Consider the following 57574-nt stretch of genomic DNA (forward strand, 5'->3'; position numbering starts at 1 on the left):
CAAATATGACGAAAGTAATCAAAATCTGTTACTAATTTTTTGTTAAAATAGTATTTTTGGTTTGTTGAATTTAATTTATATTAATGTAAATTAGCACTATCATGAAAAAGTTGATTTATTTTATTTTTATACTTATTAGTATCAATAGTTTTGGTCAAAAACCAATACTGAAAACTATAGCTATAAATTCATTTGGAATTGAATACAAAACCTTTATGGGCTTTGATGGTTTGGGCAACAATTATTATATAAATAATAATGTTTTTAGCAAGCAAAACGACAATCAGATATGGGAATATAAAAACGTGGCTTTAGGGAAAATTACTTCTGTAGATTATGTAAACCCTTTAAAAATAGTCCTTTTTTATGAAGATTTTAATAGTATAATAACACTTGACAATCAGCTAAATGAAATACAAAAGCTAAATCTTTTTGATATTGACAACACTATTCTTGCTTCTAAAATTGGCATGGCATCACAAAATCAATTTTGGATTTACAATGCTTTGACACAACAAATAATGTTGTTTGACTACGTCAATTATACTTCAAAAAATATTGGAAATCCTATTCAAGAAAATATAAAATATACACAATCTGATTTTAATAATTTCTATTGGATAGATGAGACCAACAACTGTTATACTATTGATATTTTCGGGAAACTAACTTTGCTTGCTACTATTCCTGATTTCGAAAAAATTCAAATCATTACTAATGAAAAAATCTTGTTTTTGAAAGACGACACAATGTATTGTTTAAATAACATTACAAAAACTGTCTATAAAATAGAAATTGTTGAGAAATCATTGCAAAATTTTTATTACAAAGACCAAATTTTAGCTATTTTTACCAACCAAGAAATTAAAAATTTTAAATTAAAATTACCATAATGCACATAGCGGTAGCAGGAAATATAGGAGCAGGAAAGACAACTTTGACAAAATTTTTAGCCAAACATTTTAAGTGGGAACCCCATTTTGAAGATGTAGTTGATAACCCATATTTGGATGATTTTTATCATCAAATGGAGCGTTGGTCATTCAACTTACAAATCTATTTTTTAAATTCTCGTTTTCGACAAGTATTGCAAATACGCGAAAGTGGTAAAAATACCATTCAGGACAGAACGATATATGAAGATGCTAATATATTTGCTCCCAATTTACACGCTATGGGATTAATGACAAATCGTGATTTCCAAAACTACACTTCTTTATTTGAATTGATGGAAGGATTAGTTGGGGCTCCTGATGTGCTAATATATTTAAGAAGTTCAATTCCCAATTTGGTTTCTCAAATTCATAAACGTGGACGTGATTATGAAAACACTATTTCTATTGATTATTTAAGCCGCTTGAACGAGCGTTATGAAGCTTGGATTTCTACTTATGATAAAGGTAAATTATTAATAATAGATGTTGATAATATAGATTTTGTGAATAACCCCGAAGATTTAGGTATGATTATCAATAGAATTGATGCTGAAATAAACGGATTGTTTTAAAATATAATCTAATTACTATCAAAAATGCCTCACAATTGTGAGGCATTTTAAGTATAAAACGGTATAGTTATTTCTTTTCAGAACAACATTCTTTTTTTCCTTCTTCTTTACATTCTTTTGGATCAATGTATTTTCCGTCAGTTCCATAATGTGATAAGCAAGCTTCTTTTTGCTCTGGGGAACATTTAAGACTGTCGCACATGGCAGAACATTCCTCTTTTGTCATTGTGGCACATTTACTCATATCACATTTACCCATTATTTCTCGCGAACATTTCATTTCCATTTCTGGCATTGAACACTGAGGAATTTCTTTTTTCTCAACACCACTTCCTAAGATAGGAGCGATTACTAATCCAATTAAACAAGTTAATTTAATTAAGATATTCATTGATGGTCCCGAAGTATCTTTGAATGGATCTCCAACTGTATCACCAGTTACTGCAGCTTTGTGAGCATCAGAGCCTTTGAACGTCATTTCTCCATTGATTTCTACACCAGCTTCAAAAGATTTTTTAGCGTTATCCCAAGCACCACCGGCATTGTTTTGGAACACAGCCCAAAGTACACCCGAAACAGTAACTCCGGCCATATAGCCTCCTAACATTTCCGCGATTAGTTGGTTGTTGTCTCCGTAAACTAATTTACCCAACAACACAATGGCTATAGGAAAACCAATAGTCATAACACCAGGCAACATCATTTCACGTAATGCCGCTTTTGTAGAAATTTCAACACATTTCCCATATTCTGGTTTACCAGTTCCTTCCATAATACCCGGAATTTCTTTGAATTGACGACGCACTTCATATACCATATCCATTGCGGCTTTACCCACAGAATTCATTGCCAAAGCAGAGAATACAACTGGAATCATTCCTCCAATAAACAACATTGCTAATACAGGAGCTTTAAAGATATTAATCCCGTCAATTCCTGTAAATGTTACATACGCAGCAAATAAAGCTAATGAAGTTAAGGCAGCAGAAGCAATAGCGAAACCTTTTCCTGTTGCAGCGGTTGTGTTTCCTACTGAATCTAAAATATCTGTTCTTGTACGAACTTCTTTAGGTAATTCACTCATTTCAGCAATTCCGCCTGCATTATCAGAAATTGGACCGAAAGCATCGATTGCCAATTGCATTGCTGTTGTTGCCATCATTGCAGAAGCAGCAAGAGCAACACCATAAAATCCTGCTAAAGCATAAGAAGTCCAGATTGCCGCGGCAAATAAAATTACCGTCGGGAAGGTAGAAATCATTCCTGTTGCCAAACCAGCAATTACGTTAGTTCCAGCTCCTGTTGATGATTTTTGTACAATAGCCAAAACTGGTTTTGTACCTAAACCTGTGTAATATTCTGTTACAGATGAAATAGCACCACCAACAACTAGACCCACTAAAGTAGCATAGAAAACTCTCATCGAAGAGATTTGTTGCGCACCTTCGCCGAAGAATTCCATTGTCATTATGGAAGGCAACATTAAATCAACTAGAAAGTAACAAGCAATGGCTGTTAATGCTATAGAAAGCCAGTTTCCAATGTTTAGTGCTTTTTGAACTTGTGCTTCTTTCGCATTATCGTCAGAGATTCTAACAACCAATGTTCCAATAATAGAGAATAATATTCCAAAACCAGCAATCGACATTGGCAGTAAAATTGGTCCTATTCCACCGAATGCATCTTGAATGTTACCACCCATATCTTTAATTACATAGTTCCCAAGAACCATTGCGGCAAGAACAGTTGCAACATAAGAACCAAATAAATCAGCACCCATTCCGGCAACGTCACCAACGTTATCTCCTACGTTATCTGCAATTGTTGCAGGGTTACGTGGATCATCCTCAGGAATACCAGCTTCAACTTTCCCAACTAAATCAGCACCTACATCAGCTGCTTTTGTATAAATACCACCACCAACACGCGCAAACAAAGCAATAGATTCAGCTCCAAGAGAGAAACCAGCTAATGTTTCTAGAACGATAGTCATATCTTCAGTCGAAGTCCATGATCCTTTCATGAAAATTTGGAAGAATATTATAAAGAAACCTGTTAACCCTAAAACTGCCAGACCAGCAACACCCAATCCCATAACTGTTCCACCACCAAAAGAGACTTTTAATGCTTGTGGTAAACTAGCACGAGCAGCTTGTGTAGTTCTAACATTAGTTTTGGTAGCAATTTTCATCCCCATGTTTCCTGCTAAAGCAGAAAAGAAAGCCCCGAAAACAAAAGCGACAACAATTAAAATATCTGTTTTAACACCTGGTATAAAAGTAATACCTGCTAACACAACACTTGCAATAATAACAAATACAGCTAATAATCTATATTCTGCTTTTAGGAATGCTAAGGCACCTTCATAGATATAGTCTGAAATCTCTTTCATTTTTCCGTCTCCGGCATCTTGTTTTAAAACCCAAGATCTTTTGATAGCCATAAAAGCCAATCCTATCAATGCCATAAGTATCGGCACATAAATCATCATTGATTCCATAATTATAATTTTAGTTATAAATTTTATCGGGGGCAAAAATAGCAAAAATTTAAGAATTAATACAAGATGTTTAAGTTTATAAAAAACAAAACTCCTAAATTAGTATAGTTGTTTGAATTTTATTTCTCTTTTTTTAAATAATAATGCCATAATATATAAGAAGCTTAGATTCGATATGGTTTCTAATTTATTGCCATTTATTCAATTGTGTGAATGTCATATGATTCTTTGATTGTGTTTTTATGGCTACATTATCAAGAAATATATCTAGAATTTATGATAGGAATTAAAGCCCCCATTGAAATTAAATTTTATTTCAAATACTCCTTATCTTATCTAATTTCTATACTGTTTTAGATAAATAGCTATCAAAAATGATTTACTTGTTTAGAATTTTTTCAGGTAGAAAAAATACGATTACCGCATTTTAGAAATAAAATCCAAAAGAACCTTTAATGGTAAAGTTACTAGTATCCGGCAAGTCTCTGTAATTCGCTCGCCAAGCAAAATCAATACGGAAAACTTTAAAAATATTTCCAACTCCAGCGCTATATTCCCAATAGGGCCTTTCTGGAGCTTTATAAATCAAACCAGAGGCATTAATGGCTTTATTTTCGTCAGAAACGGTACCGTAAACTCCTTTAACTCCAACAATCTCTCTAAGGTTAAGTTTTCTTAAACCTGGAATTCTTGCAAATATTTTTCCATTGAAATTGTGTTCCCATTGAAAAGTAGCATATTGGTCGGTTATAAATTCATAGAAGTTAAGATTGTTGAATGTATTATCAATTATAAAATAGGTTTGATTTCCTGGGACAATACTCATCAAACCTAATGGAATTTTTCCAAATGTTTTTCCTAATTCCATCGTGAAATTGGAACGCCCTATTGCCCCAATAATGATAGGTTGTTTGTAGTACAATTGTAGTTTTTGATAATCAAAATCACTATTGATAAATCCTTTGAAACCTTGACTATAATTGATAAAAAATCTACTGTATGGGCTATCAATATCTCTTCGTTCAACACCATATCCAATAGTTTTTTTCTTTGGTGTAAATTCCACTTGAAGATTTAACTCTGATTGTTTTACTTCACTTTTTGAAGTGGTCAAAGTAGTATCTAAATAATAATCTAGCTTAAACGTATCTGATGCAGACTCCAAAGTTCGATAAGAAAATCCTAGTTGGAAAGTTAGATTTTTGATTGGTTCAATTTCAATTGCTAAAGCACTTAAATTAATGTTAGTAAGTTTTCCGTTAGCACCTGTTGTAAAAAGTCCTGAGGAAGCATAACTTCTTCCCAAAACATCATTGGTAGTGGTTAAACTTGCACCAATTTGTTCAACATCACGTCTATTACCCCCTGAAATGACAATTCTATTTTTTTTATCAATCATCCATTTTCCTGAAGCACCATATTTGAATTTATTATCTTCAAATCCATAGGCTGTGTATCCTTGTAAACGCCACAAATCATTAGGCCCAAAATAGGTTCTCCCTCCTGCTCTAAGTCGGACTCCTTCAACTTCATTATAACCAATGGTAGAAAAAATTGGGCCGTAATCAAAATGACCGAACTGTATATATCCGCTACCCAAAATGGAAACCAAATTATATATTTGTTTAAAACGTTTTACTGTCTTAAGCGTATCAATCATTTTATAAATTTTCACCTCATCTTTATTCAATTTTTCAAAACGGTTTTCTTCCCAATAGTCATTAGATTTATTGTAAACTGAGTTATCTATATAATTGACTTCATCTTTATAAAACTTTTCAGATTTCTTTTCATTAAACTTAAAATTTCTGTACAAAGTGGTTCGTTTTCCATAAACTCCTTTTGATTCTTCTTTCTTTCTTAATGCAAAGTCAGACATCATATAATCTCGAGTTGGAAGAAAAACAGAATCGTTTAAAACATCAAATTCTTGTTCTAAATAAATATCTTTTACCCAATTTATATTAGCGCTTTTAGTAATTGCCATATTAATTTTTTTAATAGCAAATGTTGAGTCATTTACCCAAAAATCCCCTTTAAAAGTCAACTCATTTTTCCTTCTTGGATAAAACACAATATTATAGCACCATTTATTATCTATAAAAGCTGTATCCGCTAAGACATAATTATATACATCTATACCTGTTCTCGATAATGGACTGGTAAAACTCTTGTCGAAGAAATTCAAATAATTGTCATAAATATCAAAATCATTATACAAATCTTTAATGAAAACATTAACTCCATCACCATTTCCAATTCCTGAATTTTTGTTAGCTTTCAGTATCTCTTTAGTTTTTTTAGTTTCATTATCTCCATATAATTCGGTGAGAGATTCATTGATAAAAATAGGTAAATAAGTTTTTCCTGTTACTCTAGAAGTATCGATGCTCTTGAAAACAAACTCCATTCCTTTGAAAATTTTACTTTTCATAAAGGCACTATCTATTGTATTCATATCAAACTCAACTTTTTCATATTTATCATATTGGTATTGTTTGAACATTTTTAAACCATTTTTTCTTCTTCTTTCCCAAATCTTTCTCAAAATATCCAAAGCCGGATTATTCTTTTTGGAAGTTTTTCCAGCAAAAATCTTTACTTCTTTTAAAGAATTCCCTTCTTTCAGCACAACTTTAAAATTATAATTTACCAAACTAGGGAGTTTCACTTCTTTATCTGGAAATCCAACAAAAGACACGACCAATGCCGAATAATTTTCAGGGGATTCTATATAGAAACGACCATCTTCATTCGAAACAACTCCTGTTTTTGAACCTTTAAAAACAACATTAGCATAGGGCACTGGTTGATTGGAATTATCAACCACAATTCCGCTAACTTTTGTCTGAGCAGAAAGACTAATCACAAAAACAAAGAGGAATATAATATGTGGAAATATCTTTTTCATGGGCATAAAAAAACTTCATCAATAAAGGATTGATGAAGTTTCAAATATAGGTAAATTTATATTATTTGTAAGTTACTTTTTTTACAGCTTTGATAACATCTTGTGCGTTTGGCAACCATTCTTTCAATAAAGTTGGTGAATAGGGCGCTGGAGTATCAGCCGTTGTAATTCTTTGAATTGGAGCATCCAAATAATCAAAAGCTCTTTCTTGAACCATGTAAGTTATTTCAGAAGCCACACTAGCAAATGGCCATGCTTCTTCTAATACTACTAATCGATTTGTTTTTTTTACTGAATTGATAATCGCATCATAATCCATTGGTCGAACGGTTCTCAAATCAATAATTTCGCAAGAAATTCCTGCTGCAGCTAATTCATCAGCTGCAATAAAAGCTTCTTTGATAATTTTTCCAAAAGAAACAATAGTTACATCTGTTCCTTGTCTTTTTATATCAGCTACACCAAGTGGAATGGTATATTCTCCTTCAGGCACTTCCCCTTTATCACCATACATTTGTTCAGATTCCATGAAAATAACTGGATCATTATCACGAATTGCAGCTTTCAACAATCCTTTGGCATCATAAACTGTTGATGGAACAACAACTTTCAAACCTGGCGTATTAGCAAACCAGTTTTCAAAAGCCTGTGAGTGTGTTGCTCCTAATTGTCCAGCAGAAGCTGTTGGCCCTCTAAAAACCATAGGCATAGGAAATTGACCAGCAGACATTTGGCGCATTTTTGCTGCGTTATTTATAATTTGATCAATACCAACTAATGAGAAGTTAAAAGTCATGTATTCAACAATAGGGCGACAACCATTCATTGCTGAACCAACAGCAATTCCAGCAAAACCAAGTTCGGCTATAGGAGTATCAATAACTCTTTTAGAGCCAAATTCATCAAGCATTCCTTTAGATGCTTTGTAAGCACCATTATATTCGGCTACTTCTTCACCCATTAAATATACTGATTCATCGCGACGCATTTCTTCACTCATTGCCTCACAAATAGCTTCTCTAAATTGTATTGTTCTCATTGTATGATTAAGTTACTTTCAAATTTTGAAAGGCAAAAATAAAAATTTAAAATGATTAAAAAACATTTATTGCCTTTAATTAATAGACTTTAGAAAAGACTTTGTTTATAAAATAAAATTAATCAATTTAACATGCACTACGAAATCGATTGAAATTTGAAAATATGTTATGCGCGCATATAAAAATTAGAAATATATTTTATACTTTTACACTCAGAAAATATACTTAATATAACAATAATGAAAATATTAGTTTGCATCAGCCATGTGCCTGATACTACTTCAAAAATCAACTTCATCAGTGGTGATTCTGAGTTTGATTCCAATGGAGTTCAATTTGTTATTAATCCTAATGACGAATTTGGATTAACTAGAGCCATTTGGTTTCAAGAACAACAAGGCGCTAATGTAACTGTGGTAAATGTAGGTGGTGCAGATACCGAACCAACTTTAAGAAAAGCTCTAGCGATTGGTGCTAATGAAGCAATCAGAGTTAATGCAACTCCAACAGATGGTTTTTTTGTAGCAAAACAATTAGCCCAAGTCGTTAAGAATGGCAATTATGACTTAGTAATCTGTGGTAAAGAATCCCTAGATTATAATGGAGGAATGGTACCAGGAATGTTAGCAGCATTATTAAATTTTAATTTTGTGAATTCTTGTACCGAACTTACTGTTGACGGAACTTCCGCAAAAGCATCCAGAGAAATTGACGGAGGAAAAGAAATAATTTCAGCTTCATTGCCCTTAATAATTGGTGGTCAAAAAGGAATAGTTGAAGAAAAAGATTTGAGAATTCCAAACATGAGAGGAATTATGACAGCGAGAACTAAAGTATTAACTGTACTTGAACCGGTTGCTGCAAACAATAATACAAAAGCAGTAAAATTTGAAAAACCAGCGCCAAAATCAGCTGTGAAATTATTTTCTGCAGATGATTTAGACGGACTAATAAATGCATTACACAACGAAGCAAAAGTTATTTAAAAACCAGATTTAATATTAACGATTTTTGAATGCTGTTTGCTAAAAAAATCTTAAATCTTAAATCTTAAATCTTAAATCAATATGTCAATATTAATATACGCAGAATCCGCAGACGGAAAATTCAAAAAAGTTGCCTTTGAATTAGCTTCATATGCCAAAAAAGTTGCCGAATCTTTAGGCACAACTGTTACCGCAGTGACTGTAAATGCTCGAAATATTTCCGAGTTATCAAAATATGGTGTAGATAAAGTTTTAAAAGTGTCTAACGACAAACTATCAAATTTTAATGTTAAAGCCTATGCAGACATTATCAAACAAGCGGCTCAAAAAGAAAGTGCTAAAGTAATTTTACTTTCTTCAACAACCGATAGTTTGTATTTGGCTCCTTTTGTTGCCGTTGGTTTAGAGGCAGGATTTGCATCAAATGTGGTTGGATTACCTCTATCAACTTTACCATTCCAAGTAAAGAGAACTGCTTTTTCAAACAAAGCATTTAACATAACCGAAATTTCTACTGAAGTAAAAGTACTAAGTCTGGCTAAAAATTCTTATGGTGTTTTTGAAAATACTTCATCTGCTAACGAAGAAGATTTTACTCCAAGTTTAAACGATGGTGATTTTAATGTAATAGTAGAATCAGTAGAAAAGTCAACCGGAAAAGTAACCATTGCTGATGCTGATGTTGTAGTCTCTGGTGGTCGTGGATTAAAAGGGCCAGAAAATTGGGGAATATTAGAAGAATTAGCTTCTGTGCTTGGCGCAGCAACTGCTTGTTCAAAACCAGTTTCTGATTTAGGCTGGCGTCCACATAGCGAGCACGTTGGTCAAACAGGTAAACCAGTTGCAACAAACTTATATGTAGCCATAGGAATATCTGGTGCTATACAACATATTGCGGGAGTTAATTCCTCAAAAATAAAAGTAGTTATCAATTCTGATGCTGACGCACCCTTTTTTAAAGTAGCCGATTATGGTATAGTAGGTGATGCTTTTGATATCGTTCCAAGATTAACACAAAAACTAAAGGAGTTTAAATCACAAAACGCCTAAACCAATATAGTAATCCAAACTAAGGGCCATCTGAAATTTTAATTTTCTGATGGCTCTTTTTTTATGTAATCCAATTCTAAAAGCAAAAAGTTTTTGTTACTTTGCATTGCGTTTAATAAGATCTAAATTAGAGTCTTGATACCCAGTAATCAATTCTTGACAAAAGAAAAATATGAGTTTAGTAAAACTAACTATAAAAGGTATTTCATATAGCCAAACACAAAATGGCGCTTATGCATTGATTTTAAATGAAGTTGATGGAGAGCGAAAACTGCCTATAGTAATTGGTGCTTTTGAAGCGCAATCTATAGCTATTGCTCTTGAAAAAGAAATTAAACCTCCAAGACCATTAACCCACGATTTATTTAAAAGTTTTGCAGATAGATTTGATATTATTGTAAAACAAGTTATAATTCACAAACTGGTTGATGGAGTTTTCTACTCAAGTATTATTTGTGAAAGAGATAAAATTGAAGAGATAATTGACGCTAGAACTTCGGATGCTATTGCACTAGCTTTGAGATTTAATGCTCCAATTTTTACATATAAAAACATTTTAGACAAAGCTGGAATTTATTTAAACAATCCAACTGAAATTGAAAATCAAAATATAGATGAAGGATTGCTTTCATCACCTGAAACTTTTGGATTAGATAAAAAGGGAAACGAACCAAAGGAAGTTTATGCTAAATTGAGCTTAACAGAACTTCATACATTACTTGAGACAGCTGTACAAAACGAAGATTATGAAAAAGCAGCCAGAATAAGAGACGAAATTTCAAAAAGAGAATCGTAAATGAAACAATATCATGATTTAATGCGACACGTATTAGAAAACGGTTGTCAAAAAGGAGACAGAACAGGAACAGGAACCAAAAGTGTTTTTGGCTACCAAATGCGTTTTGATTTAAATGAAGGTTTTCCAATGGTAACTACCAAAAAATTACATTTAAAATCAATCATTTATGAATTACTTTGGTTTTTAAAAGGTGATACAAATATCAATTATTTAAAAGAAAATGGAGTTAAAATTTGGGATGAATGGGCCGATGAAAAAGGTGATTTAGGTCCCGTTTATGGTCATCAATGGCGCAACTGGAATAGCGAAGAAATTGATCAAATAACAGAATTAATAGATACATTAAAAACAAATCCTAATAGCAGAAGAATGTTAGTTTCTGCTTGGAATCCATCTGTTTTGCCTGACACATCAAAATCTTTTGCCGAAAATGTAGCTAATGGGAAAGCAGCTTTACCTCCTTGCCATGCATTCTTCCAGTTTTATGTTGCTGAAGGAAAATTATCTTGTCAATTATACCAACGAAGTGCAGATATATTTTTAGGGGTGCCTTTCAATATAGCTTCCTATGCATTATTCACTATGATGATTGCACAGGTTTGTGGTTTACAAGTAGGCGAATTTATTCACACTTTTGGCGATGCTCACATTTATAATAATCATTTTGAGCAGGTAGAATTACAATTATCTCGCGAACCAAGACCTTTGCCAAAAATGACACTAAATCCAAATGTGAAAAATATTTTTGAGTTCCAATTTGAAGATTTTACTTTGATTGATTACAATCCCCATCCTCATATTAAAGGCGCTGTAGCTATTTAAATAATTTTTATCTTAATGATAAATTTAGTCTTATGGAAAAAGATCAACACGAATTATATGAATATGCTAGAGATAGAATAAAACAAAAAAAAAGTTTGTACTATCATTTTATTGTTCTATTTATCGGGAGCATATTTTTGTTCATTGCCAATAAATGGTTGTCGTTTTATCCCGAAACTAAATGGTGGATTTGGGCTGTAACTATCTGGATATTTGTTTTCCTATTTCATTTTATCAAAGTTTTTATTATTGATAGTTTTATGAACAAAAATTGGGAACGATCACAAATCGACAAGTTAATGCTACAACAAACTAAAAAAGTTGAAAAACTAAAAAATGATTTAGAAAATTCTAAATCTTCAGAAGAATGATAACACTTATTGCAGCTGTTGCACAAAATAATGCTCTCGGGAAAGACAATCAATTACTTTGGCATTTGCCTGATGATTTTAAAAGATTTAAAAACATTACATCTGGACATTATATAATCATGGGAAGAAAAACTTTTGAAAGTTTTCCAAAACCATTACCCAATAGAACTCATGTTATCATAACTCGTCAAAAGGAGTATAAACCAGAAGGCTGTATAGTAGTAAATTCATTAGATGAAGCTATACAATCTTGTCCAAAACAAGAAGACATATTCATCATTGGTGGTGGAGAAATTTATAAGCAATCCATAGTAATTGCAGATAAAATTGATATTACCAGAGTTCATAATAGTTTTGAAGCTGATACTTTTTTTCCTGAAATTGAAATAGAAAAATGGCAATTGATTTTTGAAGAATTTCATTCAAAAGACGAAAGACATGATTTTGATTTCACTTTTCAAACTTATGTTAGAAAATAATTTTGTTTTTTCATCCAAGTCTCAATCAATAATAAAGCTCTATTCTAATTAAAATATTGGTTTATATTTGTAGAAATTTCTACAATGTCAAAAAATATAACGCCTTATAAAGATTCTACACTAAGCAAAAAAGATCAAGTAACCCAAATGTTTGATACTATTTCAGGAAGCTATGATGAACTGAATAGGGTTATTTCACTTGGAATAGATGTTAAGTGGCGAAAAAAAGTAGTTGATTTAGTGGCAAAAAAAAATCCTGAAAATATTCTTGATATTGCCACTGGCACAGGAGATTTAGCAATTTTAATGACGCAAACTTCAGCCAAAAAAATTGTTGGACTAGATTTGTCAGTAGGCATGCTCGATGTAGGAAAACAAAAAATAATAGATAAAAACCTCACTGAAAAAATAAAAATGGTTGTGGGTGATAGTGAAAACATTCCTTATCCTGATAATTATTTTGATGCCATTACCGTTTCATTTGGAATCAGAAATTTTGAAACTTTAGAAAAAGGACTAGCAGAAATCTATAGAGTTTTAAAACCTAATGGCATTTTTGTAATACTTGAAACTTCGGTTCCTACTAAATTTCCATTCAAACAAGGATATGCTTTTTATACTAAATTGATACTGCCGTTAATTGGAAAAATATTTTCAAAAGACAATAATGCATACGGATATTTATCAGAGTCAGCAGCAAATTTTCCTTATGGCGAAGCTTTAAACAATATTTTACAAAAAATATCGTTTATAGAATGTAAAGCGATGCCGCAAACATTTGGGGTTGCTACTATATACACCGCCACAAAAATTTAAACCTGTTTTCTTCAGCAACAAAATGAAAAAACTAATTATCTTCTTTGTACTAATTTCCATTTCAGCTCAAGGCCAGTTGGGAAAGAGTATTTTTTCAAAAGACCCAATTATTAATTTGGAAAATTTCGACAAACAAAGACTTTATTGGGGTTATTTTCTAGGATTTAGTACGTTTGATTTCAAAACAGATTATAAAGTTCCTGGACAAGATATCAATATAACAGGAAATACTGGGTTTAATGTTGGTCTTGTTGGGAGTCTTCGTCTACAAGAATATATAGAATTGCGCTTTGAACCTGGTCTTTATTATGCCAGTAGGACATTGACATATCCTCAATTCTCAAATGATAGAGACGGTTTGCGCGAAGTAAAAGCAACTTATATCGATTTTCCTTTAATGTTAAAATTTTGTTCTAAAAGAACCGGAAACGTAAGACCGTATTTAGTTGGCGGATTGTCATCAACATTAAATTTGTCAAGTAATTCTAAATCAAAAGATGATAATTACCAACAGAAATTTAGAGTAAAACCTTGGACTCAAAATTATACTTTAGGTTTTGGTCTAGATTTATATTTTGAATACTTTAAATTTTCTCCTTCCATTAGAGGAGTTTTTGGATTAAAGGATGAATTAATTAGAGATGATGACCCGAATAGCCCTTGGACTGGAAATATACATTCGATGAAAACACGAGCTGTGCTTATCAATTTTACATTCCATTAAAAAACTTAAAATATTTCGCTATTCAATATTTCGTCTAAATTCGCTCAAAAATATTGCGGTTGCAGTAGCCACGTTTAAACTTTCTGCTTGTTGGATATCTCCAAATCTAGGTATTGCAATTCTATTTTTAATAAATTTTTCTAATTCTGAGGAAATCCCGTTGGCTTCATTTCCAAATATCAGAATTCCATCTGCTGATAATTTTTCTTTATAAATAATTGCGCCATCCATAAAAGCTCCAAAAACAGGTAAAGAAGTATTGGCAATAAAACTTTTTAAGTCTAAATAACTGACATTTACTCTAGCAATGGAACCCATAGTGGCTTGAATAACTTTTGGATTATATACATCTACTGTCTCTGGAGAACACAAAATTTGTTTAACTCCAAACCAATCTGAAAGCCTTATAATAGTTCCTAAATTTCCTGGATCACGAATGTCGTCAAGAGCTATAATCAAACCTAAATTTTCGATTACATTATCATTTGGGATTTTAAAAATAGCTAAACAAGAGCTTGGTGAATTCAAAGCTGAAATTCTTTTCATGTCTTGTTCGCTGATCAAAGATTTATGGTGATTAGCTATGTTTTCAAAAATACTTGTATTTTCATACAAATGTTCAAGCACAAAATTTGATTGTAACAATTCTTGAATTACTTTTACACCTTCAGCAATAAACATTTGGTGTTCAAATCGATATTTTTTTTGCTGAAGACTTGTAATAAATTTTATTTGGCTTTTACTAACCATAAAATACTGTATTTTTGAATTAAATATTTTAGACCACTTGAAAAAGAGCATCACAAAAATATCACTATTTATTCTAACTGCACTAATTATATTTGGTTGTAACACTCTAAAAAGAGTTCCTGACGGAAAAAGTCTCTTGACTAAAAATGATATTTATGTTGATAACAAAAAAGACAACTCTGAAGACAACACAAATCAACTATATCAGAAACAAAACAGTTCTATTCTTGGATACAGACTTAGGTTAAATATTTTCAATTTGGCCAGACCAAAATCAGATTCATTATTCAAATCAATAATGATTAAGAATCCAAAAAGATATTATAGAAAAGCCAAATGGCTTTCTAAAAAACAAGTAAAAAGATTAGGCGAATCGTTCTTGTACTCAGGCATAGATAATTTTTTAAGAAAAACGGGGGAAGCACCAATTATTTTGGACACTTCAAGTACTAGAAAATCTTTAAAGCGATTAAAATCTTATTATTTTAATAGAGGATATTTTGATGTTGTAACAAGATATAAAATTGATAGTTTAGCTAAGAAAAAAGTAAAACTTAGATATGACATTGAAACTGGAAAACCCTTCATGATTGATAGTATCAGTAGTTCTATTACTAGTAAACCATTAGATTCTATTTATCAATTAATGAAGAAATATTCTGTATTAAAATCAAACAAACGATTTATATCTAGCGATTTTGACGATGAAAGAGCAAGAATTACAGAAGATTTTAGAAACAATGGTGCTTTTAGATTTCAACAAAATTATGTGACCTATGATATTGACACACTTTCAAAAACACATAAGGCTAATGTAGAATTAGTAATAGAAAATGAATCTATAAGAGTTGAAGACAGTATTTATTCTTTACCGTTTAAACTTTATAAAATTAGTAAAGTAAATATTTTTACTGATTATAGTGCTACAAATCCAAATGCCATTATTAAAGACAGTACTGTATACAAAGGGTTCCATTTATACAGTTTCAACAAATTGAAATATAAACCAAAAGCAATTACTGATGGTGTTTTTGTGATAAAAGAAAATTATTTTTCAGATAAAAACTCAGCTTTAACTTCAAAATATTTAAGTAACCTTAAAGTTTTCAACTATCCATTAATACAATATGTTCAGGATAAAAATCAAGAAGATGGATTGATTGCTAATATTTATTTAACTCCAAGAAAAAAATATACATTTGGATTCTCAACAGATTTTACTCATTCAAACATTCAAGATTTTGGAATATCTGGAAACACATTTTTAGGAATTCGAAATGTATTTAATGGTGCTGAAACTTTTGAATTAGGATTTAGAGGCAATATAGGTTCGTCAAAAGATTTAGCCAATCCAAATAATAATTTTTTCAATATCTCAGAAATTGGAGTTGATGCCAAATTAAATTTTCCTAGAATATTTTTTCCTTTAAAAACAGATAAAATCATTCCAAAAACTATGATACCTTATACTACTTTTAGTGTGGGATACTCTAAACAAACCAATATTGGATTAGACAAACAGAACTTTACAAGTTCATTAGCATACAGTTGGACACCTACAAAAAATACAAATTTAAAATTTGATTTATTCAATGTTCAATTTGTTAGAAATCTAAATCCTTCCAACTATTTTAATATATATAAATCATCATACAACTCCATTAATCAAATTGCTCAAAGCTATCCTACGGTAAATGCAAGTTATTTTAACCCGATCACAGGCAACCTAATTATTGAAGATGGTGTTTTTGGGTTTGCAAATGATGTTGTTGAAAATCAAAGCATTGTTGTTTCACCAAATGATGCTAAATCAATCTTAAGTATTTTAGAAAGAAGAGCTAGATTGACCGAAAACAACTTGATTTTCGCTTCTAATATTACCTACGCTAAAACATCACAAAAAGATTTATTTGACAACAACTTTTATGCTGTCAAAGCAAAAATAGAATCTGCTGGAAATGTATTGTCTTTATTTGCCAACTTATCTAAACAACTGCAAAATCAGGATGGAACTAAAACTATTTTTAATGTTGCTTATTCCCAGTATGTAAAATCTGAATTTGAATTTATTAAACATTGGGATTTAAAGCGTAAAAAAGTATTGGCTACAAAAGTTTTTGCTGGAATAGCGATACCCTATGGAAACTCAAACAGCATTCCATTTTCTCGAAGTTATTTTGCGGGCGGAACCAATGATAATAGAGCATGGCAATCCTATAGTTTAGGGCCAGGTTCAAGTGGAAGTGTTTTGGATTTTAATGAGGCAAATATGAAACTATTATTTAGTACTGAATTACGATTTAATATTTTCAAAAAATTAAACGGCGCTGTCTTTACTGATGTTGGAAATATTTGGAATGTTTTAGACAATACAACATATGAACCTTCCATTTTTAGTGGATTGAAATCCTTAGGCAATATTGCTGTAGGTTCAGGATTTGGATTTAGATATGATTTTAGTTTCTTTATTATTCGACTAGATTTAGGATTTAAGACTTATAATCCCTCTATTAATTTACAAGAAAAATGGTTTAAAGAGATGCGCTTCGATAAATCGGTGATAAATATTGGAATTAATTATCCTTTCTAAATTTAGAAATTATTATTTTTGCAAACTTAACATAATAAACAAAATAAGACAATGGGGCACAATATCAAACCTGGAGTTGCTACTGGAGATGAAGTTCAAGCAATATTTAATCATGCAAAAGAAAACGGATTTGCACTTCCTGCAGTTAACGTAATTGGTTCAAGTACTATAAACGGAGTTTTAGAAACAGCCGCAAAATTAAATGCTCCAGTTATTATTCAATTTTCAAATGGTGGCGCTCAGTTTAATGCTGGAAAAGGACTTTCTAATATTGGTGAAAAAGCAGCTATTGCTGGTGGTATTGCAGGCGCAAAACACATTCACACTTTGGCAGAAGCTTACGGTGCTACTGTAATTCTTCATACTGACCATTGTGCCAAAAAATTATTACCTTGGATTGATGGTTTATTAGACGCTTCAGAGAAAAGTTTTGCTGAAACTGGAAAACCATTATTTTCTTCGCACATGATTGATTTATCAGAAGAGCCAATCGAAGAAAATATTGAAATTTGTAAAACTTATTTGGCTAGAATGAGCAAAATGGGAATGACTTTAGAAATTGAACTCGGAATTACTGGTGGTGAAGAAGATGGTGTAGACAATTCTGATGTAGATAGCTCAAAACTCTATACACAACCTTCAGAAGTGGCTTATGCTTATGAAGAATTACTAAAAATATCTCCTAAATTTACTATTGCAGCTTCTTTTGGAAATGTACATGGTGTTTACAAACCAGGAAACGTAAAATTAACACCAAAAATTTTAAAAAACTCTCAAGAATATGTTCAAAACAAATTCAATGCCGGACATAATCCTGTTGACTTTGTTTTCCATGGTGGTTCTGGTTCTACATTAGAAGAAATTAGAGAAGCTATTTCTTATGGAGTAATTAAAATGAATATCGATACCGATTTACAATTTGCCTATACCGAAGGCATCAGAGATTATATGGTTTCTAAAATTGATTATTTAAGAACACAAATCGGAAGTCCGGAAGGCTCAGATTCTCCAAACAAAAAACACTACGATCCTAGAAAATGGATTAGAGAAGGCGAAGTAACTTTTATCAAAAGATTAGAAGAAGCTTTTGCTGACTTGAACAACATAAACACATTATAATTAACAATTGATAATTGATAATTATTCATTGTCAATTATCCATTATCCATTAAATTATGGCTTGGTTTAAAAGAACAGAAAAAGGAATAACAACACCCACGGAAGACAAGAAAGATGTTCCTAAAGGACTTTGGTATAAATCACCAACAGGAAAAATTATTGATCAAGACGAACTAGCAAGAAACCTATGGGTTAGTCCAGAGGATGATTTTCATGTTAGAATTGGCAGTAAAGAATACTTTGAAATCTTGTTTGACAACAATGAATTCAAAGAATTAGATGCAAAAATGACTGCCAAAGATCCGTTAGGATTTGTAGATACCAAAAAATATTCAGACCGATTAAAAGAAGCTATCGAAAAAACAGGGTTGAAAGATGCTGTTCGCACTGGTGTTGGAAAATCAAAAGGAAATGTTTTAGTAGTATGCTGTATGGATTTTGCTTTTATTGGTGGTTCTATGGGTGCTGTAGTAGGAGAAAAAATTGCTCGTGGTATTGATTATGCCATCAAACATAAAACACCATTTGTAATGATTTCAAAATCGGGTGGAGCGCGTATGATGGAAGCGGCTTATTCTTTAATGCAATTAGCCAAAACCTCAGCAAAATTAGCGCAACTAGCCGAAGCAAAAATTCCTTATATTTCTTTATGTACTGATCCTACAACGGGTGGAACAACCGCTTCTTACGCAATGCTTGGCGATATAAATATCTCTGAACCTGGTGCATTGATTGGGTTTGCGGGTCCACGTGTAGTGCGTGACACAACAGGAAAAGATTTGCCCGAAGGTTTCCAAACGGCAGAGTTTGTTTTAGACCACGGCTTCCTTGACTTTATCACGCCAAGAAAAGAATTGAAAGATAAAATTAACCTTTATATTGATTTGATTTTAAATCAAGAAATTAGATAGTTTTAAATACTAAACAAAAAAAGCATATAAAAACACAAAGAAAATACTTTGTGTTTTTTTATGTCAAAAAACTACATTCCACTTCTAATCGCTTCCACAGGGTCAAGTTTTGAAGCAGAAATAGCTGGAAGAATTCCTGAGATTAGTCCAATGATAGCAGCTAAACCAGTTCCCAAAAGAATATTTCCTATGCTTAAAACAAATTCAAAATCTAATACATTGGTTAAAACAATAGCAATTATCCAGACTAACAACAAACCTATAAACCCACCGATAACACAAAGAATAATAGCTTCAAAGAGAAATTGGAACAGGATAAATTTATTCTTGGCACCCAATGATTTTTGAATTCCAATTAAATTAGTTCTTTCCTTTACAGAAACAAACATGATGTTAGCAATTCCAAATCCACCAACTAGCAATGAAAATAAACTAATAATCCAACCACCAACTTTCATATTGCCAATAATTCCATCAATCAAATCGGTAAATCCAGATAATACACTGATAAAGAAATTATCGATTTCTCCATCTTTTACTCCTCTAAAATTGCGTAATTTTTGACCTATCTCGCCTTTTAATGCTTCCATGTCAATGCCTTTATTCGGCTTAATGATGATAAGTGGTATAAGAATTTTATTATTATCACCATATAATCTTCTCATAAAATTGGATGGAAAAAAAACGGTAGTATCATCATCGCCACCTATAGAAAACCCAGATTCACCTTTCTTTTTTGTAACACCTATAACCGTAAATTTTTGACCATACATTCTAACTTGTTTACCTATTGGTACAGCACCTTCAAACAAACCTTCAGCAATATCATAGCCCAATACAACTACTTTTTTACCAGAGATTGATTCTGACTCATTAAAAAATCTTCCTTCAGCAAACTCCATTCTTTGAATATCATCAAACTCAGAAGTGGCAGGAACCATATTTACAGTATTAATGGTTTTTGATTCAAATTTTAAGGTTTGAGATGATGTGAAATATTGAAAACAAGAATTCTCTATATTGTTTAAAGACCCTTTTAAGTATTGATATTCTTCATATTTTACATGAGGAAATTGTTCTCTTTTCCATTTTGGAATATCAGTTGGACCAAATGAAATACTAGTTACATAAATAGTGTTTTTATCTAAGGACATTAAATCACTTTTTATTTTTCTATCCAAAGAGTCAACGGCTGCCAAAACAGCAATAATAGAAAAAATACCTATAGTTACTCCGAGCAAAGAAAGCAACGTTCGCAATTTGTTATTACGCAAAGCATTCATAGCAAAAGCAAAGCTTTCTTTCAATAAACGAAGATAAAATAACATCTACTTGTTTTTAGGATGTGTAAATTTCATCAAAATATTCTGAAATTACTAATATTTTACTGACTGCTTTGTAAGTGTAATAAAATAAAATTTTGTTGCAGTTCATTCTTGAATTTTGTAATCAAAAAAACTACTTTTGTATACTAAAATCTAACTGTCAACAGACAGGCACAACACACAAAATATGTCAACTACAAAAACAATCCAATCGGCGCTTATTTCTGTCTTTTCAAAAGAAGGGTTAGAACCGATTGTTCGTAAACTACACGAACAAAATGTCACTTTATATTCCACTGGCGGAACAGAAGAGTTCATCAATAATTTGGGAATTCCAGTTGTTCCTGTTGAAGAAGTTACTTCCTACCCTTCAATACTTGGCGGAAGAGTAAAAACGCTACATCCAAAAATTTTTGGCGGAATTTTAAACCGTCAAGACAATGAAACCGATGTGGCTCAAATGAAAGATTTTGAAATTCCACAACTAGATTTGGTAATTGTCGATTTGTATCCGTTTGAAAAAACTGTAGCCTCAGGTGCAAGTGAAGCTGATGTCATTGAGAAAATAGATATTGGTGGAATTTCATTAATTCGTGCTGCTGCTAAAAATTTTAAAGACACGGTTATTGTTGCTTCAGTTAATGAATATGCTATTTTATTAGATTTGATTTCTTCACAAAACGGAGAAACAACTATAGAACAAAGAAGATATTTAGCAACAAAAGCTTTTCATGTTTCTTCGCACTATGACTCCTCAATCTTCAACTATTTCAATGCAGATGAAACCTTTTTTAAAGTCAGTATTGCCGAGGGTCAAATATTGAGATATGGAGAAAATCCACATCAAAAAGGGTTTTTCTTTGGGGAATTTGATAAAATGTTTACGAAATTACACGGTAAAGAATTATCATATAATAATTTGTTAGATGTCGATGCTGCGGTAAATTTAATTTTAGAATTTAAAAATAACGAACCAACTTTTGCCATTTTAAAACACAATAATGCTTGTGGCTTAGCTACAAGAAAAACTATATCAGAAGCCTATTTGGCTGCATTAGCTTGTGATCCAACTTCAGCTTTTGGTGGGGTTTTGATTGCTAATTCAATAATAGATTTGGCAACAGCCAACGAAATAAATTCTCTCTTCTGCGAAGTGGTAATAGCACCAAATTTTGATGAAGAAGCTGTTGCCGTTTTATCTGAAAAGAAAAATAGAATTGTTTTGGTTCAACACGAAGTGGATTTACCAAACAAACAAGTCAGAACTTGTCTAAACGGTTTGTTGGTTCAAGATAAAAATAACATTACAGACACAGTAGACCATTTAAAAGTTGTTACAAATATGGCTCCAACGGCTCAAGAAATAGACGACTTATTATTTGCATCAAAAATTTGTAAAAACACTAAATCAAATACGATTGTATTTGCAAAAAACAAAACATTAGTAGCATCAGGAACAGGACAAACATCTCGAGTAGATGCCCTGAAACAAGCAATTGAAAAAGCACAAACTTTTGGGTTTGATTTGAAGGGTGCTGTGATGGCAAGTGATGCTTTTTTCCCTTTTCCAGATTGTGTTGATATTGCACATAAAGCTGGAATTACAGCTGTAATTCAACCTGGTGGTTCGATTAAAGATGAATTGAGTATTAATTTTTGCAACGAAAATAAAGTTGCAATGGTATTTACAGGAACACGTCATTTTAAACATTAATTTGTTTAACTTTGTACGTTAATTTTTTATAAACATTAAACCATAAAAAACCTATGGGATTTTTTGATTTCATGACTGAGGACATCGCTATTGACCTTGGTACAGCCAACACTCTGATAATACACAACGATAAAGTTGTAATTGATAGCCCGTCAATTGTTGCTAGAGATAGAATATCGGGGAAAATTATCGCTGTTGGAAAAGAAGCCAACATGATGCAAGGTAAAACCCATGAAAACATAAAAACTATTCGTCCATTGAAAGATGGGGTTATAGCCGACTTTGACGCATCTGAAAAAATGATTTCGATGTTCATCAAAAGCATTCCTGCGTTAAAGAAAAAAATGTTTACACCAGCACTTAGAATGGTAGTTTGTATTCCTTCAGGAATTACAGAAGTAGAAATGCGTGCGGTTAAAGAAAGTTGTGAACGTGTAAACGGAAAAGAAGTATACTTAATACACGAGCCAATGGCTGCAGCAATTGGTATTGGTATCGATATTATGCAGCCAAAAGGAAACATGATTGTAGATATTGGTGGTGGAACCACAGAAATTGCGGTGATTGCACTTGGAGGAATTGTTTGTGATAAATCGGTTAAAATTGCTGGTGATGTTTTTACAAATGACATCGTTTACTACATGAGAACACAACACAATTTATTTGTAGGAGAAAGTACAGCAGAAAAAATTAAAATTACTATTGGAGCGGCCACAGACGATTTAGAAACACCTCCAGATGATATGTCAGTTCAAGGACGAGACTTATTGACTGGAAAACCCAAACAAGTAGAAGTCTCATACAGAGAAATTGCTAAAGCTTTAGATAAATCTATTCAACGTATTGAGGATGCTATTATGGAAACCTTATCGCAAACACCACCTGAATTAGCAGCCGATATTTATAATACTGGAATTTATCTTGCTGGTGGAGGTTCAATGTTGAGAGGATTAGACAAACGTATTTCTCAAAAAACAGATTTACCAGTTTATATAGCGGAAGACCCATTAAGAGCTGTAGTTCGTGGAACAGGAATGGCGCTTAAAAATATCCCTAAATTCAGAAGCATATTAATAAAATAGTGTTTCCCGTAAAATACTGAGTACTGAATACTGAAACTGAACACTAGAAAACGATGCAGCAAATATTTAATTTTATACTTAAAAACAGTAATCGCTTACTGTTTTTGCTGCTTTTGGTAATATCCCTTTCACTGACAATTCAATCACATTCTTATCACAAAAGTAAAATCATTAGTTCAGCTAATTTCTTTACTGGCGGTATTTATGAAAAGATAAATAACATTGATGAATATTTTGGTTTGAAATCACAAAATGACGAGCTTGCCAAAGAAAATGCCCGACTAAAAACGTTGCTTTTCAATCAAAGAGACACTACAAAACTTCCTCAGATAGATTCCATTAAAGGCGTTAATAAAATAGATATTCTAGTTTCAAAAGTAATTCGGAATCCTTATAGTTCGCTGGAAAATTTCATCACTATTAACAATGGCTCAACCTCAGGTATAAAACCTAATATGGGTGTAATAAATAGTGCCGGGATAATTGGAATTGTAGATAACACTTCTAAAAATTATGCAACCATCATTAGCGTTTTAAATGTTAATATCAAAATAAACGCCAAAATTAAAAAATCAAATCACTTTGGCTCTTTAGTTTGGAATGGAAAAAGCACAGGATTTGCTCAACTAATTGATGTGCCAAGATTAGCTGGTGTTCGAAAAGGTGATACTATTGTTACTGGTGCAGAATCTAGGGTTTTCCCAGAAAATATCGGCATCGGTACAATTGATAAAGTTTATATTGATAACGAAACTAACTATTACACTTTAGATATAAAATTATTTAATGACATGACTAATTTAGGACATGTTTATGTCATTAAAAATAAGGATGCCGATGAAATAATCAATTTAGAAAACAAAAGCAAAAAAGATGAATAGTGCATTAGGAAATGTTGCCCGTTTTGTCTTGTTGCTTACCGCACAGGTTTTGATATTCAATAGAATTGATCTCTTCGGATTTATCAACCCATTCCCATACATTCTTTTTATTATTTTGTACCCTGTAAACGGAAATAAAACAGGACTTATAGTAGCTAGTTTCTTTCTAGGACTGCTTATGGATATGTTTTGGAATTCTGGTGGAGTTCATGCTGCTGCTTGTGTTGTTCTTGCTTATTATCGACCATCAATTTTTAAATTTTCTTTTGGTTTAAGTTATGAATATCAAACCGTTAAACTAAATGATATTTTAACTCCCGAACGTTTTTCTTTTATTCTAATTGCTGTTGTAATCCATCATGCTATTTTATTTTTTCTTGAAATTTTTAAAATTAGTTTCCTTTGGGATATTTTAGCGCGAACCGTTTTGAGTACTATTTTTACAATTACCTCTTGCATAATTATCATTTATATCATTAAGCCTAGCAAAAAATGAGAAAAGTTTTATTGCCTACAATCATTTTCATTGCTACTATTTTACTTGTAATTCGTCTTTTTTATTTGCAAGTAATTGATGATACTTTAAAATTAAAATCAGATAATAATGCTATAAAAATAAATTATGATTATCCTGAAAGAGGCTACATATATGACAGAAATGGTAATTTATTAGTTGCAAATCAGCCTTCTTATGATATTATGGTAATCCCAAAAGATGTCAAAGAAATAGACACTTCTGAATTTTGTACATTGTTAAAAATCACCAAAGAAGATTTTTTAAAAAAGATAGCAAAAGCAAAAGTCTATAGTCCAAGATTACCTTCAGTTTTCCTTTCTCAGCTTAACAAAAAAGAATATGCAGCTTTTCAAGAAATTGAGAGAAAATTTGCTGGATTTTATATTCAAAAACGTTCATTAAGAGACTACCAAGTGCCCTGTGGAGCAAATGTTTTTGGATTTATTACACAAGTAAATGACAAAATAATTTCCAAAAACAAATACTACAATAGTGGCGATTTAATTGGTAGGCAAGGAGTTGAAGAAAGTTATGAGGAAATTTTAAGAGGTATCAAAGGAGTAAAATACATCCAAAAAGATAAATACAATCGTGAAATAGGTTCTTATAAAGAAGGTCGATTCGATACAATTGCTGTGCAGGGTAAAGACATAAATTTAACCTTAGACGCAGAACTTCAAAAATATGGTGAAGAATTGATGATTAATAAACGCGGTGGAATTGTCGCTATAGAACCAAAAACTGGTGAAATTTTAGCATTAGTTACTGCTCCATCCTATGACCCTGCAATATTAGTAGGCAGACAGCGTTCTAAAAATTATACTATGTTGTATCACGATTCTATCGCAAAACCATTGTACGACAGAGGTCTTTTAGCTCAATATCCTCCTGGATCACCTTTCAAAATATTAACTGGCCTAGTAGCATTACAAGTAAAAGCTATAGATGAAAATACTAGCATAATTTGTAATCACGGATTTAGCTTTGCACCAGGCAGATTCATGAGATGCCACTGTCATGGCGGAGTAATACAATTGCATCGCGGAATTTATGAATCATGTAATACCTTCTTCTCTACTTCCTATATGCGAACACTTGATAAGTTCTCAGATCCATCTGTAGGAGTTGATGTTTGGAGCAAACACTTAAAAACATTTGGCCTTGGAGAATTTATGGGCTATGATTTACCTACCGGTAGAAAAGGAAACATACCTACATCAAAAACCTATAACAAAGTATATAAAGGATGGCGTTGGAGTAGTAAAACTATTGTATCCAATGCTATAGGACAAGGGGAGGTTTTAATGACTCCTATGCAATTAGCCAATATGATGGCTACAGTTGCAAATAGAGGTTTTTACTTTACCCCTCATATTGTTAGAAAAATCAAAGGCCAAATCATTGATAAAAAATTTACAACAAAGCATAAAACTACCATAAACAGAAGATACTTTGAAACTATGATAAGTGGGCTATTTGATGTATATAATTTTGGTACAGCGCATGGATTAAACGTTGATGGAATAGATATATGCGGGAAAACAGGTACCGCTGAAAATTTTACCAAAGTTGATGGCAAACGCGTACAACTCAAAGACCACTCGATTTTTGTAGCCTTTGCTCCAAAAGATAATCCAAAAATTGCCATTGCCATACTAGTGGAAAACGGTGGATTTGGTGCTACTATAGCTGGACCGATAGCCAGTTTAATGATTGAAAAATATATCAAACACAAAATAACTCGTAAAGATTTAGAAACACGTATTTTAGCAAAAGACTTACAGCCAGAATACAACCGTTTTATTTCGAAACCAATAAGAGACACTTTGATTAATACCAAAGTTACAATAAAGGAAAAAGCTGTAGTTACTATAAAAGATACCAGTGGAATTAAAAAGAGAACTGCTCTAAAACCTTAATTTCTCGAAAAATGAAAAATCAGAGTGTAACGAATAATTTGGATTGGATAAGTGTAGTTATCTATATTACATTGTTAATAATGGGTTGGCTCAATATTTATTCTTCTTCACTATCAACCATTGCAGAAGAAACTTCTATTTTTGATTTCACTCAAATTTATGGAAAACAATTCATGTTCATCTTGTTGACCATACCAGTAGTCTTTATTGTACTTTCTGTAGATGGAAAATTCTATGAAAAATTTTCAAGTGTTATATATGTAATTGGATTATTATCCTTAGCTGGATTATTTGTCTTTGGAAAAACTATTAAAGGACAAGCCAATTGGTATTCGTTTGGCTCTTTTGGTTTACAACCCTCTGAGTTTGTTAAAGCTGCAACTGCTTTGGCTTTAGCAAAATATTTAAGTGATGTTCAAGTAAATTTAAAAGATACTAATCGGCAAATTCAAGCACTTGGAATTCTTGGGTTACCCATTTTGTTAATTTTACCTCATGATCCAGGGAGTGCTTTAATTTATAGTGTTTTTATTTTAGTTTTATATAGAGAAGGTTTGCCATCATGGTATGTTTGGACAGGATTTATTGCATTAATCCTTTTTGTCTTTGCCTTAATTATAAAACCTCTTGTGTTAACAGGAATTGCTTTAGCAGCTATTATTTTTATTTATTACAGAAGTAGAATTATAAATCGTAATTGGATACTTAGCAGTATTATTTTCGTAATGATAGGTGGTTTTGTTTTTTCTGTAGATTATGTTTTTGAGAATGTATTTAAACAACATCATCGCGATCGTTTCAATATACTTTTAGGCAAACAAGTAGATATGAAAGGTATTGGTTATAATAGTAATCAGTCTGAAATAGCAATCGGATCGGGCGGTTGGTTTGGAAAAGGATATCTTGAAGGAACGCAAACAAAAGGTGGTTTTGTGCCAGAACAACATACCGATTATATTTTTACAACCGTAGGTGAAGAATGGGGTTTTATTGGCTCTTTGTTTGTTATTGCTTTATTTGTTTGTTTAATTATACGGATTATTTATTTATCGGAACGACAGAAGACCAAGTTCAGCAGAGTCTATGGCTATTGTGTTGCTGGAATTTTATTCATACATTTCTTTGTTAATATAGCTATGGTTATTGGTATTTTTCCAACTGTTGGAATTCCGCTTCCGTTCTTTTCTTATGGGGGTTCAGGTTTATGGGGATTTACCATTTTACTTTTTATTTTCCTAAAAATGGATGCTAATAAAGTAAACGAGTGGTAATATTATAATTGAATATTAAAATATTTAACAAAAAAATACCGCTGATTAGCGGTATTTTTTTTATTGGAAAGCTATTTTAGGACTTTACTACTTTATCTTTTTTAACTTTAGTAGTTAATCCTTTACCATTTTCAGATTGTAAATCGTTTAATATATGAATAGCCTCTTCTATATATATATCTTTTGACAAGCTTTCATGCCATCTATCTCTTTTCTCTTTAAGAATAGAATCTTTTGACATCGCTTCTAATTCATAAGGTAGAGATTTGAATTCAAATATGTTTTTGTAGTCCGCAATTGACTTATATTTTTTGTTTTTTTCTTCTAAAGATTTTTGTTCTGCCTTAAATTTATCAATATTTAGGCTATAAACATTTTCTTTATTTCTATCATCGAGCCACTTAGCATTTTCATCAATCAATTTCATTTGTGGATTAGCTTGCATTCGGGTTTTACTTTTTGAAATAGCCAAATCAAAATTGTTTTGTTTGTTCCAAACTTGATAATCAGCAGGATCAATTTTATCCCATGGCATAGCATTATCCATGTCTTTTTCACCCATTTTAAGATAGGAATATCTATCTGGAATAGCAATATCACTCTTCACTCCTTCTAACTGAGTAGAACCTCCATTTATTCTATAGAATTTCTGAGTAGTTGTTTTTAATGCTCCTAAATCTCCATAGGTACTTCCACGAACAAATTGATTTAAATCAATAACATTTTGTACTGTTCCTTTTCCATAGGATTGCTTACTACCTATTATAACTCCTCTTTTATAATCTTGAATTGCAGCAGCTAAAATTTCTGAGGCTGATGCTGAAAATTCATTTATCATAATTACTAATGGTCCATCCCACTGCACTTTTATGTCTCTATCATAAAGCACTTCTTTTTTTCCGGCAGATGATTTAATTTGAACAATTGGTCCTTGCTCTATAAACAAACCAGCAATATCAACAACAGTTTTTAATGAACCGCCACCATTATCTCTTACATCCATCACAATTCCTTGAACACCTTCTTTTTTTAATCTTTCTACTTCAATGGCAACATCTTTACCTGCATCACGACTATTTTGATCTTCAAAATCAATATAAAATTTTGGAAGATAAATAACGCCATATTTTAGTCCGTCCTTTTCTACCACACTAGATTTTACATACGTTTCTTCAATTTCAACCTGATCTCTTATAATAGTAATTACTTTGATTGCGCCATCTTGTCTTTTTATGGTCAATCTAACTTCAGTCCCTTTTGGACCTTTAATTTTTTTAACTACATCATCCAATCTCATACCTACAACATCTATAGGTTCAGCATCTGCTTGAGCAACTTTTAATACTATATCTCCTGCTTCTAGTTCTTTTCCTCTCCATGCTGGTCCGCCTGAAATCAATTCAGTTATTTCTGTGAAATCTCCTTTCTTTTGCAAACGTGCACCAATGCCTTCTAACTTTCCACTCATACTAACATCAAATCGCTCTTTTTCACTTGGTGCCATATAGGAAGTGTGAGGATCAAAACGAGAAGCAATAGTATTCACATATACTGAAAACCAATCTTCTCTATCTAAATCCGCAATAAAATTAAAATTGTCATTCAATGAATTTAGAGTACTCTCTCTTGTTTCTTTTTCTAATTGTTCAAATGTTTTAGGCTCTGATTTTTTTGTTTCATCTTTATTTTTTAATTTATCTTCTTCCAATTTTTGTTTTTCAACCAAGGAAGATAAAGCCGATAATTTAACCTGCAAACGCCATCTTTCTTCTAATTCCTCTTTAGATTTAGCAAAAGGTATTTTTTCATAATCGGTATTAAAATTCTCCACTTTTTTATAATCAAAAGGTTTTTCTAGAGCGGTTTTATAATAGCTTTTACTTTGCTCCATTCTTTGCATTAAACGATTATAAGTCAAATCAAAAAAAGTTAAATCTTTATCTTTTATTTGTTCATCTAATTTTGTTTCATAGCTAGAAAACTCCTGTATATCTGATTGCAAGAAAAAACGCTTAGAAGGATCTAAGGCATTCAAATAATCTTTATAAACCCCTTTAGAAAATGCGTCATCAATAGCAGCAGGATTGTAGTGCCCCTTTTCGATTACAAAAGTTAATAACTCAATAAGTAATTTATCTTTTTCTGGATCTGTTGGATTTTGTTTTGGAATAAGAGTAAAACTCACCAACCCTACTGATAATAGTGCAATTATCAATAGTATTTTATAGTTTCTTTTCATAAATTGAATTATATTATTCATTAATTTTTTGGTCTAAATTAATCAAAAAACTATCCTATATGTTTCTTGAAAAGATAATTTTTTGTTAAAAAAAGTTGTTGAAATTGATATAATGAGATTAACTCACCAAAGTTATTAAAAATGTAGCTTTATAAAACTTTAAAAAAAGTTAATTTTGCAATCTGACAGTTAATTACAAAAACTATGCTATAATTTATAAATTAAAAAAATGATTTCTAAACCAACTATCTTAGTTACAAATGATGACGGCATAAATGCTCCAGGAATTCGTGCCTTAATTGCTGTAATGGCAGAAATAGGTGAAGTTATTGTTGTTGCACCAGATAGTCCTCAAAGTGCAATGGGTCATGCTATTACCATAAACAGCACTTTATATTTAAATAAAATTTCAAAACAAAATGCTGTAATTACTGAATATAGTTGTTCTGGAACTCCGGTAGACTGTGTAAAATTGGCAGTCAATGAGATTTTGAAAAAGAAACCTGATTTATGTGTGTCAGGTGTTAACCATGGTTCAAATGCTTCGATTAATGTAATATATTCAGGAACTATGAGTGCGGCTGTTGAAGCAGGAATTGAAGGTATTCCAGCCATAGGGTTTTCATTATCAGACTATGATTGGAATGCAGATTTTGAAACTATTAAACCTTTTATCAAGAAAATTGCTTTGGAAGTTTTAGCAAAAAAAATGATGGAAGGCACAGTTTTGAATGTTAATTTTCCAAAATTAAAACAAGAAGACATCAAAGGAATAAAAATTTGCAGACAAGCAAAAGCTATTTGGATGGAGAAATTTGACAAAAGACAAACTCCCTATGGCAAAGATTATTATTGGTTAACAGGAGAATTTGTTAACCAAGACAAAGGAGAAGATACCGATGAATGGGCTTTGGCAAATGGTTATATTTCTATTGTGCCAGTTCAGTTTGATTTGACAGCTCATCATGCTATTCAACATTTAAATTCTTGGGATTTATGACAATTGAGAGCGAATGCTTTTTATTCATATAACAAATAGGTAAGTAGAAATGAAATACTATATCATAGCAGGAGAAGCTTCAGGCGATTTACATGGTTCAAATTTGATGAAAGCATTGTATCTTCAAGACACCAATGCAGAAATTAGATTTTGGGGAGGCGATTTAATGCAAAATGTAGGCGGAACTTTAGTTAAACATTATCGTGAATTAGCTTTTATGGGTTTTGCTGAAGTAGTAATGAACTTGAAAACTATTCTAAACAACATCAAAATTTGTAAAGACGATATAGTACAATTCAATCCAGATGTAATTATTTTTATAGATTATCCTGGCTTTAACATGAGAATTGCCAGATGGGCTAAACTCAAAGGAATAAAAACCCATTATTATATCGCACCACAAATTTGGGCTTGGAAAGAAAATAGAATTAAAGCCATTAAAAGAGATGTTGACAAACTATTTGTTATCCTTCCATTTGAAAAAGATTTTTTTGAAGTAAAGCATAATTTTCCTGTTAATTTTGTGGGTCATCCTTTGATTGACGCTATTCACAATAGAGAAAAAACAGATGAAGTTTCTTTTAGAAAAAATAACAATCTTGATGAAAGACCTATAATTGCCATTCTTCCAGGTAGCCGAAAACAGGAAATTTCAAAAATGCTAAGTGTAATGCTAAGTATTGTAGATGATTTTAATGATTATCAATTTGTCATTGCAGGTGCTCCAAGTCAAGATTTTCATTTTTATGAACAGTTCTTGACCAATAAAAATGTAAAATTTATTGCCAATAAAACTTATGATTTATTAACCATTGCAAAAGCAGCATTAGTAACATCGGGAACTGCAACTTTAGAAACTTCATTATTCAAAGTACCCGAAGTAGTTTGCTATAAAGGAAGTTGGGCTTCCTATCAAATTGCAAAACGAATTATTACTTTAAAATATATTTCGTTGGTCAATCTTATCATGGATAAAGAGGTGGTTACAGAACTTATACAAGATAAATTCAATACAAAAAATTTAAAAAAAGAACTTTCAAAACTTTTGGAAGATGACTATAGAAAAACACTATTAGAGGATTATGATGTGCTAGAAACCAAACTGGGCGGTATTGGTGCCAGTGAAAAAACTGCTAAATTAATCCTAAAAAACCTCAAATAGTTGTTATTAAATTTTATAAATAGTAGTTTTGCCACAATACAATTTTGGATGAAAAACATATTTAAAATAGCACTTTTTTCTATTGTTTGCATAAGCAATTCATTTGCCGCAAACAGTTTGAATAACTCTATATTAAGTTTTAAGTATGATTATCATTATACTACTTCTAATGATACTATAAAAAATAGTAAAACTGATCCCAAAAAAAAGACAATACTTAACAATAAAAACGAAGACGACATCATTATTGATGATGAAAATGACAACTATTTTGTTAAACAATTAATCAATGTTGCTTCAGACAATTTAGGTATTGTTTATCGGGCTGGAGGAACTTCAAAAAACGGATTTGATTGCTCTGGATTAGTATTTACTACATTCAAAAAATTCGATATTACTTTGCCACGTTCATCAAATGAAATGGCAGAGGTTGGTCTTAAAATTGATTTAACAAATGCCAAAAAAGGAGATTTAATTTTCTTCATAAACAGAGGACAGAAAAGAATAAATCACGTGGGTATAGTGTCGGAAGTTTGTGGTGATGAAGTAAAATTTATTCATTCTTCAACTCAAAGTGGTGTTGTAATTTCTTCTATAAAAGAGCCTTATTATCAAAGAACTTTCGCTCAAATCAACAGAATTATAGAATAATTTTTTTGTTAAAAACATTTTTTCGTGTAATTTAGTTACATGAAAATTCTCCAATTTCCATTAACAAAAATCTCTTTAGCCTTTATTTTTGGGCTGTTGTTTTTTCAATACTATAAACCTTCCCCAATTATAGTGTTTGGAAGTTTATTAGCTTGCATAATTTTAGTGCTACTATTTCATTTTAGTCATCAAAATAAAAGAATTATAAGACCTCTTTTTGGTGTTTTTATTTTACTTACTTCTTTTCTTATCGGAATTTCAACTGCTGTTTTTCATAAAGAAACATTTAATAAAATTCATTACACTAATCAAATTAGAAACTATGAAACACCACATCTTTTAGAAGTAACGGTCAATGAAAAAATAAAAAAAACTCAAAAAAATATTCGATTTATAGCTTCCTTACAGAAATTAGACAATAGAACAAGTTTTGGGAAAATTATTCTCAACATTCGCAAACCAAATAAAATAGATACTTTAAAAATTGGAACAAGACTTAAAGTCATTGGAGCCATTTATAAAAACAAAGGTGCTTTTAATCCAAATCAATTTGACTATGGTCGATATCTTGAAAAACAAGAAATATATGCTCAAGTCTATACAGATAAAAAACAAATAAAAGTTATTGGGAACGAAACTTCAGTTTGGTCAATGTTTTCAAATTTCAGATCTAAAATCATTAATAATCTGGAACTTTCTAATTTCAAAAATGACGAATTAAATATTCTTATTGCTTTATTGCTCGGACAACAACAAGATATATCCCCTGAAATTTTAAAAGACTATCAATATGCTGGTGCTGTTCATGTATTATCTGTTTCTGGACTACATGTGGGATTTATATTGCTATTCATCACTTTTATTTTGAAGCCATTATCCAATTCAAAAAGAAATTCTTTTTTAAAATTAATTATCATTTTAGCCTCTTTATGGACATTTGGAATATTGGCTGGATTATCAGCCTCTGTGGTCCGTTCGGTGGTGATGTTTTCCTTTGTTACCATTGGGAACAATATCAGAAGAACAGTAAATATATATCATACACTATTGGTTTCTATGCTTTTGATTTTGCTTTGGAGACCATCATTTTTATTTGATATTGGTTTTCAATTAAGCTATTTAGCTTTGTTTTTTATTCTTTGGCTACAACCATTACTTGCTACAATTTGGCAACCAAACAATAAAATCATCAAGTACATTTGGGATATTATCACTGTATCTAGCGCAGCACAAATTGGCGCTATGCCTTTGAGTATTTATTATTTCCATCAATTTCCTGGATTATTTTTTGTTACGAATATTATCGTGCTGCCTTTATTGGGTATTATAATGGTTTTTGGGTTGCTCGCTATAATTATTGCTTGTTTTGCAAAAATTCCTTTTTTAGTGGCTAAACCTTTAGAGTTTTTGATTCAATTTTTGAATAATATTATTCATTGGGTTGCTACTTTTGAAACATTTATCATCAAAAATATTTCGTTTAATAAAGAAATGCTTTTGGCATCCTACTTGGTGATTATATTAGTTATTCTTTGGTTTAAGAGGCCTAATATTAAAATAATAACATTTGCTTTAGTAAGTATTCTTATGCTTCAAAGTATATTTATTTTCAGCAAATACACAATTAAAAACTCTAGTGAATTAATAATCTTCAATGCTAAAAAATGCAGCATTATTTCTGAAAGAAAAAATGATTTAGTTACCATCTATAGCAACGATAGCATATTAGAAAATGTGGATTCAAATTTGGCTATTCAATCCTATTTGGTGGGCAATTTTTGTAAAATAAAAGAAAAAAGAAATGTTGAAAATCTACTTTATTTTAAAAATAAAAAGATACTTATCATAGACAGTTCTAATGTTTATCTTGATGATAAAAAGCCTGATATTATAATTATAATTAACTCACCAAAACTAAATCTGGAACGACTATTTAGAAAATGGAAACCAGAGCAAGTGGTGGTTGATGGATCGAATTACAAAACCTATATCAAAATTTGGGGGGCAACTTGTAAAAAAGAAAAAATCCCTTTTCACAATACTAATGAAAAGGGATTCTATAAAATTTAAAGGATTGAATTAAGATTTTTTATTACCTAAAATTTGATCTGCACTAGCTAACCAAGCACTTGGTCCACCAGCAACATATCCTGTACTTCCTAATTTTTCAAGGTTTATTTTACCCTCTTTTCTAGTGGCGTTAACAAACCAAACCGTTGGATAACCTTGCACAGCAAAAGTTTGTTGCAATTCCATATTTTGTTTTTGAATTTCTGCCGGTTGCGGTGTTCTTTTTGGATAATCAAGCTCTACCAAAACCACATTATCTTTTGCCCATTTTTCAAACTCTGGCGTTTTAAATACTTCTTTTTGCAAACGCATGCACCATCCGCACCAATCGCTTCCTGTGAAAAATAACAATAATGGCTTCTTAGTTTTTTTGGAAATTTCCATAGCTTTATTCATGTCTGTTTGCCATGTTAATTGCTTCGCCTGTTCGCTTTCGCTCGAGCCTTGTGCTTGTATCGTTAAACTTCCTAAAACTAGGAATAACGTTAGTGCTAATTTTTTCATGATTACTTTATTTTTTTTACAAATATATACAAAAACAATACCAAATACTGTCTGCTATCTTACTTCTTGCATCAATTTTTTGACAAAAGGTGAAATTAATAGTAAAACTATTCCAGCTAGTAACGCATAGACAGCCAATTGCTTATAACCATCAGCATAGACAATTAATTTTTCAAGATTGGAAGAGTTTTCAGAAGCTTCAGCAATATTAGCCCCAAGCAATCCAGCAAAATATTGTCCATAAGCACTGGCTAAAAACCACATTCCCATAATTACGGCTTGAAGTTTTTGTGGCGATAGTTTTGTCATCGCACTCATGCCTATTGGAGACAAACACAATTCACCAAAAGTGATAACAAACCAACCAAAAGTGAATAATCCTAATGAAGTTCTTCCATCTGGCCCAGCAAAAAATTTAGTGTAATAAAATATCCAAAAACCAGCAGCAAGAAATAAAAACCCTAGTCCAAACTTAACAACTGTATTTGGTTCTATTTTCTTTTTTGCCATCCAAATCCATAAAATTCCTAACAAACCTGCAAAAATAATTACAAATAAAGCTCCAGATGAATTATTAACCCCGTTAGGATCAACTTCGATACCTAGAAGCTTGATTTGTAAATTATTAGCAGCAAAAAGACTTAGCGATCCACCACTTTGTTCATAGAATGCCCAAAAGAAAATTGAAAAAATAATAAATACCAAAGCTGCCAAAAGTTTTTTATTTTCGGTAGCAGAAAAATTACGCATTTCATAAAACAAATAAAGTATAGACGCTGGACCGATAATCATCATAAAATAATCGGTGTAAACGGTATTGGCTACCATTAAAATAATAATTGGAATTAATGCTAATGAACCTATATAGGTCAATACTTCATAACCTTTTCTTTTAGATTTTTCGATATTCAATAGAGGAGACAATCCAATCTCACCCAAACTTTTTTGGGTTTGTGTAAAGGTTAATATACTAATAAACATAAGAATTGCTGCAAAACCAAAGGCATAATTCCAACGAAAGTTTTCAGGAACGAATCCTGACCAAAGATTACCATTCGCTACTGCAATACAAACATATCCGCCAAGTAGTGCTCCAAGATTAATTCCGGCATAGAAAAGCGAAAACCCTGCGTCTCGCCTTACATCACCGTCTTTATATAATTGGCCAACCATGGATGAAATGTTAGGTTTAAAGAAACCCGTACCAACAATTGAAAACCCAATTCCTGTAAAAAATAATTCTTTTGGACTTACGGCTAAAATCACACTCCCTATTATCATCAAAATGCCACCCCAAAAAAGCGACTTTCGTAATCCTAAAATTTTATCTGCAAACAAACCACCAATAAAAGTAAAGGCATACACCCAAGCTTGTGTGGCACCATATTGTAAGTTTGCAGTTGTCTCATCCATTTTAAGTTGGCTTACCATAAAAACGGCCAACATTCCGCGCATTCCATAGAAACTAAATCGTTCCCACATTTCGCTGAAAAATAAATACCAGAGTTGTTTTGGATATTTTCCTTTAAAATTTTGAATTTGTTCTATAGTTTGATTTGCTTCCATAATTAATTTATTCCGTGGTCTTTCATTACTTTATTTAAGTTTTTTACAAGAGCAAACATTAGTATTGTAGCAAATAGTAAAAGTCCAAAATTTATCCAAAAGAAATTGGCTTTGTCATCATATTGATCCCACATGCTAGCTAAAACACCGCTTAATTTATTTCCGATGGATGTGGCTAAAAACCATCCTCCCATCATTAAAGCAGTTATGTTTTTAGGAGATAATTTAGAAACTATGGACAATCCCATTGGACTTAAAAATAATTCTCCAATAGTTATTACTCCATAATTAGCAACTAGCCACCAAACGGATACTTTCTCGGTTCCATTATTTCCAATATGAACTGCGGCAACCATTACCAATACTGATAAAGCAGATATTAATAATCCGAAGGCGATTTTGGTTGGAGTTGATGGTTCTTTTTTTCTACTTCGTAAAAAAGTAAAGAACGCAACAACCAATGGTGTTAAAATTATCACCCAACCAGGATTGATGGATTGGCTCAAATTAGTTGCCCAAAGTGACAATGTTGCTCCTTCTTGTGGCAGTTTTTCTTTTTCAACATTTCTGAAATAAACCGGATAATTTACTTCTTTTTTTACCACACCGTTTTCTTTTTGAAGTCGGAAACTAGCATCATATAATTCCGTTGAATCCTTTTTAAATTCTACATCTTTTGATAATTTTAAAGTACTAAAAACAGCTTGAGTATTTCCAGTAATTTCTCTATCAGTATATCTGTCAGCCCAAGTGTTTAATGCAGAACCGTTTAATTTAAATACTGCCCAAAACAAAATTACGACGGCAAATATGGAAAGCAAAGCACCAATCGGTCTTTTTTCTTCGGTTTTGGCTTTGAAATACAAACTTCCGTAAAAAATAATTATTGGAATACAAGCAAAGATAAAAGCATCGGTACTATCGGAACCAAAAATGTAACTATTGAGATTATCATCAGATTGAACCCCTTTTATCAACCAGCCAATAACTCCAAAAACTACAGAAGGTAAAAGAATAAATAATACAATTTTAAAAAATGGCATATCGCCTTGTTGGATTCCTTTCTTTTCGGTTTTATCGCCATAGTGTTTTGTTCCGATTAAAAAAACAATAACACCAATAAACATTCCAACTCCAGCTGCCATAAACGCGTATTGCCAACCTAAAAGAATTTGCAATGCAGCGCCAAAGAAATTACAAATAAACGCGCCAACATTAATTCCCATATAGAAAATATTATATCCCTCATCTTTCTTGTCTTTGTATTGATCGTCGTTGTAGAAATTACCTAGCAAAGTTGAAATATTAGGTTTGAAAAATCCGTTACCCACAATTACTAAAGTCATGGCAATATAAAGCATCACGATATCATGGATTCCCATCATAAAATAACCCACACCCATCATTAAGCCACCAATAACAATAGATTTTCTATAGCCCAAATACCTATCGGCTACCAAGCCACCAACAAATGGTGTTAAAAATACCAAGGCAATAAAAGTTCCGTATAAATCGGACGCTTCTTTTTCTGTCATGGCAAAACCAGCTTCGACATCTTTAAGGTATAAAGTAAAAATCCCAATCATTAAATAGTATCCAAAACGTTCCCACATTTCGGACAAAAACAAATAAGGCAGTGCTTTAGGATGACTTTTCCACATAATAGTTAAGTTTTAAAAAAAACCTCCAAGGAAAGTTGGAGGTTTGAAAGATATAAAATTATTTTTAGAAAGAGTTTATCTGTTTTCAACTTCTAAATCAACACCTTCTACATGATCATTGTGCATTCTTTTTTCTAACCAAGAGCTTAGTACAAAAAGAATTGCTGATGCTACACCTGACATTATTATAAATAGAACAAAAAACTCATATAAATTAGTGATTTGAAAACCTATAAATGAGGTTGCTCCACCAGTTCCGTCTTCTCCACCAGGAATTAATGCACTCAGTGTTCCTGCAAATTTATTTGCTGCAGCATTTGCTAAAAACCATGTACCCATCATTAAGGAAGATAAACGTAAAGGTGCCAATTTTGAAACCATTGACAATCCAATAGGTGACAAACATAATTCTCCTATAGTATGAATTACATATAAACCTATTAACCACCACATAGATACTTTTTCTCCAAGTCCTAATCCTTTAACAGCAATAGCAATAACAACATATCCCATAGCTACTAATCCTAGACCTATTGCCATTTTTTTTGGCGATGATGGTTCTAACTTTCTAGCATATAAAAATCCCCAAACGATTGTCATTATTGGTGCAAGTGCAATAACTGCTAAAGGATTCACCGATTGAAAATAAGAGGCAGGCATTTCCCAACCAAATAAAGTTCTTTCTGTTTGTCTATCGGCAAATAAAGTTAACGAAGCACCAGCTTGTTCAAACGCACCCCAAAAGAAAATCACGAAGAAAGCCAAGATAAAAATTACAGTTATTCGTTGTGTTTCAATTTTTGATAAACTTTTATCGCTAAAAATTAAAATTGGCATGGCAACCATTGCACCGTAAATAAAGTAGCTGATGATATCTAAATCACTTTTAAACATTTGTTTAAAATTCAACATAAAGAAGATTATGGCGATGGATCCAATTATCATTCCAACACTCTTAACATCTAATTTTTTTACTGGTAAACCAATTTCTTTTCCCTCTTCAGAAATAAGATATTTTTTTTGACCAAGAACAAATGCAACAAGTCCTATCAACATGCCTACTCCAGCAGCTAGAAATCCCCATTTGAAATCCATAGATCCACAAACTAATGGCGAAAAGAAAGCACCAAGGTTAATTCCCATGTAAAAAATGGTGAAGGCGCTATCAATTCTTCTGTCATTGGCTGGATACAATTGACCAACCATTGTAGAAATATTTGGTTTAAAGAAACCATTTCCAATAATAATGGCTGTTAATCCCATCCACATTAATGAAACTCCACCATTTACTCCAGCAGAAGCGCTAAAGAACATAAAAAACTGACCCATTGCCATCAATAATCCTCCAATAACAATACTTCGTCTGTTTCCTAAAAATTTGTCACACAAATAACCTCCCAAAAGTGGCGTTAAATATACTAATCCGGTATAGCTTCCATAAATTTCAGAAGCATCTGCATCTTTCATTAATAATACTTTAGTCATAAAGAGAATGAAGATTGCTCTCATTCCATAATAACTAAATCGTTCCCACATTTCTGTAAAGAAAAGAAAGTACAATCCTTTTGGATGTCCTGTTTTTACTGTTGTTTCACTCATAATATTGGTTTTTGTTTGTTTTGGTTAATTGTAATTTTCTTTTTTAAATCTAATTCTTTATTTATTATATCCAATTTTATATCTTTCGCTTTGAGTTGCAATTTCTTTATTTTCTGTCATTAAACATTGAATTGCTTCAAAGATATCTTCAAATTGACTATCATATTTACTTTCTAAATCTTTTATTTGGGTTTGTAAATTTTCTATATTCAAAAGTGTTCTTCTTAACGCTACAAAAGCTCTTACGATTGCAATGTTCATTTTTCTGGCTTTTGGACTTCTCAATACACTGGCCAACATGGTAACTCCGTGTTCGGTAAATGCATAGGGTGGTGCGCTCTTATTTCTTTTTGATGCGATCACAGTTTGTGATGGCATTAACGTAAACATTGACGATGCAGTCATTTCTTCCCATTCCTCTTTTGTCAACCTAAACATAAAATCCTCTAGAAAACTATTGGTATTTCTTTTAATCGCTTGATTCAAAACACGCGTTTCAACTTCGTATAGTTCAGCCAAATCATAATCAAGCATTACTTTAATGCCATTTACTTCATATATTTTATCTTGAATAGTTACTAAATGCATGAACGATTTACAATTTCTCTTTGATAAAAGTAGTCATTTTGTTGTACAATTGAATTCTGGTTTTTCCACCATAAATTCCGTGGTTTTTATCGGGATAAATGGCCCAATCAAATTGTTTGTTGGCTTGTACTAAGGCTTCAATCATTTGCATACTATTTTGAACATGCACATTATCATCGGCTGTGCCATGAATTAGGAGAAAATTTCCTTTTAACTTACTCACATGATTAATTGGTGAATTATCATCATATCCACTAGCATTTTCTTGCGGAGTTTGCAAATAACGTTCCGTGTAAATGCTATCATAGAAACGCCAATTGGTAACTGGAGCTACAGCAACAGCCATTTTGAAAACATCGGCACCTTTTAATATACAATTGCTTGACATGAATCCGCCATAAGACCAGCCAAAAATACCAATTCTTGTTTTATCAACATAGGAATAGTTTCCTATTACTTTGGCAGCGTCTATTTGGTCTTCTACTTCCAGTTTCCCAAGTTGGTTTTGAGTGCATTTTTTAAAAGCTGCACCTTTATACCCTGTTCCTCTTCCATCCACACAAGCGACGATATAGCCATGTTGTGTTAACATCATAAACCAATAATCATTGGTAGTGTTCCATTTATTATTCACTTCTTGCGAGCCAGGACCAGAATATTGGTACATAAAAACGGGATATTTTTTATTGGCATCAAAATCGGTTGGTTTGATCATCCAAGCATTAAGTTTGTTGCCTTTTTCGGTGGTGAGTTCAAAGAATTCTTTAGTTGGCAGATTGTATTTTTTTACTTTTTCGGCTAACGTTTTGTTATCAATAATGGATTGGATTTGTTTCCCATCATTGGTACTGTTTAACGTATTGATTGTCGGTTGACTTGAACTAGAAAAAGAATTGATAAAAAATTGAAAATTTGGACTAAAAGTAGCGCTGTTTGTTCCTACTTGCTGTGATAGTTTCAGTTTGTTTTTACCATCCAATCCTATTTTATAAACGTCTCTAATGGTTGAACCGTTTTCTACGGATTGATAGTAGATCGTTTTATTTTTTTCGTCAAAACCATAATAAGCCGTTACTTCCCAATTGCCCTTGGTGACTTGGTTTTTCAGCTTTCCTGTTTTATCATATAAATAGATGTGATTGAAACCGTCTTTTTCCGATGTCCAGATGAAGCTGTTGTCTTTTAGAAAAGTCAAATTATCGGTAACGTCAATATAGGCTTTGTCTTTTTCGTTCAAAACTACTTTTGAAGTTGCCGTTGTTCCATCAATAAAAAGCAAGTCTAAATTATCTTGATGACGGTTTAAAATTTGAGCAGCAAGCACATTAGCATCGTTAGTCCATTTTATTCGTGCAATATAAAAATCATTATAATTGCTCAAATCAACCGTTTTTGAACTACCGGAAGCAACATCATAAACTAGTAGCGCCACTTTTGAATTTTTTTCACCCGCTTTTGGATACTTAAATGTTTCAACCGTTGGGTACATTTCTTTCTTGAAAATGTTCATCGAGAACTCTGGAACTTCACTTTCGTCAAAACGAATAAAGGCAAGCTTTTTACTATCGGCACTCCAATCAAAGGCTTTTACAAAAGCGAGTTCTTCTTCATAAACCCAATCCGTAATACCGTTAATTATGCTGTTCTTTATACCATCGGTAGTGACTTGAGTAGTTTTTTGGGAAGCAATATCATAGATGAAAAGATTATTTTCTTTTGCAAAACCTATTTTCAATCCATCTGGTGAAAATGTAGGTTGTTGCACTTGTTCCAGTATTTTGGTCAACTTTTTTGTATCTCGGTTGTACAGAAAAAAATTGGCAGTGAAGGAATAACGGAAGATTTGATTGGAATTATTTGCCAATAATACTTGTTTCTCATCTTTGCTAAAAACAAAACTATCGATTCCGTCTGCAAGTTCCGGAAAGCTTTTAGTATCAATTATTGTGTTTACTTTTTTTAAGGTGGCAAAATCATACAAATCAATTTGTGAACTTCGTGTAGCTCGATCGAAATTGAGCACGGCATATTGATTAGTATTTTTCATGGCGAATAATTCATCCATGGTTTCCAGCCGAAAAGCACCTGAATATATTTCTTCAACAGTTAGTTTTTGTTGCGCTACTGCTGAAAAGCAGACCAATAGAAATAGAACGATGGAAAGTTTTGATTTCATTGCAAAGTTTAATTTTAAAAACTTTCAATTTTAGTGAAAATTTTATAAATAACCGCATGTTTTTGTGTTAAAAGCACATTTAACCTAGTAATAAAGTAAAATGTTGGAAGTGTGTTTTTAAACCTGTCCTGCAAAGAGTATCCAATAATATGCAGCAGAAGTTTATGTAATAAAGTATCTTAAAATGAAAAGACCAAGCTTGAAAATTTAAGATAGTTGACTCATTTTATGCTTCGAGAATGGCTTTTATAATTGCCTCAACAGTTAAGTTTTTTGCCCAAACTATTTCCGAATTTAAAATCTCTTGTGGTGAAACAAAAGAAGGATTAATTTTTATGGCAATTAATTTATTTCCATTTTTTTTACTTTGTGCTAATTCAAAATTTATCCAATTTTTATAACCAATCTCTATGTAGTCATTATTCCAAGAATTGGCATACTTACCAATAATACAAAGAGTATATTCTGTCGTATTTATTTTTTTTGTTAAGCCAGCTTTAACTGCAGGAATTTCGGATGTCTTTATTTTAGAAGTTAATTTATCATTGAAAGAAATTTCAAATAGGTCATTAGCACTTAAAGCATTCAATAAAAATTTGTAATCCTTGTCATTTTCATAATCAAAGCTGATGAAAATTGATTTTTTGGTCATTATATTTTATTTTAAATTAATTTATTTTTAACATGTTAGTTTCTTATGTCTTCCTATGACTTGCTAATAAATTATTTATTGGCAAATATTCAAATTCCTTTGCTCTCTCAAATTAATATAATTTTAAATTATAGTTAAGTTAAAAGGCTATTTAAAAGGTTTTAAATTTCAAAAATAAACTTGGTAAATATATTGAGTTCTAAAATATTTCTTTTTAATGCAGATTAAAAAATGAATTAATAAACATTAAATTTTCTTGCCCTGAAAAAGCGTTACCAAAAAGTGTAAAATACAGATCGGAAGTCTAGTAATGTTTTTAGTAAGCAAAGGGATTTACTTCATCGTATTTCATTTCACGTTGACGATGGGAAGGCACTATAATAAACTTTTAAGTATTTAAATATAGTTACAGATTTTGTAAACAAATTGAAAATTGTTTTACACAATGTTTTTAAAGAAAACAAAAAACCCTTGAAAATCAAAGGATTATCAAGGGTTTAAGTGGTACCTCCAGGAATCGAACCAGGGACACATGGATTTTCAGTCCATTGCTCTACCAACTGAGCTAAGGTACCTTTTTTGATGAGGGTGCAAATATAGAACGATTTTTAATTTATCCAAAACAAATACTAAAAAAAAACTATTCGTACCTTAGCCCTATCAAAAACATATATATGCTTCTAGCCATCGATGTTGGAAATACCAGAATTAAAGCCGCTTTATTTGAGGCAAATACGCTTGTAGAAACCTTTGTTTTTGGCAAAGAAGAATTTATTTCTCGGGTAGCATTTTTTTTGGAATTGCATCCAAAAATTAAAACTATTGTTCTAGCAACTGTTGGAAATTTTGAAAAAAAGCTGCTTTCAAGTTTTGAAAATAGACTTTCAATTGTTCATATTTCACATGAAAGTAAGTTCCCTTTTCAAAATTTATATACCACTCCCAATACACTCGGAATTGACAGAATGGTTCTAGCAACTGGGGCGGTTATAACATTTCCTGCTCAAAACAGATTGATTATTGACGCTGGTACTTGCATTACTTATGATTTTGTAGATGAGAACAATAATTATTTGGGTGGTGGTATTTCTCCTGGATTACGCATTCGATATGAGGCCTTACATCAACAAACTGCAAAATTACCACTGTTATCAAAAACTTATCCCGAAAATTTCATTGGAAATTCGACTGAAGAATCAATTCATTCAGGTGTTGTAAATGGTGTAATTCATGAAATTAGTGGGTTTATTGAAGAATATAGAAACCAATACGCTAAATTTATCATAATTTTAACGGGTGGCGATGGAGTATTTTTGGCTAAACGATTAAAAAATACCATATTTGCCAATTCAAATTTTCTGCTTGAAAGTTTGAACCAAACTTTTCAATACAATCAAAAATGATTAAAAAAATTATAGTAAGCTGCTGTTTACTTATTTCATTAGCAACATGGGCGCAAGAAGGAACATCATCTCCTTATTCTTTTTACGGAATTGGTGATGTTAAGTTTAAAGGAACTGTTGATACACGATCTATGGGAGGAATTGCTATTTTTCCTGACAGCATTCACATCAATCTTCAAAATCCTGCTCAATTTGCTAGCTTGAAACTATCTAGTCTTACTATTGGTGGTACTTATGCCAATTCTAAAACAAAATCTGAAACGCAAGAAGAAAAATCTAGAAGAACCACTCTAGATTATCTTGCTGTTGGAATTCCAGTTGGAAAATTAGGTATTGGTTTTGGGCTTGTTCCTTATTCCTCTGTTGGCTATAAAATTGGAAAAACAGTATATGAAACAAATAGTGCCGGTGATACCCTGCGAGCTATTTATTCCAAGTATAACGGTTTAGGTGGTGTTAACAAAGTTTTTATAGGTGCTGGATATAAAATCACTAAGAAAATAAACTTTGGAGTTGCTATTCAATATAATTTTGGAACGATTACGACCACCAATTTGCGTTACCAAAGTGATGTTCAATACGGAACTAGAGAAAATAATTCTTCAAATGCTCAAGGGTTTAACATTGATTTAGGTTTGACCTACCAAACCAATGTAAACAAAAAACACTCTTTCTTCAGCAGTTTAACTTATACACCACAATCAAACCTAAAATTTGGAAATTCTAGAAGTATAGACATTATACAATTTTTGAGTTCAGGTGCTGTAAGTGTAATAGAAACAGAAGAGGCAATAGTTGCTAATACTACTATAAAATTGCCTTCAAAATTAACTTTTGGAAATGGTTTTGGTGAAGTCAAAAAATGGTTAGTTGGTGCCGAAGTAACTTTATTGAATAATAGTGTGCTATCCAATCGTTTTGTTGATATTAATGGGGCAACTTTTGAAAACGCTACTCGTTACAGTTTAGGCGGTTATTTTATCCCTAATTACAACTCTTATTCAAGCTATTTTAAAAAGGTAACATACAGAGGTGGATTGCGATATGAAAAAACTGGACTAGTAATTCAAAATCAATCCATAAACGATTATGCAGTTAATGTTGGTTTTGGTTTACCTTTAGGAGGTACTTTTTCTAATATTAATATTGGTCTTGAAATGGGCAAAAGAGGTACAAAATATAACAATTTAGTAGAAGAAAACTATTTCAATATCAGTTTAGGTCTTTCACTAAGCGAAAGATGGTTTGTGAAACGTAAATTCGACTAAACCCTAACATTATGAAAGCTATTTTTTCTTTATTGGGTCTATTCTTAGTTATCTCAATCAATGCTCAAAAATTTGATTGTTCAGCAAAAATAACAACCTATCAAGAATTATTTCTAGCTCAGAATATGTCTGAGACTTTTGACACATGGAGTGAAGTAAGGAAAAAATGCCCAAAAGAAAGTGAAACGATTTATAATGATGGCTTCAAAATACTGCAATTTAAAATAGATAATGCAGCCAATGCTGAAGAAAAAGAAACTTGGGTTCGCGATGAACTAAAGCTTTATGACCAATACCATATAAACTTTCCATTAACCACTTCGGACTACGAAGTAAATAAAGCCATGGCTTTGTATGATAATAAGATAGACGCTAAAGAAGAAATCTTCGGTTTATTACAAAGTGGTTTTGCTAAAGCTTCCAACCATATCACCAATGCCAGTGCCATATACACCTATTTTAGCCTGTGCTTTGATAAATACAAAACTGGTGATAAAAAATTCACTGCTGAAGTAGTGCTCGACAAATATATGCTCGTCAATTTCATGCTTACCCAATTGCAAGTGTCTAATGCTAAAAAAATATCTGAATACAAAACTGCACAAAGAGGAATTAATGCACTAGCAAGAGATTTGGCTACTTGTGATAATTTAGGAAATTACTACACTAATAATTACTCCAAACATTCCGAAGATGTTACTTGGATAACAACCGCATTGACCAATCTTTCAGGGAAATGTAGTGCTAAGCCAATATTCAACACTATGGCTGAAAAGCTTTATGCTGTTAAAGTCACCTCTGAGTCAGCCTATTTTATGGCAGCAGCTTCCACAAAGCAAAGAAAGTTTAAAGAAGCTATTGCTTTTTATAATGAAGCAGCTGATTTAGAAACAAACCCCATAGAAAAAGCAAAAATATACTATACTTTAGCAACAGGATTATTAGCAAACGACATGACTAAATCCAGAGAAAATTTAAATAAAGCTTTAGCATTTGATCCAAAAATGGGTAAAGCTTACATATTCTTGGCACAACTTTATTCCGATGCCGCTGAAAAATGTGGTCAAACTGATTTTGAGAAGAAAGCTATATTTTACCTGGCCCAACAAACAGTAAAAAAAGCAGGAATGGCTGATTCAAAATTAAAGCAAACTGCTGATAAAATGAGTGAAGATTATACTAAAAAAGCCTTAACCCAATCGGAAATCAAAAAAGCAAAAATGAACGGAAAATCAATAAAAATTGATTGTTGGATTAACGAAACCATTACTTTTCCTTCTAAATAATGAGATATTTATCTAGAAATAGAATTCCCTTTTTGTTAGCACTTTTATCTTGTATGACAATTATATCTTGTGAAAGCAATTTTCGTGATGTCCAAAAGATGAGTGTTTCTGAATTCACACCTAGTAGCGATGCAGATTCCATCAATTTAAAATATACTGATTCAGGAAGAATAACCGCCAATCTAGTTAGTCCTAAAATGCTAGATTATGCCACAGTTAAATTTCCTTTTACTGAATTTCCAATAGGAATGCATCTTACCTTATATGATAAGAACGGAAAAGAAACCTATATTGAAGGCAACTATGCTACATCTGATAAGTCAACCAATATCATTGACTTACAAGGGAAAGTAAAAATATCCAATCAAAATGGCGAACAACTGGAAACAGAGCAATTGTATTATGACCAAAAGAATGAATGGTTTTTTACCGAAAAAAAGTTTAAATTTACTTCACCAAAAGGAGTTTCCTATGGAGAAGGAATTGATTTTAGTAAAGATTTCAAAAAAGTAAATTCACAAAAAATATCAGGACAAGTTCAATCAGAATAACTATGAATTATTTAAAATTTACCCAATACGCCTATTTAATCGCAGGAATTCTTGTTGCTATTGAAAGTTATAATCAATACCAAGCTGGCAATAATGATAAAGCCATCATCATGGGAATTTTTACCCTTGTTGCCATTTTTATGTTCTTCTTCAGAAGAAATTTTGCTAAGAAATTTGCAGAGCGAAATAAAAAATCATAACACATGGAAATCGGAATAATCATCTTGTGTTTGATACTTTCCGCATTTTTTTCAGGAATGGAAATTGCTTTTGTTTCCTCCAATAAAATCTATCTTGAAATAGAAAAAAAACAATCCGATTTTATTTCCAAAATCCTAACAAAACTTACTCAAAAACCATCAAAATTTATTGCTACTATGCTTATTGGCAATAATATTGCTATGGTAGTTTATGGTTTTTTTATGGGAGATTTATTGATGCATTGGTTTAAAGGTTTTGGATTTAATTTTTCAGATTTAACCAATTTATTGTTGCAAACAATACTATCAACTTTAATTGTATTAATGACTTCTGAATTTTTGCCCAAAGTATTTTTTCAGATATATGCTAATAGCTTCATCAAGTTTTTTGCTTTGCCAGCCTATTTCTTCTACAATCTATTCTATTATATATCATCAATATTACTTGGAGTATCTGATTTCATTTTGAAGAAATTTTTCAAGACCGAAGGTGATCAAATTACACTTTCTTTTAGCAAAGTAGAATTAGGTAATTATATCTCTGAACAGATGAATGCTGTGGCTGACCATGAAACGGTAGATTCTGAAATTCAGATTTTTCAAAATGCGCTAGAGTTTTCTGCCGTAAAAGCAAGAGATATTATGACTCCTAGAACAGAATTAGTTGCGATAGATTTATATAGTTCTATAGTTGATTTAAGAGACCTTTTTATAACAACAGGTTATTCTAAAATAGTAATATACCTCAATACTTTAGACGACATTGTAGGCTATGTGCACTCCTTTGAATTGTTCAAAAAACCTAGAAGCATTAAATCAATACTTATTCCGGTAGAATTTGTACCAGAAACTATTTTTATTAAAGACACCATGAATTTGCTTACTAAGAAAAGAAAAAGCGTGGCAGTAGTACTAGATGAATACGGTGGCACTTCAGGAATTATTACCATGGAAGATATTGTGGAAGAACTTTTTGGAGAAATTGAAGATGAACATGATACTGAGGAAACCTTAATCGAAAATCCATTAGACCTAACTAATTATTTGTTTTCCACTAGATTAGACGTCGAATATATAAATGAAACCTATAAATTAAACATTCCAGAAAGCAATTCTTATGGCACTTTGGGTGGTTTTATTGTTGATTTTACCAAAGAAATTCCTCAAAAAGGAGAAAAAATTACTATTGGGAACTTCCAATTTATAATAGAACAGGCTACTAATAAGAAAATAGAATTAGTAAAAATGACATTATTGGATTAAAATTCATAAAAAAATCAAAAAATAGTAGAAATTATAATGGTGTGAGTATTATTATTTCACAGATAATTGTATTTTCGCAAACTGAATTAAAATTTAACAAGAATAGAAATGGCAGTTTTAGCAAAAATTAGAAAACGTTCGGGTTTACTTTTATTAGCAATAGGTTTTGCATTATTGGCTTTTGTCGTGCAAGATTTATTTACCAATGGGTTTAAAAGTTTATCAAAAGATGTAGGAAGCGTTAATGGAAAAAATATTTCATTTGAAGAGTTTAGAGTAAAAGTAGCAAACACTGAAAAGAATGCTCAAAACGGTCAACAAATGACTTCAATGCAAGCTTCAAATCAAGTTTGGAATCAAGAAGTAAATGTTGCTTTATTAACTGCTGAATTTGAAAAATTAGGAATCCGTGTTGGAGAAAAACATATTGTTGAAGTTTTTAAAGCCGATCCAAATATTGGTCAAAACCAAATGTTTTTAAACGCCGCTGGGAAATTTGATTTAAAAAAATTCAAAGATTACTTCAAGACAAATCCTGAAGGAGCTCAACTTTTGAAAGAAAGAGAAAAAGATGCTGAGCTTAATGCCAAGTATCAAATCTACAATTCCCTAGTTAAAGGGGCTATGTATACCACTGAGACAGAAGGTAAATTCAAATATGAAGCAGAAACAAATAAAGTAACTTTTGACTTTGTTAGTGTTCCTTTTTCAAGCATAAAAGATAGTGAAGTAAAAATTTCTGATGATGAAATTGTAGCTTACATGAAAACCAAAGAGAAAAAATTCAAATCAGAAGAATCTCGTGAATTAGAATATGTGCTAATTGAAGAAAAACCATCAGCACAAGACGAATCAGAAATTAAGAAAAATATTGATGCTTTGTTACTCCCAAGTGTACGTTACAACAAAGAAACAGGTAAAAATGATACTATTAAAGGATTTAAAGGTGCAATTGATAATGCAGAATTTGTAAATGCTAATTCAGATATTCCTTTTGACTCTACTTATATTGCAAAACAAGATTTGCCAGCAGAAAGTGCCGATGCTTTATTTGCTTTACCAATAGGAGAAGTTTATGGCCCTTATATGTTCAATAACTATTCCCGTATTTCAAAAGCATTAGGAAGAAAAAGTGGTGCAAAAGTGAAAGCAAGTCACATCCTAATCAGTTGGGAAGGAACAAAAGTTCCTAACAAAAAAGAAAAAAGAACAAAAGAACAAGCAAAAGCAAAAGCAGATGGATTATTAGCACAAGCATTAGCAAATCCAGGAATGTTCTCTTTATTGGCCATGACCAATTCCGATGACTCATCGGCACAACAAGGTGGTGATTTAGGATTCTTTGCTCCAGGACAAATGGTAAAACCATTTAATGATTTTGTTTTCAATAACCCTGTTGGAAAAATTGGTTTAGTTGAAACAGAATTTGGTTACCATATCATCAATGTGACTGAAAAGCAAGATGCCATAAAATTAGCCACTATTGCTCAAAAAATAGCTCCGTCTGAAGCTACTAACGACAAAACCTACACACAGGCAACTAAATTTGAAATGGAGGCTGCTAGCAAAGATTTTGCTGCTTTAGCTAAACAAATGAAGTTATCAGTAAATCCTTCCGTGAGAGTAAAAGCAATTGACGAAAGTTTTGGTTCCATTACGAATCAAAGACAAATTGTAAAATGGGCTTTTGAGGGTGATACTAACATAGGTGATGTAAAACGTTTTGAACTCGTTAATGTAGGCCATTTGATTGCTAAGTTAAAAAAAGTGAATGAAAAAGGCCTAATGGCTGTAGAAGAAGCCAGACCACAAGTAGAAATGCTATTGAAAAACAAAAAGAAAACAGAGAAAATCAAAGCCAAAATGACTGGTTCCACTTTAGCAGCAATTGCTGCCGCTAACAAAGTAACCGTTCAAAACGCTATAGATTTAACTTTAGAAAATCCTTCTGTCCCTGGTGCTGGTTTTGAGCCAAAAGTAGTAGGAAACGCTTTCTCATCAAAGGCTGGCAAAGTATCAAAAACAATTGATGGCAATTCAGGCGTTTATGTAATTGCAACTAAAGCAGTAACAAAAGCTCCAGCTATCAAGAAATATACTGATTATGTAAACAAGCTAAAACCACAAGTTGTGGGTAATGCTGGTAGATACATGCAAGCCTTGAAAGACGATGCTGATATTAAAGACAACAGAGCAGATTTTTATTAATCGATCTACTAAGTTATATAAAGAAAATCCCGAAGCAGAACTTCGGGATTTTCTTTATAATATAATTTCGTGATAAGGCACAACAACCTCAAAACCTTTTGCATGGAAATACTCGGTTGGGTTTTCATTGGAAACACTCATTACAAAATCGCCACCCCAAGCACCAAGACTTTTTATAACTCCTTCAAAATCTTGAAAAAGAGCTTCTTTAACTGTGGGCAATTCTAATATATTGCTCATGGCTATTTCGTGTTGTGCAATAGCTTGAGCAAAGTCTTTTATAGTATCAGCTTCTACTATGGTTTTAGTGAGGACATTAATAGCTGGAATGACTTTTTGAATAGTGGTATTGTTGTTATGATAGGCCGCAATAGCTTCTCGGCTGTTTTGCTTTTTATTCAAGTAAATAAAATATAATTTATCGGTAAAACTTGGGTTGAAATGCACCACTTCAACCGTTGGTTTGTCAACTATCAACTGATAGATGATACCAGTATTATTTTGTGCGCAAGCAATGTCATAGCCACTGCCTCCAAAACTTCTTTTCAGTAGCTCAAAGGCATCAATTTGCAACCATTGCCCAATATTATTGATTAAGGTAGAAGAAGTTCCTAATCCCCAATTTTTAGGAAACGTCAATTCAGTTTTGATATTATATCCTTTCCCTTCTGAAATGAATTCAGGATTCATTCGATAGGCTTCGTGCAGGATTTCAATTAAAGTGTTTTTGATTGAGGAATCAACTTCATTTTGTTCTTTATCACTAATAGCTGAAAATGAAAGGGTATCCTCAAACCAAATGCTTCCATTGCTATCATAGCTTGTCCAGTGAATATGTTCATCTGTCGTTTCATACACGGTTAAATGCTGTCCAAACTTTGTAGGCAACGCAAAGGCTTTAGCGCCATCAAGCACTACATATTCCCCTGTGATGAGGAGTTTTCCGTTGCTGTAAAAGGTCTTCTTCAAAAGATTATTTTCTTAGATTTTCAATCAAGGTTACTACTGAAGCATGAGAAACGGTATTGTTTTCAAAGTGTTTCGCAATGGCTTTACGCTCTTCGGAAGTTGCTTGGTATTGGTTTAAAATATTATTGAGATGCATTTTCATGTGGCCTTCCTGAATTCCGGTAGTTGTAAGCGAACGAAGTGCTGCAAAGTTTTGTGCCAAACCCGTTACGGCTACAATCTGCATCAATTCTTGTGATGAAGGTTTCTCTAAGATTTCCAATGCCATTTTCACTAACGGATGCAAAGAAGTTAAACCTCCCACAGTTCCTAATGCCAATGGAATTTCCATCCAAAAAGTAAAAATGTCATTTTCTATTTTAGCGTGAGATAAACTGGAATAGTTGCCATTACGCGATGCATAAGCATGAACCCCAGCTTCCACCGCACGGAAATCATTTCCTGTGGCTAAAACAACTGAGTCAACCCCATTCATAATCCCTTTGTTATGGGTTACTGCTCTGAAAGGTTCTATCTCTGCAATGCGAACGGCTTGTACAAACTTCTCAGCAAATTCTTGTGGATTCTCAATTTTTCCCGGCCTCCCTGCTGACAGGTTTTCGGCTAGTTCGGAAACTTTACAGGAAACTTCGGCACGAACAATACAATTAGGCACATAATTAGACAAAATACTCATGACAATGGTAATGTCTTTTTTTAACTCTGAAAAGTCTATATATTGTTGCGCTTCTTCTTTCAGTGCTTTGGCTAATTGTTCTAAACAGGAGTTGATAAAATTAGCACCCATGCTGTCTTTGGTATCAAAGGTGGCATGCAGTTGGTAATAATTTTCTAATTCGTTGGTTTTATCTCTTAGTTCCAATGACAATATTCCACCACCACGTCTCTGCATGTTCTTGGTAATACTATCAGTCGAAGCGATGATATTTTTCTTTGCATCCTTAAAAAACGCTTGAAGTTTAGCTGTTTCTCCTTTGAAAAGAAAATGAACTTGCCCAATTTTTTCGGTATTCAAAACAGTAGCTTTAAATCCGCCACGAGTACTCCAGTATTTAGCCGACTTGGCTGCCGCTGCTACCACGGAACTTTCCTCAATAACCATAGGCACCGAATAATAGTTGCCATTGATTAGAAAATTAGGCGCAATGCCCATAGGCAAATAGAAATTCGTAATGGTGTTTTCTATAAACTCATCATGCAATTGCTGCAATTTAGAATCGTTATTCCAATACTGTTTTAGGGTTAAAATGGCTTCTGAAGGATTAGCAAAATAGTGATTGGCAATCCAATTGATTTTTTCTTCTTTGGATAATTTGGAAAAACCCGCAACTTCATTCTTCATAAATAGGAGTAAATAGTAATTTGGGACAAAGATAAGGTTTAGCTTTTGAAAATATAACTTAAAAAAGTTAGGTGATAAAAAATGTAGCCCAAATTCCAAAAAAAATTTTAAAGTCTATTCCTAGACCATAAATAAACCCGAAGCTATTATCTTTGCCCAATCGTTGAACGTGGAAAGTAATATTACTGATTTCCCATATAGCTTATGAACACAAACTACGACATCTTGATTATTGGCGGTGGTGCAGCAGGTTTTTTTACAGCAATTACAATTGCCGAAAATAACCCAAAGCTAAAAATTGCCCTACTCGAACGCGGGAAAAGTGTACTAGAAAAAGTACGCATTTCAGGTGGTGGACGATGCAATGTTACCCACGCTTGTTTTGTGCCCAATGATTTAGTAAAATATTATCCTCGTGGTGAAAAAGAATTACGCGGCCCGTTTCATCAGTTCTGTTCGGGTGATACGATTGAATGGTTTGAGAAACATGGTGTTGAACTCAAAATCGAAGACGATGGTAGAATGTTTCCCACTACGGATAGCTCGCAAACCATCATTGATTGTTTTTTGAACGCTGTGTCTAAACTAAAAATTGATGTATTAACTGGACAAAGTGTGCAATCCCTTTTCAAAGGAGATGGCTATTGGAAAGTAGAAACTAACCATCAAACCTTTTCTTGTCAAAAACTAATCATGACCACGGGCAGTAACCCAAAAGTATGGGAAATGTTAGCAGAACTAGGTCATACTATTGTTGCACCTGTTCCTTCCCTATTCACGTTTAACATAAAAGATACCCGTATCAAAGACTTGATGGGCGTTTCGGCTTTCGCCAAAGTAAAAGTAAAAGGCAGCAAGTTAGAAGCTGCTGGGCCATTATTAATTACCCATTGGGGCATGAGTGGACCCGGAATATTACGCCTCTCGGCTTGGGGTGCTCGAGAATTATTTGATAAAAAATACCAGTTTTTAATACAGGTGAACTGGCTCAACGATGTTACTTTTGAAGAAGCAATGGATACGCTAAAAAATCTAAAACAAGAACACGCCAAAAAAGCCGTAAGCAAAAAATCGCCATTTGAGTTTGCTAATCGCTTATGGGAAAGTTTGGCAGCCGCTTCGGGTATTGCAGAAGAAATAAAATGGGCAGATTTGTCAAAACAACAACTTCATAATTTGGCCAACCAACTTACCAATGGAGAATTTCAGGTCAATGGTAAAAGCACATTTAAAGAAGAATTTGTTACCGCAGGAGGTATTGATTTAAAAGAAATCAACTTCAAGACGATGGAAAGCAAACTTCACGAAAACCTTTATTTTGCTGGCGAAATCATGAATGTTGATGCCATCACGGGTGGTTTTAATTTTCAAAATGCGTGGACTAGTGGATTTATTGTGGCGAAAGCTATATCGGAATAACCTATCTATTCAACCACCAAATACTTCCGTTCAAAACAGTGGCAAAACTTACCCATGCCAAATAGGGTAATAAAAGATTGGCCGCTAGTTTATCAATAGGTTTGAATTGGGTGTAGGTTTCATAAATTAGGAGCCACAACAGTATAATTTCAACCAAAGCCAACAAAGGATTGTGTAACCCAAAGAAAAGGTAAGACCAAAGCGCATTCAATGCCAATTGGATTACAAAGAATTTCATGGCTTTTTTCACTTGTTTTTCTTCTTGTTCAATTTGGTTCCAAATCCTACCGGCTGCTATACCCATCATAATATAGAGCAACGACCAAACGGGTGCAAAAATCCAATTGGGCGGATTAAAAACTGGTTTTATTAGTGTGGGATACCAAGTGGTAATACTATCGCGAGTTACCATTCCTGATAGATAACCTATCACTACACAAGTAATGACAGTGGTCGTTATTCTTAAAATCTTTTGCATGATGCTTTGTTTGAATTCAACTCAAATATACTAAACAAACCATCAATTTTTTCATAAAAAAAGTATCTTTGCTGAATATTTGATTTTATGGTAACTGAAAAAGATTTTGTTTTCACCACTACAACCCATGCTGTTGAGAAAGGCAACTTTCAATGCAGTGCACCAAGTAATATAGCGTTAGTAAAATATTGGGGTAAAAAAGACAAACAAATTCCGGCGAATCCTTCTATCAGTTTTACTTTGAACCATTGTAAAACGATTACCAAACTATCTTTTACTAAAAAAAATAGTTCCATAACTATTGGTTCAACCAAAGAAAAGTTTTCGTTTGAATTACTTTTTGAAGGCAAACCCAAAGAAGATTTTAAACCCAAAATTCAAAAGTTCTTCGAACGTATAGAAGCGTATTGTCCCTACTTGACCGATTATCATTTTATTATTGCTACCGAGAATACTTTTCCACATAGTTCGGGTATTGCTTCTTCAGCCTCAGGAATGGCGGCTTTGGCAATGAATATTATGAGTTTAGAAAAAGCTTTAAATCCTGCTATGACCGAAGATTTCTTTTTCCAAAAAGCCTCTTTCTTAGCTCGATTAGGTTCGGGAAGTGCTTGTAGAAGTGTGAAAGGAAATGTAGTCGTTTGGGGTAAACATGCTGAAATAAAAGCAAGTTCCGATTTGTTTGGCGTGGAATTTCCATCAGAACTTCATGATAACTTTAAAAATTATCAAGACACTATTTTGCTTGTTGACAAAGGCGAAAAACAAGTATCAAGTACTGTTGGACATGATTTAATGCACCATCATCCTTTTGCGGAACAACGTTTTGCACAAGCACATCGCAACTTATCAGCCATAAAAAACGTTCTAGAAAATGGGGATTTAGCTGAATTTATAAAAATAGTTGAAAGCGAAGCATTGACTTTACACGCTATGATGATGACATCGTTACCTTATTTTATTTTGATGAAACCAAACACGCTGGAAATCATCAATAAAATTTGGAACTATAGAAATGAAACGAATATTCCAGTTTGCTTTACATTGGATGCAGGAGCAAACGTACATATTTTGTATCCCGAAAATGTCAGAGATATTGTTTTGCAATTTATTAAGGACGAATTAGTTGGCTATTGTCAAAATGGTAACTATATTTGTGATGCAGTTGGAAATGGGGGTCAATTGATAATTGATAATTGATAATTGATAATTGATAATTGATAATTGATAATTGA

General features: G+C 32.2%; 48 protein-coding genes and 1 tRNA gene. 32 read left to right on the forward strand and 17 right to left on the reverse strand.

Annotated elements, in window-relative coordinates; genetic code table 11:
- Positions 1–101 precede the first annotated feature (101 nt).
- On the forward strand, positions 102–893 hold the full coding sequence (locus ACOYLT_RS00005; protein ID WP_422851778.1) for a hypothetical protein: 792 nt from the start codon (positions 102–104) through the stop codon (positions 891–893).
- A complete protein-coding gene (locus ACOYLT_RS00010; protein ID WP_422851779.1) occupies positions 893–1507 on the forward strand; it encodes a deoxynucleoside kinase in 615 nt (204 codons plus the stop codon). Before ACOYLT_RS00005 ends, ACOYLT_RS00010 begins: the two co-directional genes overlap by 1 nt.
- Before the next feature lie 67 nt (positions 1508–1574).
- Here the strand turns inward: ACOYLT_RS00010 and ACOYLT_RS00015 are convergent, their stop codons facing one another.
- The 3 genes from ACOYLT_RS00015 to ACOYLT_RS00025 form a co-directional block, all read right to left on the reverse strand.
- A complete protein-coding gene (locus tag ACOYLT_RS00015) occupies positions 1575–4007 on the reverse strand; it encodes a sodium-translocating pyrophosphatase (RefSeq protein WP_422851780.1) in 2433 nt (810 codons plus the stop codon).
- Positions 4008–4434: 427 nt separating this feature from the next.
- Complete coding sequence (locus tag ACOYLT_RS00020) at positions 4435–6918, reverse strand: DUF5686 family protein (protein ID WP_422851781.1); 2484 nt, start codon at positions 6916–6918, stop codon at positions 4435–4437.
- Between the two features lie 61 nt (positions 6919–6979).
- Positions 6980–7957: a pyruvate dehydrogenase complex E1 component subunit beta gene (locus tag ACOYLT_RS00025; RefSeq protein WP_422851782.1), complete on the reverse strand. Its 978-nt coding sequence runs from the start codon at positions 7955–7957 to the stop codon at positions 6980–6982.
- A 240-nt stretch (positions 7958–8197) separates the two neighbouring features.
- Here ACOYLT_RS00025 and ACOYLT_RS00030 point away from each other — a divergent pair, with 240 nt between their 5' ends.
- The 8 genes from ACOYLT_RS00030 (at position 8198) to ACOYLT_RS00065 (ending at position 14005) form a co-directional block, all read left to right on the forward strand.
- Positions 8198–8944, forward strand: coding sequence for an electron transfer flavoprotein subunit beta/FixA family protein (locus tag ACOYLT_RS00030; protein ID WP_422851783.1), 747 nt, complete (start codon positions 8198–8200; stop codon positions 8942–8944).
- Positions 8945–9025: 81 nt separating this feature from the next.
- The gene (locus ACOYLT_RS00035) at positions 9026–9994 is read left to right on the forward strand and encodes an electron transfer flavoprotein subunit alpha/FixB family protein (RefSeq protein WP_422851784.1); all 969 of its coding nucleotides are present in this window, start codon (positions 9026–9028) and stop codon (positions 9992–9994) included.
- Positions 9995–10166: 172 nt separating this feature from the next.
- Positions 10167–10790 (forward strand): bifunctional nuclease domain-containing protein, encoded by a 624-nt coding sequence (locus tag ACOYLT_RS00040; RefSeq protein WP_422851785.1) that lies wholly within the window; start codon positions 10167–10169, stop codon positions 10788–10790.
- Positions 10791–11615, forward strand: a complete 825-nt coding sequence (locus ACOYLT_RS00045) for a thymidylate synthase (RefSeq protein WP_422851786.1) — start codon at positions 10791–10793, stop codon at positions 11613–11615. It begins immediately after the preceding gene.
- Positions 11616–11647: 32 nt separating this feature from the next.
- Entirely contained in the window at positions 11648–11986 is a 339-nt protein-coding gene (locus ACOYLT_RS00050; RefSeq protein WP_422851787.1) for a 2TM domain-containing protein, read from the forward strand.
- Complete coding sequence (locus ACOYLT_RS00055; protein ID WP_422851788.1) at positions 11983–12465, forward strand: dihydrofolate reductase; 483 nt, start codon at positions 11983–11985, stop codon at positions 12463–12465. The genes ACOYLT_RS00050 and ACOYLT_RS00055 overlap by 4 nt, the downstream gene beginning before the upstream one ends.
- 84 nt (positions 12466–12549) lie before the next feature.
- Complete coding sequence (ubiE, locus tag ACOYLT_RS00060) at positions 12550–13281, forward strand: bifunctional demethylmenaquinone methyltransferase/2-methoxy-6-polyprenyl-1,4-benzoquinol methylase UbiE (protein ID WP_422851789.1); 732 nt, start codon at positions 12550–12552, stop codon at positions 13279–13281.
- Between the two features lie 22 nt (positions 13282–13303).
- A complete protein-coding gene (locus ACOYLT_RS00065) occupies positions 13304–14005 on the forward strand; it encodes a porin family protein (RefSeq protein WP_422851790.1) in 702 nt (233 codons plus the stop codon).
- An 18-nt stretch (positions 14006–14023) separates the two neighbouring features.
- Here the strand turns inward: ACOYLT_RS00065 and ACOYLT_RS00070 are convergent, their stop codons facing one another.
- Entirely contained in the window at positions 14024–14755 is a 732-nt protein-coding gene (locus ACOYLT_RS00070) for an RNA methyltransferase (protein ID WP_422851791.1), read from the reverse strand.
- 37 nt (positions 14756–14792) lie between these two features.
- On the opposite strand from ACOYLT_RS00070, the gene ACOYLT_RS00075 reads away from it, so the two are divergent.
- From ACOYLT_RS00075 to accD, 3 genes are read left to right on the forward strand one after another with little or no spacing between them, the layout of a single operon-like run.
- The gene (locus ACOYLT_RS00075) at positions 14793–17345 is read left to right on the forward strand and encodes a BamA/TamA family outer membrane protein (protein ID WP_422851792.1); all 2553 of its coding nucleotides are present in this window, start codon (positions 14793–14795) and stop codon (positions 17343–17345) included.
- 51 nt (positions 17346–17396) lie between these two features.
- Positions 17397–18464 carry a class II fructose-bisphosphate aldolase gene (gene fbaA, locus ACOYLT_RS00080; protein WP_422851793.1) on the forward strand — a complete coding sequence of 356 codons (1068 nt, stop codon included), beginning with the start codon at positions 17397–17399 and terminating at the stop codon, positions 18462–18464.
- Positions 18465–18520: 56 nt separating this feature from the next.
- Positions 18521–19375 (forward strand): acetyl-CoA carboxylase, carboxyltransferase subunit beta, encoded by an 855-nt coding sequence (accD, locus tag ACOYLT_RS00085; protein ID WP_422851794.1) that lies wholly within the window; start codon positions 18521–18523, stop codon positions 19373–19375.
- A 71-nt stretch (positions 19376–19446) separates the two neighbouring features.
- Here the strand turns inward: accD and ACOYLT_RS00090 are convergent, their stop codons facing one another.
- Entirely contained in the window at positions 19447–20703 is a 1257-nt protein-coding gene (locus ACOYLT_RS00090; protein ID WP_422851795.1) for an ABC transporter permease, read from the reverse strand.
- Positions 20704–20887: 184 nt separating this feature from the next.
- Here ACOYLT_RS00090 and purH point away from each other — a divergent pair, with 184 nt between their 5' ends.
- From purH to rodA, 6 genes are read left to right on the forward strand one after another with little or no spacing between them, the layout of a single operon-like run.
- On the forward strand, positions 20888–22414 hold the full coding sequence (purH, locus tag ACOYLT_RS00095) for a bifunctional phosphoribosylaminoimidazolecarboxamide formyltransferase/IMP cyclohydrolase (protein WP_422851796.1): 1527 nt from the start codon (positions 20888–20890) through the stop codon (positions 22412–22414).
- 53 nt (positions 22415–22467) lie between these two features.
- Positions 22468–23496 (forward strand): rod shape-determining protein, encoded by a 1029-nt coding sequence (locus tag ACOYLT_RS00100; protein WP_121312631.1) that lies wholly within the window; start codon positions 22468–22470, stop codon positions 23494–23496.
- 53 nt (positions 23497–23549) lie between these two features.
- Entirely contained in the window at positions 23550–24377 is an 828-nt protein-coding gene (gene mreC / locus ACOYLT_RS00105; RefSeq protein WP_422851797.1) for a rod shape-determining protein MreC, read from the forward strand.
- The gene (locus ACOYLT_RS00110) at positions 24370–24873 is read left to right on the forward strand and encodes a rod shape-determining protein MreD (RefSeq protein WP_422851798.1); all 504 of its coding nucleotides are present in this window, start codon (positions 24370–24372) and stop codon (positions 24871–24873) included. Before mreC ends, ACOYLT_RS00110 begins: the two co-directional genes overlap by 8 nt.
- A complete protein-coding gene (mrdA, locus tag ACOYLT_RS00115; protein ID WP_422851799.1) occupies positions 24870–26813 on the forward strand; it encodes a penicillin-binding protein 2 in 1944 nt (647 codons plus the stop codon). Before ACOYLT_RS00110 ends, mrdA begins: the two co-directional genes overlap by 4 nt.
- A gap of 11 nt (positions 26814–26824) precedes the next feature.
- Complete coding sequence (gene rodA, locus ACOYLT_RS00120; protein WP_422851800.1) at positions 26825–28084, forward strand: rod shape-determining protein RodA; 1260 nt, start codon at positions 26825–26827, stop codon at positions 28082–28084.
- A gap of 76 nt (positions 28085–28160) precedes the next feature.
- On the opposite strand, the gene ACOYLT_RS00125 is transcribed toward rodA, so the two are convergent.
- The gene (locus ACOYLT_RS00125) at positions 28161–30344 is read right to left on the reverse strand and encodes a carboxy terminal-processing peptidase (protein ID WP_422851801.1); all 2184 of its coding nucleotides are present in this window, start codon (positions 30342–30344) and stop codon (positions 28161–28163) included.
- Between the two features lie 208 nt (positions 30345–30552).
- Here ACOYLT_RS00125 and surE point away from each other — a divergent pair, with 208 nt between their 5' ends.
- Genes surE through ACOYLT_RS00145 form a run of 4 tightly spaced genes read left to right on the forward strand, consistent with a single transcriptional unit; the run spans position 30553 to position 35206 of the window.
- Positions 30553–31323, forward strand: coding sequence for a 5'/3'-nucleotidase SurE (gene surE, locus ACOYLT_RS00130; protein ID WP_422851802.1), 771 nt, complete (start codon positions 30553–30555; stop codon positions 31321–31323).
- A gap of 49 nt (positions 31324–31372) precedes the next feature.
- On the forward strand, positions 31373–32485 hold the full coding sequence (gene lpxB, locus ACOYLT_RS00135) for a lipid-A-disaccharide synthase (RefSeq protein WP_422851803.1): 1113 nt from the start codon (positions 31373–31375) through the stop codon (positions 32483–32485).
- A 48-nt stretch (positions 32486–32533) separates the two neighbouring features.
- Positions 32534–33136: a C40 family peptidase gene (locus tag ACOYLT_RS00140; protein ID WP_422851804.1), complete on the forward strand. Its 603-nt coding sequence runs from the start codon at positions 32534–32536 to the stop codon at positions 33134–33136.
- Positions 33137–33175: 39 nt separating this feature from the next.
- Positions 33176–35206 (forward strand): ComEC/Rec2 family competence protein, encoded by a 2031-nt coding sequence (locus ACOYLT_RS00145; RefSeq protein WP_422851805.1) that lies wholly within the window; start codon positions 33176–33178, stop codon positions 35204–35206.
- Between the two features lie 9 nt (positions 35207–35215).
- Here ACOYLT_RS00145 and ACOYLT_RS00150 read toward each other — a convergent pair whose 3' ends face one another.
- The 8 genes from ACOYLT_RS00150 to ACOYLT_RS00185 all read right to left on the reverse strand — a co-directional run bounded on the left by ACOYLT_RS00150 (position 35216) and on the right by ACOYLT_RS00185 (position 44527).
- A complete protein-coding gene (locus ACOYLT_RS00150) occupies positions 35216–35710 on the reverse strand; it encodes a thioredoxin family protein (RefSeq protein ID WP_422851806.1) in 495 nt (164 codons plus the stop codon).
- A 54-nt stretch (positions 35711–35764) separates the two neighbouring features.
- Complete coding sequence (locus tag ACOYLT_RS00155; RefSeq protein ID WP_422851807.1) at positions 35765–37276, reverse strand: peptide MFS transporter; 1512 nt, start codon at positions 37274–37276, stop codon at positions 35765–35767.
- A 2-nt stretch (positions 37277–37278) separates the two neighbouring features.
- Entirely contained in the window at positions 37279–38937 is a 1659-nt protein-coding gene (locus ACOYLT_RS00160; RefSeq protein WP_422851808.1) for a peptide MFS transporter, read from the reverse strand.
- Between the two features lie 75 nt (positions 38938–39012).
- Positions 39013–40536, reverse strand: coding sequence for a peptide MFS transporter (locus ACOYLT_RS00165; RefSeq protein WP_422851809.1), 1524 nt, complete (start codon positions 40534–40536; stop codon positions 39013–39015).
- Between the two features lie 57 nt (positions 40537–40593).
- A complete protein-coding gene (locus tag ACOYLT_RS00170; protein ID WP_422851810.1) occupies positions 40594–41124 on the reverse strand; it encodes an ORF6N domain-containing protein in 531 nt (176 codons plus the stop codon).
- Between the two features lie 7 nt (positions 41125–41131).
- A complete protein-coding gene (locus ACOYLT_RS00175) occupies positions 41132–43300 on the reverse strand; it encodes a S9 family peptidase (protein WP_422851811.1) in 2169 nt (722 codons plus the stop codon).
- 226 nt (positions 43301–43526) lie between these two features.
- Positions 43527–43952, reverse strand: a complete 426-nt coding sequence (locus ACOYLT_RS00180) for a TIR domain-containing protein (protein WP_422851812.1) — start codon at positions 43950–43952, stop codon at positions 43527–43529.
- 502 nt (positions 43953–44454) lie between these two features.
- A tRNA-Phe gene (locus ACOYLT_RS00185) sits at positions 44455–44527 on the reverse strand.
- A 99-nt stretch (positions 44528–44626) separates the two neighbouring features.
- Here ACOYLT_RS00185 and ACOYLT_RS00190 point away from each other — a divergent pair.
- The 7 genes from ACOYLT_RS00190 to ACOYLT_RS00220 all read left to right on the forward strand — a co-directional run bounded on the left by ACOYLT_RS00190 (position 44627) and on the right by ACOYLT_RS00220 (position 52131).
- Positions 44627–45355, forward strand: coding sequence for a type III pantothenate kinase (locus ACOYLT_RS00190; protein ID WP_422851813.1), 729 nt, complete (start codon positions 44627–44629; stop codon positions 45353–45355).
- Positions 45352–46623: a hypothetical protein gene (locus ACOYLT_RS00195; protein ID WP_422851814.1), complete on the forward strand. Its 1272-nt coding sequence runs from the start codon at positions 45352–45354 to the stop codon at positions 46621–46623. The genes ACOYLT_RS00190 and ACOYLT_RS00195 overlap by 4 nt, the downstream gene beginning before the upstream one ends.
- Positions 46624–46634: 11 nt before the next feature.
- Positions 46635–47909 carry a tetratricopeptide repeat protein gene (locus ACOYLT_RS00200; RefSeq protein WP_422851815.1) on the forward strand — a complete coding sequence of 425 codons (1275 nt, stop codon included), beginning with the start codon at positions 46635–46637 and terminating at the stop codon, positions 47907–47909.
- On the forward strand, positions 47909–48460 hold the full coding sequence (gene lptC / locus ACOYLT_RS00205; protein WP_422851816.1) for an LPS export ABC transporter periplasmic protein LptC: 552 nt from the start codon (positions 47909–47911) through the stop codon (positions 48458–48460). The genes ACOYLT_RS00200 and lptC overlap by 1 nt, the downstream gene beginning before the upstream one ends.
- Before the next feature lie 2 nt (positions 48461–48462).
- Positions 48463–48660, forward strand: coding sequence for a hypothetical protein (locus ACOYLT_RS00210; protein WP_422851817.1), 198 nt, complete (start codon positions 48463–48465; stop codon positions 48658–48660).
- A gap of 3 nt (positions 48661–48663) precedes the next feature.
- Entirely contained in the window at positions 48664–49923 is a 1260-nt protein-coding gene (locus tag ACOYLT_RS00215) for a hemolysin family protein (RefSeq protein ID WP_422851818.1), read from the forward strand.
- Between the two features lie 108 nt (positions 49924–50031).
- Positions 50032–52131 carry a peptidylprolyl isomerase gene (locus ACOYLT_RS00220; RefSeq protein ID WP_422851819.1) on the forward strand — a complete coding sequence of 700 codons (2100 nt, stop codon included), beginning with the start codon at positions 50032–50034 and terminating at the stop codon, positions 52129–52131.
- Between the two features lie 54 nt (positions 52132–52185).
- Here the strand turns inward: ACOYLT_RS00220 and ACOYLT_RS00225 are convergent, their stop codons facing one another.
- Together ACOYLT_RS00225 and ACOYLT_RS00230 are read right to left on the reverse strand one after the other, a co-directional pair.
- The gene (locus ACOYLT_RS00225; protein ID WP_422851820.1) at positions 52186–53100 is read right to left on the reverse strand and encodes a GYDIA family GHMP kinase; all 915 of its coding nucleotides are present in this window, start codon (positions 53098–53100) and stop codon (positions 52186–52188) included.
- A 4-nt stretch (positions 53101–53104) separates the two neighbouring features.
- Positions 53105–54442 (reverse strand): hydroxymethylglutaryl-CoA reductase, degradative, encoded by a 1338-nt coding sequence (locus tag ACOYLT_RS00230; RefSeq protein WP_422851821.1) that lies wholly within the window; start codon positions 54440–54442, stop codon positions 53105–53107.
- Between the two features lie 204 nt (positions 54443–54646).
- Here ACOYLT_RS00230 and ACOYLT_RS00235 point away from each other — a divergent pair, with 204 nt between their 5' ends.
- On the forward strand, positions 54647–55861 hold the full coding sequence (locus ACOYLT_RS00235) for an NAD(P)/FAD-dependent oxidoreductase (RefSeq protein WP_422851822.1): 1215 nt from the start codon (positions 54647–54649) through the stop codon (positions 55859–55861).
- Position 55862: 1 nt separating this feature from the next.
- On the opposite strand, the gene ACOYLT_RS00240 is transcribed toward ACOYLT_RS00235, so the two are convergent.
- Positions 55863–56339: a TspO/MBR family protein gene (locus ACOYLT_RS00240; RefSeq protein ID WP_422851823.1), complete on the reverse strand. Its 477-nt coding sequence runs from the start codon at positions 56337–56339 to the stop codon at positions 55863–55865.
- An 87-nt stretch (positions 56340–56426) separates the two neighbouring features.
- Between ACOYLT_RS00240 and ACOYLT_RS00245 the strand changes: the two genes are divergently transcribed.
- The gene (locus tag ACOYLT_RS00245) at positions 56427–57539 is read left to right on the forward strand and encodes a diphosphomevalonate/mevalonate 3,5-bisphosphate decarboxylase family protein (RefSeq protein WP_422851824.1); all 1113 of its coding nucleotides are present in this window, start codon (positions 56427–56429) and stop codon (positions 57537–57539) included.
- Positions 57540–57574 lie beyond the last annotated feature (35 nt).

This window comes from Flavobacterium sp. (assembly GCF_049318185.1).
GTDB lineage: Bacteria > Bacteroidota > Bacteroidia > Flavobacteriales > Flavobacteriaceae > Flavobacterium.

Bases quoted from the DNA above. Each gene is read 5' to 3' on its own strand.
- ACOYLT_RS00035 (WP_422851784.1), top strand. From the start codon at position 9,026: ATGTCAATATTAATATACGCAGAATCCGCAGACGGAAAATTCAAAAAA.
- ACOYLT_RS00170 (WP_422851810.1), bottom strand. From the start codon at position 41,124: ATGCATTTAGTAACTATTCAAGATAAAATATATGAAGTAAATGGCATT.
- ACOYLT_RS00230 (WP_422851821.1), bottom strand. From the start codon at position 54,442: ATGAAGAATGAAGTTGCGGGTTTTTCCAAATTATCCAAAGAAGAAAAA.
- ACOYLT_RS00065 (WP_422851790.1), top strand. From the start codon at position 13,304: ATGAAAAAACTAATTATCTTCTTTGTACTAATTTCCATTTCAGCTCAA.
- ACOYLT_RS00245 (WP_422851824.1), top strand. From the start codon at position 56,427: ATGGTAACTGAAAAAGATTTTGTTTTCACCACTACAACCCATGCTGTT.
- ACOYLT_RS00155 (WP_422851807.1), bottom strand. From the start codon at position 37,276: ATGGAAGCAAATCAAACTATAGAACAAATTCAAAATTTTAAAGGAAAA.
- ACOYLT_RS00015 (WP_422851780.1), bottom strand. From the start codon at position 4,007: ATGGAATCAATGATGATTTATGTGCCGATACTTATGGCATTGATAGGA.
- ACOYLT_RS00165 (WP_422851809.1), bottom strand. From the start codon at position 40,536: ATGAGTGAAACAACAGTAAAAACAGGACATCCAAAAGGATTGTACTTT.
- ACOYLT_RS00045 (WP_422851786.1), top strand. From the start codon at position 10,791: ATGAAACAATATCATGATTTAATGCGACACGTATTAGAAAACGGTTGT.
- ACOYLT_RS00050 (WP_422851787.1), top strand. From the start codon at position 11,648: ATGGAAAAAGATCAACACGAATTATATGAATATGCTAGAGATAGAATA.
- ACOYLT_RS00150 (WP_422851806.1), bottom strand. From the start codon at position 35,710: ATGAAAAAATTAGCACTAACGTTATTCCTAGTTTTAGGAAGTTTAACG.
- ACOYLT_RS00175 (WP_422851811.1), bottom strand. From the start codon at position 43,300: ATGAAATCAAAACTTTCCATCGTTCTATTTCTATTGGTCTGCTTTTCA.
- ACOYLT_RS00110 (WP_422851798.1), top strand. From the start codon at position 24,370: ATGAATAGTGCATTAGGAAATGTTGCCCGTTTTGTCTTGTTGCTTACC.
- ubiE (WP_422851789.1), top strand. From the start codon at position 12,550: ATGTCAAAAAATATAACGCCTTATAAAGATTCTACACTAAGCAAAAAA.
- purH (WP_422851796.1), top strand. From the start codon at position 20,888: ATGTCAACTACAAAAACAATCCAATCGGCGCTTATTTCTGTCTTTTCA.
- ACOYLT_RS00215 (WP_422851818.1), top strand. From the start codon at position 48,664: ATGGAAATCGGAATAATCATCTTGTGTTTGATACTTTCCGCATTTTTT.
- accD (WP_422851794.1), top strand. From the start codon at position 18,521: ATGGCTTGGTTTAAAAGAACAGAAAAAGGAATAACAACACCCACGGAA.
- ACOYLT_RS00240 (WP_422851823.1), bottom strand. From the start codon at position 56,339: ATGCAAAAGATTTTAAGAATAACGACCACTGTCATTACTTGTGTAGTG.
- ACOYLT_RS00040 (WP_422851785.1), top strand. From the start codon at position 10,167: ATGAGTTTAGTAAAACTAACTATAAAAGGTATTTCATATAGCCAAACA.
- ACOYLT_RS00210 (WP_422851817.1), top strand. From the start codon at position 48,463: ATGAATTATTTAAAATTTACCCAATACGCCTATTTAATCGCAGGAATT.
- ACOYLT_RS00025 (WP_422851782.1), bottom strand. From the start codon at position 7,957: ATGAGAACAATACAATTTAGAGAAGCTATTTGTGAGGCAATGAGTGAA.
- ACOYLT_RS00005 (WP_422851778.1), top strand. From the start codon at position 102: ATGAAAAAGTTGATTTATTTTATTTTTATACTTATTAGTATCAATAGT.
- ACOYLT_RS00125 (WP_422851801.1), bottom strand. From the start codon at position 30,344: ATGAATAATATAATTCAATTTATGAAAAGAAACTATAAAATACTATTG.
- mreC (WP_422851797.1), top strand. From the start codon at position 23,550: ATGCAGCAAATATTTAATTTTATACTTAAAAACAGTAATCGCTTACTG.
- surE (WP_422851802.1), top strand. From the start codon at position 30,553: ATGATTTCTAAACCAACTATCTTAGTTACAAATGATGACGGCATAAAT.
- ACOYLT_RS00145 (WP_422851805.1), top strand. From the start codon at position 33,176: ATGAAAATTCTCCAATTTCCATTAACAAAAATCTCTTTAGCCTTTATT.
- ACOYLT_RS00195 (WP_422851814.1), top strand. From the start codon at position 45,352: ATGATTAAAAAAATTATAGTAAGCTGCTGTTTACTTATTTCATTAGCA.
- lptC (WP_422851816.1), top strand. From the start codon at position 47,909: ATGAGATATTTATCTAGAAATAGAATTCCCTTTTTGTTAGCACTTTTA.
- ACOYLT_RS00090 (WP_422851795.1), bottom strand. From the start codon at position 20,703: ATGTTATTTTATCTTCGTTTATTGAAAGAAAGCTTTGCTTTTGCTATG.
- ACOYLT_RS00070 (WP_422851791.1), bottom strand. From the start codon at position 14,755: ATGGTTAGTAAAAGCCAAATAAAATTTATTACAAGTCTTCAGCAAAAA.
- ACOYLT_RS00220 (WP_422851819.1), top strand. From the start codon at position 50,032: ATGGCAGTTTTAGCAAAAATTAGAAAACGTTCGGGTTTACTTTTATTA.
- ACOYLT_RS00055 (WP_422851788.1), top strand. From the start codon at position 11,983: ATGATAACACTTATTGCAGCTGTTGCACAAAATAATGCTCTCGGGAAA.
- ACOYLT_RS00200 (WP_422851815.1), top strand. From the start codon at position 46,635: ATGAAAGCTATTTTTTCTTTATTGGGTCTATTCTTAGTTATCTCAATC.
- ACOYLT_RS00020 (WP_422851781.1), bottom strand. From the start codon at position 6,918: ATGAAAAAGATATTTCCACATATTATATTCCTCTTTGTTTTTGTGATT.
- mrdA (WP_422851799.1), top strand. From the start codon at position 24,870: ATGAGAAAAGTTTTATTGCCTACAATCATTTTCATTGCTACTATTTTA.
- fbaA (WP_422851793.1), top strand. From the start codon at position 17,397: ATGGGGCACAATATCAAACCTGGAGTTGCTACTGGAGATGAAGTTCAA.
- ACOYLT_RS00190 (WP_422851813.1), top strand. From the start codon at position 44,627: ATGCTTCTAGCCATCGATGTTGGAAATACCAGAATTAAAGCCGCTTTA.
- ACOYLT_RS00180 (WP_422851812.1), bottom strand. From the start codon at position 43,952: ATGACCAAAAAATCAATTTTCATCAGCTTTGATTATGAAAATGACAAG.
- ACOYLT_RS00140 (WP_422851804.1), top strand. From the start codon at position 32,534: ATGAAAAACATATTTAAAATAGCACTTTTTTCTATTGTTTGCATAAGC.
- ACOYLT_RS00010 (WP_422851779.1), top strand. From the start codon at position 893: ATGCACATAGCGGTAGCAGGAAATATAGGAGCAGGAAAGACAACTTTG.
- rodA (WP_422851800.1), top strand. From the start codon at position 26,825: ATGAAAAATCAGAGTGTAACGAATAATTTGGATTGGATAAGTGTAGTT.
- ACOYLT_RS00100 (WP_121312631.1), top strand. From the start codon at position 22,468: ATGGGATTTTTTGATTTCATGACTGAGGACATCGCTATTGACCTTGGT.
- lpxB (WP_422851803.1), top strand. From the start codon at position 31,373: ATGAAATACTATATCATAGCAGGAGAAGCTTCAGGCGATTTACATGGT.
- ACOYLT_RS00030 (WP_422851783.1), top strand. From the start codon at position 8,198: ATGAAAATATTAGTTTGCATCAGCCATGTGCCTGATACTACTTCAAAA.
- ACOYLT_RS00235 (WP_422851822.1), top strand. From the start codon at position 54,647: ATGAACACAAACTACGACATCTTGATTATTGGCGGTGGTGCAGCAGGT.
- ACOYLT_RS00160 (WP_422851808.1), bottom strand. From the start codon at position 38,937: ATGTGGAAAAGTCATCCTAAAGCACTGCCTTATTTGTTTTTGTCCGAA.